General features: G+C 53.5%; 49 protein-coding genes and 1 tRNA gene (1 of these 50 running past the window's edge). 38 read left to right on the plus strand and 12 right to left on the minus strand.

Annotated elements, in window-relative coordinates:
* Positions 1–42: 42 nt before the first annotated feature.
* A tRNA-Arg gene (locus HVE01_RS12625) sits at positions 43–119 on the plus strand.
* 135 nt (positions 120–254) lie between these two features.
* Here HVE01_RS12625 and HVE01_RS12630 read toward each other — a convergent pair.
* Positions 255–1,253, minus strand: coding sequence for a tRNA dihydrouridine synthase (locus tag HVE01_RS12630; RefSeq protein ID WP_244973778.1), 999 nt, complete (start codon positions 1,251–1,253; stop codon positions 255–257).
* Between the two features lie 127 nt (positions 1,254–1,380).
* On the opposite strand from HVE01_RS12630, the gene HVE01_RS12635 reads away from it, so the two are divergent.
* The 3 genes from HVE01_RS12635 to HVE01_RS12645 all read left to right on the plus strand — a co-directional run bounded on the left by HVE01_RS12635 (position 1,381) and on the right by HVE01_RS12645 (position 4,881).
* Positions 1,381–1,638 (plus strand): OadG family protein, encoded by a 258-nt coding sequence (locus tag HVE01_RS12635; RefSeq protein ID WP_125745784.1) that lies wholly within the window; start codon positions 1,381–1,383, stop codon positions 1,636–1,638.
* 93 nt (positions 1,639–1,731) lie between these two features.
* A complete protein-coding gene (oadA, locus tag HVE01_RS12640) occupies positions 1,732–3,546 on the plus strand; it encodes a sodium-extruding oxaloacetate decarboxylase subunit alpha (protein ID WP_146944515.1) in 1,815 nt (604 codons plus the stop codon).
* Between the two features lie 12 nt (positions 3,547–3,558).
* Positions 3,559–4,881 (plus strand): sodium ion-translocating decarboxylase subunit beta, encoded by a 1,323-nt coding sequence (locus HVE01_RS12645; protein ID WP_125745788.1) that lies wholly within the window; start codon positions 3,559–3,561, stop codon positions 4,879–4,881.
* 114 nt (positions 4,882–4,995) lie between these two features.
* Here HVE01_RS12645 and HVE01_RS12650 read toward each other — a convergent pair whose 3' ends face one another.
* Both HVE01_RS12650 and HVE01_RS12655 read right to left on the minus strand, forming a co-directional pair.
* A complete protein-coding gene (locus tag HVE01_RS12650) occupies positions 4,996–5,622 on the minus strand; it encodes an IMPACT family protein (RefSeq protein WP_125745790.1) in 627 nt (208 codons plus the stop codon).
* A gap of 27 nt (positions 5,623–5,649) precedes the next feature.
* Positions 5,650–6,048 (minus strand): LexA family protein, encoded by a 399-nt coding sequence (locus tag HVE01_RS12655; RefSeq protein ID WP_146944517.1) that lies wholly within the window; start codon positions 6,046–6,048, stop codon positions 5,650–5,652.
* A 259-nt stretch (positions 6,049–6,307) separates the two neighbouring features.
* On the opposite strand from HVE01_RS12655, the gene ccmA reads away from it, so the two are divergent.
* The 13 genes from ccmA (at position 6,308) to HVE01_RS12720 (ending at position 22,206) form a co-directional block, all read left to right on the plus strand.
* Complete coding sequence (ccmA, locus tag HVE01_RS12660) at positions 6,308–6,928, plus strand: cytochrome c biogenesis heme-transporting ATPase CcmA (RefSeq protein ID WP_125745794.1); 621 nt, start codon at positions 6,308–6,310, stop codon at positions 6,926–6,928.
* 48 nt (positions 6,929–6,976) lie between these two features.
* Complete coding sequence (gene ccmB, locus HVE01_RS12665; RefSeq protein WP_172422509.1) at positions 6,977–7,675, plus strand: heme exporter protein CcmB; 699 nt, start codon at positions 6,977–6,979, stop codon at positions 7,673–7,675.
* A gap of 14 nt (positions 7,676–7,689) precedes the next feature.
* Positions 7,690–8,430, plus strand: a complete 741-nt coding sequence (locus HVE01_RS12670) for a heme ABC transporter permease (protein WP_146944519.1) — start codon at positions 7,690–7,692, stop codon at positions 8,428–8,430.
* Positions 8,430–8,663 carry a heme exporter protein CcmD gene (ccmD, locus tag HVE01_RS12675; protein WP_146944521.1) on the plus strand — a complete coding sequence of 78 codons (234 nt, stop codon included), beginning with the start codon at positions 8,430–8,432 and terminating at the stop codon, positions 8,661–8,663. The genes HVE01_RS12670 and ccmD overlap by 1 nt, the downstream gene beginning before the upstream one ends.
* Complete coding sequence (gene ccmE / locus HVE01_RS12680; RefSeq protein WP_125745801.1) at positions 8,653–9,162, plus strand: cytochrome c maturation protein CcmE; 510 nt, start codon at positions 8,653–8,655, stop codon at positions 9,160–9,162. The genes ccmD and ccmE overlap by 11 nt, the downstream gene beginning before the upstream one ends.
* Positions 9,163–9,214: 52 nt before the next feature.
* Positions 9,215–11,233, plus strand: coding sequence for a heme lyase CcmF/NrfE family subunit (locus HVE01_RS12685; RefSeq protein ID WP_146944523.1), 2,019 nt, complete (start codon positions 9,215–9,217; stop codon positions 11,231–11,233).
* Positions 11,230–11,757: a DsbE family thiol:disulfide interchange protein gene (locus HVE01_RS12690; RefSeq protein ID WP_146944525.1), complete on the plus strand. Its 528-nt coding sequence runs from the start codon at positions 11,230–11,232 to the stop codon at positions 11,755–11,757. The genes HVE01_RS12685 and HVE01_RS12690 overlap by 4 nt, the downstream gene beginning before the upstream one ends.
* Entirely contained in the window at positions 11,748–12,218 is a 471-nt protein-coding gene (locus tag HVE01_RS12695; protein WP_146944527.1) for a cytochrome c-type biogenesis protein, read from the plus strand. The genes HVE01_RS12690 and HVE01_RS12695 overlap by 10 nt, the downstream gene beginning before the upstream one ends.
* Positions 12,215–13,462, plus strand: a complete 1,248-nt coding sequence (ccmI, locus tag HVE01_RS12700) for a c-type cytochrome biogenesis protein CcmI (protein ID WP_125745809.1) — start codon at positions 12,215–12,217, stop codon at positions 13,460–13,462. Before HVE01_RS12695 ends, ccmI begins: the two co-directional genes overlap by 4 nt.
* 33 nt (positions 13,463–13,495) lie before the next feature.
* On the plus strand, positions 13,496–16,987 hold the full coding sequence (gene smc, locus HVE01_RS12705) for a chromosome segregation protein SMC (RefSeq protein WP_146944529.1): 3,492 nt from the start codon (positions 13,496–13,498) through the stop codon (positions 16,985–16,987).
* Between the two features lie 879 nt (positions 16,988–17,866).
* Entirely contained in the window at positions 17,867–19,786 is a 1,920-nt protein-coding gene (zipA, locus tag HVE01_RS12710) for a cell division protein ZipA (RefSeq protein WP_146944531.1), read from the plus strand.
* A gap of 87 nt (positions 19,787–19,873) precedes the next feature.
* On the plus strand, positions 19,874–21,937 hold the full coding sequence (gene ligA, locus HVE01_RS12715; protein WP_146944533.1) for an NAD-dependent DNA ligase LigA: 2,064 nt from the start codon (positions 19,874–19,876) through the stop codon (positions 21,935–21,937).
* Positions 21,934–22,206, plus strand: coding sequence for a YheU family protein (locus tag HVE01_RS12720; RefSeq protein ID WP_125745817.1), 273 nt, complete (start codon positions 21,934–21,936; stop codon positions 22,204–22,206). Before ligA ends, HVE01_RS12720 begins: the two co-directional genes overlap by 4 nt.
* Here HVE01_RS12720 and mnmC read toward each other — a convergent pair.
* Both mnmC and HVE01_RS12730 read right to left on the minus strand, forming a co-directional pair.
* Positions 22,200–24,218, minus strand: a complete 2,019-nt coding sequence (gene mnmC / locus HVE01_RS12725) for a bifunctional tRNA (5-methylaminomethyl-2-thiouridine)(34)-methyltransferase MnmC2/FAD-dependent 5-carboxymethylaminomethyl-2-thiouridine(34) oxidoreductase MnmC1 (RefSeq protein ID WP_146944535.1) — start codon at positions 24,216–24,218, stop codon at positions 22,200–22,202. The genes HVE01_RS12720 and mnmC overlap by 7 nt on opposite strands.
* 171 nt (positions 24,219–24,389) lie before the next feature.
* Entirely contained in the window at positions 24,390–24,689 is a 300-nt protein-coding gene (locus HVE01_RS12730) for a YciI family protein (protein ID WP_125745821.1), read from the minus strand.
* Between the two features lie 164 nt (positions 24,690–24,853).
* On the opposite strand from HVE01_RS12730, the gene HVE01_RS12735 reads away from it, so the two are divergent.
* The 4 genes from HVE01_RS12735 to HVE01_RS12750 all read left to right on the plus strand — a co-directional run bounded on the left by HVE01_RS12735 (position 24,854) and on the right by HVE01_RS12750 (position 29,328).
* Positions 24,854–25,801, plus strand: coding sequence for a PHP domain-containing protein (locus HVE01_RS12735; RefSeq protein WP_146944537.1), 948 nt, complete (start codon positions 24,854–24,856; stop codon positions 25,799–25,801).
* 63 nt (positions 25,802–25,864) lie between these two features.
* Positions 25,865–26,488 carry an L-threonylcarbamoyladenylate synthase gene (locus tag HVE01_RS12740; RefSeq protein WP_125745825.1) on the plus strand — a complete coding sequence of 208 codons (624 nt, stop codon included), beginning with the start codon at positions 25,865–25,867 and terminating at the stop codon, positions 26,486–26,488.
* A 271-nt stretch (positions 26,489–26,759) separates the two neighbouring features.
* Positions 26,760–27,536, plus strand: a complete 777-nt coding sequence (locus HVE01_RS12745) for a 5'-nucleotidase, lipoprotein e(P4) family (RefSeq protein ID WP_146944539.1) — start codon at positions 26,760–26,762, stop codon at positions 27,534–27,536.
* A gap of 367 nt (positions 27,537–27,903) precedes the next feature.
* On the plus strand, positions 27,904–29,328 hold the full coding sequence (locus HVE01_RS12750) for an esterase-like activity of phytase family protein (protein WP_146944541.1): 1,425 nt from the start codon (positions 27,904–27,906) through the stop codon (positions 29,326–29,328).
* A gap of 73 nt (positions 29,329–29,401) precedes the next feature.
* On the opposite strand, the gene HVE01_RS12755 is transcribed toward HVE01_RS12750, so the two are convergent.
* Together HVE01_RS12755 and HVE01_RS12760 are read right to left on the minus strand one after the other, a co-directional pair.
* Complete coding sequence (locus HVE01_RS12755) at positions 29,402–30,319, minus strand: ion transporter (RefSeq protein ID WP_125745831.1); 918 nt, start codon at positions 30,317–30,319, stop codon at positions 29,402–29,404.
* Between the two features lie 29 nt (positions 30,320–30,348).
* Positions 30,349–31,257, minus strand: a complete 909-nt coding sequence (locus HVE01_RS12760) for a CYTH domain-containing protein (RefSeq protein ID WP_146944542.1) — start codon at positions 31,255–31,257, stop codon at positions 30,349–30,351.
* Between the two features lie 135 nt (positions 31,258–31,392).
* On the opposite strand from HVE01_RS12760, the gene HVE01_RS12765 reads away from it, so the two are divergent.
* The 8 genes from HVE01_RS12765 (at position 31,393) to HVE01_RS12800 (ending at position 39,198) form a co-directional block, all read left to right on the plus strand.
* Positions 31,393–32,073, plus strand: coding sequence for a TIGR00153 family protein (locus HVE01_RS12765; protein ID WP_125745835.1), 681 nt, complete (start codon positions 31,393–31,395; stop codon positions 32,071–32,073).
* Positions 32,074–32,082: 9 nt separating this feature from the next.
* Entirely contained in the window at positions 32,083–33,348 is a 1,266-nt protein-coding gene (locus tag HVE01_RS12770; RefSeq protein WP_125745837.1) for an inorganic phosphate transporter, read from the plus strand.
* A 146-nt stretch (positions 33,349–33,494) separates the two neighbouring features.
* Complete coding sequence (argA, locus tag HVE01_RS12775; protein ID WP_146944544.1) at positions 33,495–34,808, plus strand: amino-acid N-acetyltransferase; 1,314 nt, start codon at positions 33,495–33,497, stop codon at positions 34,806–34,808.
* A 254-nt stretch (positions 34,809–35,062) separates the two neighbouring features.
* A complete protein-coding gene (glnH, locus tag HVE01_RS12780; RefSeq protein ID WP_125745841.1) occupies positions 35,063–35,800 on the plus strand; it encodes a glutamine ABC transporter substrate-binding protein GlnH in 738 nt (245 codons plus the stop codon).
* 67 nt (positions 35,801–35,867) lie between these two features.
* On the plus strand, positions 35,868–36,524 hold the full coding sequence (gene glnP, locus HVE01_RS12785) for a glutamine ABC transporter permease GlnP (protein WP_125745843.1): 657 nt from the start codon (positions 35,868–35,870) through the stop codon (positions 36,522–36,524).
* The gene (gene glnQ, locus HVE01_RS12790) at positions 36,521–37,249 is read left to right on the plus strand and encodes a glutamine ABC transporter ATP-binding protein GlnQ (protein WP_125745845.1); all 729 of its coding nucleotides are present in this window, start codon (positions 36,521–36,523) and stop codon (positions 37,247–37,249) included. Before glnP ends, glnQ begins: the two co-directional genes overlap by 4 nt.
* Entirely contained in the window at positions 37,242–38,273 is a 1,032-nt protein-coding gene (locus HVE01_RS12795) for a C45 family autoproteolytic acyltransferase/hydrolase (protein WP_125745847.1), read from the plus strand. Before glnQ ends, HVE01_RS12795 begins: the two co-directional genes overlap by 8 nt.
* Positions 38,245–39,198: a MurR/RpiR family transcriptional regulator gene (locus HVE01_RS12800; protein WP_125745849.1), complete on the plus strand. Its 954-nt coding sequence runs from the start codon at positions 38,245–38,247 to the stop codon at positions 39,196–39,198. Before HVE01_RS12795 ends, HVE01_RS12800 begins: the two co-directional genes overlap by 29 nt.
* A gap of 3 nt (positions 39,199–39,201) precedes the next feature.
* Here the strand turns inward: HVE01_RS12800 and xseA are convergent, their stop codons facing one another.
* Entirely contained in the window at positions 39,202–40,542 is a 1,341-nt protein-coding gene (gene xseA, locus HVE01_RS12805) for an exodeoxyribonuclease VII large subunit (protein ID WP_146944546.1), read from the minus strand.
* A gap of 175 nt (positions 40,543–40,717) precedes the next feature.
* On the opposite strand from xseA, the gene guaB reads away from it, so the two are divergent.
* From guaB to HVE01_RS12830, 5 genes are all read left to right on the plus strand, one after another.
* The gene (gene guaB / locus HVE01_RS12810) at positions 40,718–42,187 is read left to right on the plus strand and encodes an IMP dehydrogenase (protein WP_146944548.1); all 1,470 of its coding nucleotides are present in this window, start codon (positions 40,718–40,720) and stop codon (positions 42,185–42,187) included.
* Positions 42,188–42,283: 96 nt separating this feature from the next.
* Positions 42,284–43,861 carry a glutamine-hydrolyzing GMP synthase gene (guaA, locus tag HVE01_RS12815; protein WP_038486523.1) on the plus strand — a complete coding sequence of 526 codons (1,578 nt, stop codon included), beginning with the start codon at positions 42,284–42,286 and terminating at the stop codon, positions 43,859–43,861.
* 131 nt (positions 43,862–43,992) lie between these two features.
* Entirely contained in the window at positions 43,993–47,841 is a 3,849-nt protein-coding gene (locus HVE01_RS20045) for a P-loop NTPase family protein (protein WP_244973779.1), read from the plus strand.
* A gap of 214 nt (positions 47,842–48,055) precedes the next feature.
* Positions 48,056–48,766, plus strand: coding sequence for a CPBP family glutamic-type intramembrane protease (locus HVE01_RS12825; RefSeq protein WP_198350404.1), 711 nt, complete (start codon positions 48,056–48,058; stop codon positions 48,764–48,766).
* A gap of 24 nt (positions 48,767–48,790) precedes the next feature.
* The gene (locus HVE01_RS12830; protein WP_146944553.1) at positions 48,791–49,390 is read left to right on the plus strand and encodes a lysozyme inhibitor LprI family protein; all 600 of its coding nucleotides are present in this window, start codon (positions 48,791–48,793) and stop codon (positions 49,388–49,390) included.
* Positions 49,391–49,509: 119 nt separating this feature from the next.
* Here the strand turns inward: HVE01_RS12830 and HVE01_RS12835 are convergent, their stop codons facing one another.
* Positions 49,510–50,430, minus strand: coding sequence for a LysR family transcriptional regulator (locus tag HVE01_RS12835; RefSeq protein ID WP_146944555.1), 921 nt, complete (start codon positions 50,428–50,430; stop codon positions 49,510–49,512).
* Between the two features lie 95 nt (positions 50,431–50,525).
* Here HVE01_RS12835 and HVE01_RS12840 point away from each other — a divergent pair, with 95 nt between their 5' ends.
* Positions 50,526–51,719 (plus strand): MFS transporter, encoded by a 1,194-nt coding sequence (locus tag HVE01_RS12840; protein WP_146944557.1) that lies wholly within the window; start codon positions 50,526–50,528, stop codon positions 51,717–51,719.
* Between the two features lie 99 nt (positions 51,720–51,818).
* The gene (locus tag HVE01_RS12845) at positions 51,819–52,886 is read left to right on the plus strand and encodes a DUF808 domain-containing protein (RefSeq protein ID WP_244973780.1); all 1,068 of its coding nucleotides are present in this window, start codon (positions 51,819–51,821) and stop codon (positions 52,884–52,886) included.
* Between the two features lie 186 nt (positions 52,887–53,072).
* On the opposite strand, the gene cml is transcribed toward HVE01_RS12845, so the two are convergent.
* Complete coding sequence (gene cml, locus HVE01_RS12850) at positions 53,073–54,266, minus strand: CmlA/FloR family chloramphenicol efflux MFS transporter (RefSeq protein ID WP_198350408.1); 1,194 nt, start codon at positions 54,264–54,266, stop codon at positions 53,073–53,075.
* A gap of 254 nt (positions 54,267–54,520) precedes the next feature.
* Complete coding sequence (locus HVE01_RS12855) at positions 54,521–55,312, minus strand: AraC family transcriptional regulator (RefSeq protein WP_146944561.1); 792 nt, start codon at positions 55,310–55,312, stop codon at positions 54,521–54,523.
* 107 nt (positions 55,313–55,419) lie between these two features.
* Between HVE01_RS12855 and HVE01_RS12860 the strand changes: the two genes are divergently transcribed.
* Positions 55,420–56,229, plus strand: coding sequence for a sulfite exporter TauE/SafE family protein (locus tag HVE01_RS12860; protein ID WP_146944563.1), 810 nt, complete (start codon positions 55,420–55,422; stop codon positions 56,227–56,229).
* A gap of 210 nt (positions 56,230–56,439) precedes the next feature.
* Positions 56,440–57,423, plus strand: coding sequence for a virulence RhuM family protein/type II toxin-antitoxin system death-on-curing family toxin (locus HVE01_RS12865; protein ID WP_146944565.1), 984 nt, complete (start codon positions 56,440–56,442; stop codon positions 57,421–57,423).
* 37 nt (positions 57,424–57,460) lie between these two features.
* Here HVE01_RS12865 and HVE01_RS12870 read toward each other — a convergent pair whose 3' ends face one another.
* Positions 57,461–57,671: the 3' portion of a DUF1330 domain-containing protein gene (locus HVE01_RS12870; RefSeq protein ID WP_146944567.1), read on the minus strand. The gene runs 86 nt beyond the window's last position; 211 of the gene's 297 nt are visible here — the last part of the coding sequence; its start codon lies beyond the right edge, outside the window; its stop codon occupies positions 57,461–57,463.

Raw genomic sequence — 57,671 nt, forward strand, 5'->3', positions numbered from 1 at the left:
TACTATGTTTTTGTTCGCGAAAACGATGTTAAAAACTGTTAAGCGCCCGTAGCTCAGCTGGATAGAGTACCTGACTACGAATCAGGGGGTCGGAGGTTCGAATCCTCCCGGGCGCGCCAAATTCGAAAAACCCGCTTTCTATTGAAAGCGGGTTTTTTATTGCTAGTTTGACCATGATTTGGTCCTGCGATCATTTAAAGCGCCCTTATGTGCAAGCAAAGGGCGCTTTTTTTAATCTAATCTCGAAAGCGACTTTATGCGGGCTCGCAGCAAAGTGCTGCGCTAGGAGCCAGGTTGTTGAGCAGAGTGTCGAGGTCCGTAAGGCGCTTCAGGCGATGAAAGTGTTGATTAGCTTCGCTATTGCCTTGGCGCATTTGTGCTAGCCACTGCTTTACGAGTGATACCACTACTCGGTCTGGTAGTTGTCGCCGCTGTAAGTCGGCGTACCGCTTCAGCACATTGGCACGCATTGTCCAGGTGGTGTCAGGGAGGCGCTCTCCGGTGCGCTGCCAGTGACGTATGCGAGCTGCAAGCCATGGGTCTGAAAGGGCGCTACGGCCAAGCATGACATCCTCGCAGCCAGATAGCGTGCGAGCCTTCCAGTAGTCCTCTAATGTCCAAATATCGCCGTTTGCAACGACAGGGATCGATACTTGATGGCGAACTTTGCCAATCCACTCCCAGTGCGCAGGTGGGCGATAGCCTTCATCTCGTGTGCGGCCATGGACAACCAGTTGTGCAGCGCCGCCAGCTTCTGTGGCCTGGGCGCAAGCGACTGCTAGGCGACGATCAGAAAAGCCAAGGCGAATTTTGGCTGTTACTGGGATTTCGCCGTTCAGGGCTTCGGCGACCGCTTTTACGGCACGATAGACGCGCTCAGGCTGGCGAAGCAGCGATGCGCCACCGTCGTGGCGGTTGACTAGTTTTGCCGGACAGCCAAAGTTAAGGTCAACGCTGATAGCGCCCAGAGCGAGTGCCTGTTGCGCATTGCTGGCTAGCGCCACGGGGTCTGATCCCAAAAGCTGCAAATGCACGGGAACGCCGCTAGGAGTGGCGACGCTGCCTGCTGACAGTTCGGGGCAATGTTTATAGAACACGCGAGGGGGGAGTCGTGTGTCGACCACCCTGACAAACTCAGTCACTGCCCAGTCAAAACCTGCCTGCTGAGTCAGTAAATCACGCGTTAAGGCGTCGATGACACCTTCCATAGGCGCTAGGCCTATCCTGCCTTTATGTAGTAAATTAACAACCATGACTTCCACTATGGCGCGATTGCAATCTATCCTGGATGTGGCAGGTTAGTGTATTAGCCTCACTGCGCCAAGCGCCTTTAGAGGCTATTGGTGTGCCGAGAAGCATTTGAAAGAGGGGGAATGCGGTATGCAAGAGTCAGAGTTGCTCCAAGAGGGGCTTGCCCTTATGGGGTTGGGTATGGGTTTTGTTTTTGTTTTTCTTACGGTTTTGGTAATTAGCGTTACGCTAATGTCGAAATTGATTGGCCGTTTCCAGCCTGCCCCTGTAGCAGCACCGAGCGGTCGAAATAATGCAAAACCATCTGCACCGAAAGGCCAGGATGATGAAGTCAAGGCAGTGATTAGTGCTGCAGTGCACCGTTATCGTTCTTCGCGGCGTAAGTAAGGCCCTATTTTTGTAGTTATCCTACCGCTCGATTACTATTTATTTTGTTAAATTTACTACAAATCCATAACGTAAAAATTGTGAGCCACGACCATGAATGAAACAAAACGTCCTCTGGGGATCACTGATGTTGTTCTTCGCGATGCCCATCAATCGCTGTTTGCCACCCGTTTGCGTCTTGATGACATGCTACCGATTGCCGAAAAACTCGACAATGTCGGCTATTGGTCATTAGAGACCTGGGGCGGAGCAACGTTTGATTCATGCATTCGTTATTTGGGTGAAGACCCGTGGGAGCGTATTCGGGCACTGAAAGAAGCGATGCCGAATACACCTCAAGCGATGTTGTTACGTGGCCAAAACTTATTAGGTTATCGCCACTACGCCGATGACGTGGTTGATAAGTTTGTCGAGCGCGCCAAGACCAACGGGGTTGATGTGTTCCGCGTGTTTGACGCGATGAATGACCCGCGCAATCTTGAGCGTGCTATCAAGGCGGTTCGCCAAGTAGGTGGACATGCGCAAGGCACCATCTCTTATACGGTTAGCCCGGTACATACCCTGGATAGCTGGGTAGAGCTCGCTAAAACCATTGCCGCAATGGGCGCTGACTCACTGGCTATCAAGGATATGGCGGGGCTTCTGACGCCTTATATTGCCTATGATCTTGTCACGCGGTTGAAAAAAGAGCTATCTATTCCCGTTCACTTGCATTGTCATGCGACTACCGGGTTGTCGACCTCGACAATTTTGAAAGCCGTCGAAGCCGGCGTCGACAATGTCGATACTGCAATCTCTTCCATGTCCATGACTTATGGTCACAGTCCGACTGAATCCGTCGTGGCCATGCTAAAAGATACCGATCGTGATACCGGTCTTGATCTGGAGTTGTTGGAAGACATTGCCAGCTATTTCCGTGAAGTACGTAAAAAGTATGCGGCGTTTGAAGGCTCGTTGCGCGGTATCGACTCACGCATTTTGATTGCTCAGGTGCCTGGTGGCATGCTCACCAACATGGAAGGCCAGCTTAAAGAGCAGGGCGCTGGCGATAAACTTGACGATGTGCTGAATGAAATTCCCCGGGTACGCGAAGACCTTGGCTTTATCCCTCTGGTGACGCCGACCTCCCAGATTGTGGGTACTCAAGCTGTCATGAACGTGATGATGGGCGAGCGTTACAAGTCCATCTCCAAAGAAGTTCAGGCGCTGCTCAAAGGTGAGTACGGCTCCGCGCCCGCGCCGTTTAATGCAGAGCTACAAAAGCGTGTGCTCGAAGGTGGCGAGCCGATCACCTGTCGTCCGGCAGATAACCTGTCGCCAGAAATGGGCCGACTTACGACTGAGCTTAACGAAAAAGCGAGTGCTGATGGCATCCGTATTGCCAGCGGCGAGCAGGCAATAGACGACGTGCTGACCTATGCACTATTCCCGCAAATTGGTCTGAAATTCCTTAAAAACCGTGACAACCCGGATGCCTTCGAGCCCGCTCCCCAAGCAGCTGAGGCGAAAAGCGCTAACGTGCCGGCAAAAGCCGAAAGCAAAGCGCCAGTGGCTTCTAGTGGCCCGGAAACCTATACCGTTAAGCTCAATGGCAAAGCATTTGTAGTGGAAGTCTCTGAAGGTGGCGAGATAGGGGCGGTGCAAGAGCAGACGGCAGTGAGTGCTAATGCACCTAAAGAGGAAGTGTCTGCGCCTAGTGGAGAAAGCATTGATGCGCCGCTGGCTGGCAATATCTTTAAGGTCAATGTACGCCCGGGTGACCAAGTAGCGGATGGCGATGTAGTGATTATTTTGGAAGCCATGAAAATGGAAACCGAAGTGCGCGCCAGTAGTTCCGGTACCGTTTCGAAAGTTAATGTCAGCGAGGGTGACAGCGTCGCCGTCGGCGATTCGCTGATCGAGCTTTAAGGGCATTTGGCAATGGAAAAACTAATTACCTTATGGGAGGGCTCGGGGCTTTATAACCTTGAGCTTGGTCAGGCGGCCATGATTTTGGTAGGGCTTGGGCTGCTCTATCTTGCCATTCACAAGAAGTTTGAGCCGTTGCTGCTGGTGCCAATTGGGTTTGGCGGTATTCTGGCGAATATCCCGGAAGCAGGCTTGGCAATCTCAGCGCTCGACCAAGCGATCGAGGTAGCAAAACCTGCTGTGCTGCAACAGATCGCTTCCGCACTGGGTGCTACCCTTGATCCATCAAGTGGTGTGGAAGCTTGGCGAGAGTTACTTAAAGCGATTGCCCACGACGCAGCAGCTCCCGATCAATTGCGTGCGGCAAAGGATATTGCGGTTGGCGTGGGCTATAGCGATGGGATGCTCTATAACTTTTATAAAGTAGCGATTGCCTCTGGTATTGCGCCACTGATTATCTTTATGGGCGTAGGAGCCATGACCGACTTTGGCCCGTTACTGGCTAACCCACGGACGCTCTTTTTAGGCGCGGCTGCTCAGTTTGGCATTTTTGCTACGCTGTTTGGTGCGGTAGTGCTTACCTCGCTGGGGGTGATGGACTTTTCGCTAAATCAAGCAGCCGCCATTGGTATTATTGGCGGTGCTGATGGCCCAACGTCTATTTATGTATCAAGCGTATTGGCTCCTGAGCTGTTGGGCGCTATCGCGGTGGCTGCGTATGCCTACATGGCGCTGGTGCCGCTGATTCAGCCGCCGATTATGCGCTTGCTGACCACTCAGAAAGAGCGTCAAATTAAGATGACGCAGCTGCGTCCGGTATCCAAGCTGGAAAAGATCGTTTTCCCGCTGATGTTGTTGATTGCAGTTGCGCTTTTCCTACCTGATGCAGCGCCGCTGTTAGGAATGTTCTGCTTTGGTAATTTGATGCGTGAGTGTGGTGTCGTTGAGCGCTTATCGGATACTGCGCAAAATGCTCTGATCAATATCGTGACGATTATCTTAGGGCTATCGGTAGGTTCCAAGCTGATGGCAGACAGCTTTCTGGCATTCGAAACGCTGGGTATCCTGGGCTTGGGTATTGTGGCGTTTGGTATTGGCACGGCCGCAGGCGTGTTGATGGCGAAGTTGATGAACTTGGTCAGCAAAATGCCCATTAATCCGCTGATTGGTGCCGCAGGTGTTTCGGCAGTGCCGATGGCTGCACGAGTGGCTAATAAGGTTGGCTTGGAATCAAATCCGCATAACTTCCTGCTGATGCACGCCATGGGCCCTAATGTGGCCGGTGTTATCGGTTCTGCTGTTGCGGCGGGTGTGATGATTAAATATTTAGGCTAAACCCACTAGCAGTGCCATTGCATAGTAAGTCTAGGTAATGGCGGGTATCTTAAACGCGGCTTACCGAGCAATTGCTCGCGTAAGTCGCGTTTTTTGTTAGAGATAGTAATGATCTTATTGTGGCGGCACTTTTTGCATATCGAGTGCTGTCTTGAGACGATTTTCAAGCGTAGTAAAATTTAGTGGCTCATCTTTTGGCCAGCCAATCGTGAGGCATACGCCGCTGCCATCGTACTCTGCCTGTTGGATGGGAATTTTCTGCTCATCACACCAGGCGCGCGCGACTGCTTCATGGGCAAAGTTGACACGTAGCAGGTAGCTCTCTCGTTCGACGACTTCGCGTGTAGGTAATCTTTCAATCCCGGCATTAACCGCCTGTGCGTAAGCCCGGGCAAGCCCACCAGTGCCCAACTTGGTGCCGCCAAAGTAACGAATCACCACGCAACCTATTTCGCCCATCTGGCTACCGAGCAAAGCTTGATACATGGGCCTACCTGCTGTGCCGCCAGGTTCGCCATCATCAGAGAACCCTATGTGCGTTTGCTCTCCTGGTGGACCAGCAATAAAGGCGGTGCAGTGATGGCTTGCATTGGGATGAGCGGCTTTTGCCGCCTGCAACATCGTATGATAGTCGCCAGTGTTGGGGGCATGGCATATCCAAGTGAGGAAGCGACTTTTTTCAACCTCAATTTCAGCGGTATGCCATGTGGCGGGTGCTAGGTCTGGAACTCGGTAACGCAATCGATGCTCCCTAAAGCGGGTGGCCAATTAGTGGTGCTGAGTGTTGCTAGCGCCATGCCCGACGCCCATCACCATTCCCAGCACTTGAATATCACAATTATGCAGGAAGACGGCAGGCATAGCTGCATCTTCGGGCCATAAGTGAACACCAAGCCGACTAATTGAAAGTTGTTTTAGGGCAACTTCTCGCTGGTTGATCGTCGCAATAGCGGTTTCTTGATGGCTGCCTTGCTGATAGCGGCGAATAATAATGACATCACCATCGAATAGGTTGCATTCACGCATTCTGTTGCCGCGCACGCGTAGCGCATATGTATTGCGTCGTGTGACACGGGGGGCCGAATAAGCAGGGCGTGCTGTGTTCGGCGCTGTTTGAGGTAGCGTATGTTGAGTGATGTTCAGGGGTGTTGGCATTGTCATCGTCATGAGTTTTCTCCAATGCAGCGCCCGCTCCCTAGGCGTGTAATTGAGCAGATTGCTGTGTTTATAATCGGTAGTGTTTTTTCATACAGTATTTGTAGTATAGACCTGTTTTTGCATACAGTGCTAGTGCTCTGCAGAGTCTATTGTTCTTAAGCGAAGATTGGTTGAAATGTGATGCGACCCCAGACCGCATAGAGCGACTGGCGAGAAAGGGGCTTTCCGTGTAGAGTTCGACGCAAAATCTACGTGCCTGGAGATATTCTTGAGCCTCTGCCTACAAGCCCGACAGCTAGCCTGTGAACGCGATGACCGTTGGCTGTTTGAGGGGTTAGATCTTGATATTCAACGTGGCGAAATAGTGCGCATTGAAGGCCCTAACGGGAGCGGAAAAACGACACTGTTGAAAATTCTCTCAGGCCAATTGAGCGACTACCATGGCGACATTTATTGGAATGGCGACTCGATGCGCGAGGTGCGTGAACATTTTCTCGCCAATCTACTCTATTTAGGGCATGCCCCTGGTATAAAAGCGGGTCTTTCTCCGTTGGAAAACTTGGCGTGGTACCAAGCGCTAAGCGGCGAGAAAGGCGACGATTATCAGCGTGAAGAAGCGCTGGCACAGGTTGGGCTTTGTGGCTTTGAGGATGTGCCAGCAGGCCAGCTTTCCGCAGGGCAGCAGCGGCGAATTGCTCTTGCAAGGCTGACGCTTACTAAACGGGCATTGTGGGTCCTGGATGAACCTTTTACAGCCATTGATCGCCACGGAGTGGCAGCATTAGAAGCGCAGCTTGTTGCACATGCCAACGCGGGCGGCTGTGTATTAGTGACAACACATCATGAATTAACCGCATCATCCGTGCTTAGGCGCGTTCAACTGGGGTAGAAGGAGACAGCGTTGCCAAGCTCACACGCCACGACAGGCATCCCAGAAATGTCGATGCATGCGCCTTCCGGTGGGCTCATGGTTGCCATTAGTGCCACCTTTAAGCGAGATCTAACGCTTTTGCTACGTCGTCGTGGTGAAGTGCTTAATCCATTGGTGTTCTTTGCCTTGGTGATAACGCTCTTTCCGATTGGCATTTCACCTGATCCCCAGTTACTAGCAGAAATAGCGCCAGGGTTGCTGTGGGTGGCGGCATTACTAGCGGCGCTGCTTTCCCTGGATAGCCTGTTCCGGAGTGACTACGACGACGGCAGTTTGGAGCAGCTGCTGTTAGCCCCTCAGCCGTTGGCGGCGCTCAGCCTTGCAAAAGTTGCCGTTCACTGGCTGCTGACAGGTCTGCCTTTAGCACTCATGGCACCAATTTTAGGTATCATGTTGGCTCTTCCTGCCGGTAGCTACATGGTTTTGGCGCTGTCGCTGGCATTGGGAACCGCAAGCCTCAGCCTGATTGGTGCCATTGGCGCCGCGCTGACCGTTGGGTTGGCGCGAGGCGGTGTATTGCTGTCACTGCTGGTGCTGCCGCTCTATATCCCGGTGCTTATTTTTGGTGCCGGCGCTGTGCAGGCTGCTATTTTAGGCGATGGTATCGCGGCGCATCTGGCTATTTTGGGCGCACTTTTAGCGATTTCGTTAATGCTAGCACCTTGGGCTATTGCCGCCTCGCTACGCATCAGCATCAACGGTTAAAGGACAAAAACACCATGTGGGCCTTTATAAATAAACTGAGATCACCCAAGTGGTTCTATGCGATTAGCGCCAAGCTTCAGCCCTGGTTCTGGACAGCGGCGGTGCTACTGTTGCTGCTGGGCAGCGTTTGGGGACTAGCCTTTGCTCCGGCGGATTACCAGCAGGGCAATAGCTTTCGGATTATCTATGTCCACGTTCCTGCCGCTTTCTTGGCGCAATCCATTTTTGTCTCGATGGCTGTTTCAGGCTTGGTATATATGGTCTGGAAAATTAAAGTAGCCGATATGGCAGCCGCCGTGATGGCACCATTAGGTGCTGCGATGACCTTTGTAGCGCTTTTTTCAGGCGCAGTATGGGGGGTGCCCACCTGGGGAACCTGGTGGATGTGGGACGCGCGCTTAACGTCCATGCTGATTTTGCTGTTTTTGTATTTAGGGGTCATTGCACTGCGCGGTGCTTTCAGTAGTCGCGATAGTGGATCACGTGCAGCCTCAGTGCTAGCAATGGTGGGCGTGATTAATATTCCGATCATCAAATATTCGGTGGAGTGGTGGTACACCCTGCACCAGCCTGCCTCGTTTACGATTACCGGACGTTCGGCAATGCCTATGGAAATGTGGGCACCGCTGCTCATTATGGTGCTCGGCTTCTACTGCTTTTTTATAGCGTTAACCCTGATGCGCACGCGCAGTGAAATACTGCGCCGTGAAACCAATAAGCGCTGGGTGCAAGAGCTAGTAGAGGAGGTGAGATAATGGCTTTTTCCTCACTTAATGAATTTTTTGCCATGGGTGGCCACGGGCTTTATGTATGGGCTGCTTGGGGCATTACTGCGTTGTTGATGCTGGTGATCGTTTGGCATGCGCGCCTCGAGCGCAGTCAGCTGCTGAAAGGTGTAAAGCGCCGTGTGCGCCGCCAAAACGCCCAACCCCAGGCTGCGCAAACACCAGTTAACTCTGCTCAAAGGGACGTTCGTAATGACGCCTAAACGTAAACAGAAGCTGTTCGTCATTTTAGGGTTGGTTTCATTAACCGCGATAGCGGTGGGGCTGACACTGTATGCGCTGCGCTCCAATATCAATTTATTTTTTAGCCCGGTACAAATTGCTCAGGGCGATGCACCCATGGAGCGCCAGATTCGCGCGGGCGGAATGGTTAAAGAGGGATCGGTATCACGTGATCCTGCCAGTCTTGATGTTGAGTTTACCGTGACGGATTACGTCGAGGACTTGGAAGTCTACTACAGCGGAATTTTGCCGGATCTGTTCCGTGAGGGGCAGGGGGTGGTCGTGGTAGGAGAGCTTCAGGCAGATGGGCGCTTATATGCTGATAAAGTCTTAGCTCGCCACGATGAAAACTATATGCCGCCTGAAGTGGCGCAAGCATTAGAAGATGCAGGCTACTCCCCGGCAGATTATCAGGCAAAAGCGGCAGAGGTGGGTAAACGTTTGGAACAGGAAGGCACCCCCCAAGCAAGCGATTACTAATGTCTTATCGTGTCAAGCAGACGGTGATACCCACTGCTAATTCGGAGCGCGCATGTTCATCAAGATGATTCCTGAAATCGGCCACTTTGCTCTGGTCATTGCCCTGTTGATGGCTGTGATACAAGCTGTGATGCCGCTGGCAGGCGCGGCCACTCGTCGTCCGTTGTGGATGGCCTATGGTCGACCTATGGCCACGGGGCAGTTCCTGTTTATTGCCATTGCCTATTTGTGCCTAACCGCCAGTTATATGCTGGATGACTTCAGCGTGGCGAACGTTGCTAATAATTCCAACTCGCTGCTGCCTTGGTACTACAAGTTTAGTGCCGTGTGGGGAAACCATGAAGGCTCGGTCTTATTGTGGAGTTTAATGCTGGCTGGCTGGGGGTATGCCGCTTCGGTATTCTCCGGCGACCTACCTCGCGATATGGTAGCGCGGGTGCAAGGCGTGATGGGAATGGTCTGCGTTGGCTTCCTGTTATTTATCTTGATGACCTCCAATCCATTTGAGCGACTGCTGCCGAATATGCCCCAAGACGGGGCTGATCTTAACCCGCTGCTGCAAGATTTTGGGCTAGTTGTGCATCCCCCTATGCTCTACATGGGGTATGTAGGTTTCTCAGTGGTATTTGCATTTGCCATTGCCGCGCTGCTAGGCGGGCGCTTAGACGCTGCTTGGACCCGCTGGGCGCGCCCTTGGACTAATGTGGCCTGGGCATTTCTAACCGTAGGCATCGCGCTGGGTAGTTGGTGGGCTTATTACGAGCTAGGCTGGGGCGGCTGGTGGTTCTGGGATCCGGTTGAAAACGCCTCACTGCTGCCCTGGCTAACCGGAACGGCGCTAGTGCACTCGTTGGCGGTCACGGAAAAACGTGGCTCGTTTAAAAGCTGGACAGTGTTGCTGGCTATTTCAACCTTCTCGCTGTCACTAATGGGCACGTTTTTGGTCCGCTCTGGTGTGCTGACCTCTGTGCATGCGTTTGCTAACGATCCCTCTCGCGGCTTCTTCATTCTAATGCTGTTGGCAATAACCGTGACGCTATCGTTGCTGGTATTCGCTGTACGCGCACCACGAGTGAGCCATAAGGTCGGCTTTAATTGGCTATCCCGAGACTCGTTGTTGTTGGTCAATAATATTCTACTGGTCATTATGACGGTCACCGTACTGTTAGGGACGGTTTATCCGCTGATTTTGGACTCCCTTGGGTTAGGTAAAATTAGCGTGGGGCCTCCGTACTTTAATGCACTTTTTGTACCGCTAACGGTGGTGATGTGCATGTTTATGGGGCTGGGGCCGATCGCCCGTTGGAAAAGTATGAGTGCCAGTGAGCTGTGGCGTAAGCTTTGGCTGTCCGGCGCTGCTGCGCTGATCTTGGGCGGTGCTATGCCATTGCTATATGGCGGCGAGTGGAATCTTTGGGTCTCCTTGGGCATTGTTTCGGCGCTCTGGATCGTACTGCCTATCGTGCGTGACTTGTTCGATAAAGTTCGCCATGCCAACTCCTTTTTGGCGGGGCTGCGTAAGCTGTCGTTAGCGTATTGGGGCATGGTGCTTGGTCATGTGGGCATCGCAGTCACCATTGTTGGCGTGGCAGTTGTTTCCAATTACAACATCGAACGCAACGTGCGGATGTCGCCGGGCACGACTGTCGAAGTGGCAGGCTATCAGTTTACGATGACGGAGCTGACCAATCGTCGGGGCCCGAACTTCCTAGCAGATACCTCTATCATTCAAGTGCAGCGCGGCGACTCCGGAAGCAGTTTTGTGATGCGCCCGGAGAAGCGCCTCTATCTCGCTACCCGAATGCCAATGACCCAAGTGGCGCTTCGTCCCGGGCTTTTCCGTGACCTCTATGTCGCTATGGGCGAAGACCTTGGCGATGGTAGTTACGCGATGCGCGTCCAATACAAACCGTTTGTGCGCTGGTTATGGCTCGGTGGGTTGTTGATGGCTTTCGGTGGCATTCTGGCGATAGTTGATAAGCGGTACCGTCGTGTCATATCGCGCAAAGCGTCTGCTAGCACGGCTCCTGCAACGTCTGAGTCTGCAACCTCGAAGGAAGCTATGGTATGACACGCCGCCTATTGCTTTTACTCCTGCCGATTGGCTTTCTGGGGATCGCCTTGTTTCTCTATCAAGGGCTAGGGCGCGATCCTTCGCACCGCGACTCGGCACTAATGACTAGGCAGTTTCCTGCGTTTGAAGCCACAACACTACGTGATGAAAATCGCCAAGTTGATCAAACCCTGTTAACTGGTAGCGTCACCTTGGTGAATGTATGGGGTGAATGGTGCCCCGCTTGTAAGCAGGAAATGCCGCAACTGCTGGAGCTGGCTGATCACGGAATTCGCATGGTCGGTATTAACTATCGTGATACTCGCGAAAAAGGGCTGGAGTTCTTGAGCGAGTTTGGGGATCCCTTCGAAGTTAATGTATTTGATCCTGACGGTAACTTGGGCTTTGACCTAGGGGTCTACGGTGCGCCGGAAACCTTCTTGGTTGATGCTGACGGTGTCATTCGCTACCACCACAAAGGTTACGTGTCGCCGGAAGACGTTCGTGAACGCATTCTGCCGGAGGTGGAAAAATGGCGCTAATACGCTTAATGCTTACCGTCGCGCTGCTGACGCTGGCTAGCGGCGCGTTGGCCGGCGGTATTGAGATACGTGAGTTCGATGACCCTGTGATGGAGCAGCGCTACCATGATCTCACCGCTTCGATGCGTTGCCCTTTATGTGAGAACCAGGCTATCAATGATTCTGACGCGCCAATTTCCGCGGATATGCGTGAGCGTGTCTATCAATTGCTACAGGATGGTCAATCGGATATCGAAATTGTTAACCACATGGTGCAGCGGTTTGGAGAGTACATTCTCTATAACCCGCGTTTAGAAAATCGCACTTACCTGCTGTGGGGGCTACCGCTAGGTTTGGTCATGCTCGGTGTCGTGGTCGTCGTGATGATGGTTCGCGCTCGCCGTAATGCCTCAGCGAAAGCGCTTAGCGCCGAAGAACGTGCCCGCCTGGATGCCCTGATTAACCGCGAGAGGTCTTCATGACACCGCTGTGGATTGCAATTGCTTTACTATTACTCCCTGCGCTTTGGTTATTAATAGCGCCGATGCGCGGTGCCCATGGGCTACGTGACAAGCTAGATCACTTCGAAGCTAACGATACCGCTAATGAGCAAAATGTGGCGATTTTTAAGCGCCGTTTGGCCTCGTTGGAAGCTGCTCACGAACGTGGTGATATGGATGAGAAACAGTTTAAAGAAGACCGTCTGGAGTTAGAGCGCAGCTTATTGGAAGACACCGCTAGCCGAACTAAACGCCCGTTGAAGGCGGCAACGGCGGGTAGGTTTGCTGTTCCCTTGGTTATGGTTGCTGTAGTGGGGGCGAGTACGTTTTGGTATCAGCAAAACGGCGCGGAAGGCGATTTAACGCTTTATGCTATTCAGCAAGAAGTGCAAAACGACCCCGATGGTTCACTGGCTATGTATCTAGAACGCATGGAAGCAGAGGCCGAGCGTCAGCCGAATAATCCCAATGTATGGAGTTCACTGTTTCCGCTTTACCGTGAAACCGGTCAGTCCGACAAGGCTGCTGATGCGTTAGAGCGGTTGATTGCTATTGAAGGGCGGATTCCTCCCCTGTTGGCACAGCTTGCTCAACTGCGCTTTTTTATGGCGGAACGCGAACTGACTCCCGAAGTGCAGTCGCTAGTGGATGAGACGCTAGCGCAAGATCCACGCCAGCCCACAGTGCTCGGCGTGCTTGGTATTCATGCGTTTGATAATGGCGACTATGAAACAGCGATTGACCGCTGGCGTCGTGCTGTCGCAAACATAGAAGACCCCGAAACGGCATCCTCTTTGCGCGAAGGTATTCGCGTTGCTCAAGAGCGTTTAGGAGTCGAGCCAGAAGCAGAGGCGGTTGGGGCTGGCCAAAGCCAAGGCGTGCGTGTGACGGTCTCATTAGACGAAGCGCTGATGGATAACGTCAGTGACGATACTAGCGTGTTTATTACTGCCCGGGATATGAAAGGCGAACTGCCGCCGCTGGCTGTTATTCGTACTCAGGTGTCAGAGCTTCCCATGACGGTCGTGTTGGATGACAACGCGGCCATGTCACCCCAAGCGCAAATCTCTCAGGTGCGTGAAGCACGCTTAGTCGTTCGCGTTTCGCAATCTGGCCAGGCAACCCCTCAGCCTGGTGATCTGTTTGGCGATCTGGAAAGCGTCAGCGTTGGACCTATTAGTGAGGATGATGCGGCAAATGTTGTTATTGACCGCGTTTTTGAATAACGTCCACGCAAACAACCGCAGCTAAGGGTCGCAATGCGCTTAACCTCTATCCGTCTTGTTGGGTTCAAGTCTTTTGTTGATCCAGTAACGGTGCCCTTCGATGGCAATATGACGGCCATCGTTGGGCCAAACGGTTGTGGCAAATCTAATATCATTGATGCGGTGCGTTGGGTCATGGGGGAGTCCTCAGCTAAAACCCTGCGCGGTGAGTCGATGGCCGATGTTATCTTCAATGGCTCCACCGGTCGTAAGCCGATCGGCCAAGCCTCTATCGAGCTCAAATTCGATAATCGCGATGGTGGCATGGGGGGCGCTTACGCGCAGTACTCAGAAATTGCGGTAAAGCGCTTAGTCACCCGCGACGGTCAATCCAGTTACTTCTTTAATGGTCAAAAGTGCCGTCGGCGAGATATTGCTGATCTGTTTATGGGTACTGGTTTAGGCCCGCGCTCTTACGCCATTATCGGCCAGGGGATGATTTCACGGCTAATCGAAGCTCGCCCCGATGACCTGCGTGCCACGCTGGAAGAGGCGGCGGGTATTTCAAAATATAAAGAGCGCCGTCGTGAAACTGAAAACCGTATGCGCCGCACCCAGGAGAACCTGGAACGCCTGGATGATATCCGTGAAGAATTGGACAAACAGCTCGAACGTCTTAAACGTCAGGCCGAAGCTGCTAAGCGCTACCAAGAGTTAAAACAGCAGGAGTACCGGCTAAAAGGTGAGCTGGCATTAGTGCGTGGACGCGCATTGCGGGCTGAGCAATCTCACCAAGAAAGCCGAGTGCGCGAGCTGGAGATTGCGGTTGAGAAAGACGTATTTGGCGTACGTCAGTGTGAAACGCGACTGGAACAAGCGCGTGAGCAGCATGATGAACTTGCTGATGTATTAGAACGCCATCAGCAACAGTTCTTTGAAACCACCACCCGAATTGCCCGCCTGGAACAGGATCAAGCGCACCGCCGCAGTCGTGAGGCTCAATTGGCAAGCGATATAGCAACGGCGCGCCGTGACCTTGATGAACAGCGGCGAGTCAGCGAAAGCGATCAAGAGCGACTTGGCGCGATAGAGGCTCGTTTAGAGGACTTGCTTCCAGAGCACGAAGCCCTTGAAGAGCAGCTAGAAACACTTGAGCAAACCTTAGCGGATGCAACCCCAGCTCTTGAAGCTGCCGAACAGCAGTGGGCCGATGCAGAGAATCACTGGCGCGATGCCAGTCGGGAAGCGGATCGTAGCCAAGACCAATTACGCGATTTAGAGCAACGTATTGCACGCATGCAGGCGGAAAACCAGCGCCGCCGACAGCAGCGCGGCGAACTTGCCGATGTTACTGAACTGCGCAATGAGCACGCTGAATGCCAGGCCCTACGGGAAGAGGCTGAACAGCGTGCTGAAGACTTCCAAGCCGAACGTGACCACTGGCAACAGCGCTATAGCGATGCCAAGGCCGCTTATCAGCAGGCCACTCAAGCGCGTGATCAGCAGCGTGCTGAACTAAGTCAACATCAAGGCGAACTCGCCTCATTGAAGGCGTTAATTGATGCCGCCCTAGCTGATCACGACCCGGATTTGAGCGACGCATTAGCGGCCTACGGCTTAGCTGATGCGCCACGCCTTGGTGAAGCGATTCGTGTTGCACCTGGCTGGGAGCGAGTGATTTCCTGGCTGCTTGCGCCGTGGTTAAACGCCCGTTTAGTGACTGCAAACCAGTTAAAAGCACTACCTAATGCTCTCGCCACTGATTGGTGCTTAATCGACCAAGCTGAGCAGCCAGCCTCATCTAGGCAGCGCTTAGATTCGTTGGTGTCTGGGGCAGGTGCGTTAGGCGAATGGTTGGCAAGTATTCACTTCGCAGAAAACAACGAAGATGCCGAGAAGCTGCTAGGTAATTTGGCGCCTGGAGAAAGTGTTGTCAGCAGAGAAGGGGTGTGGCGTGGGCGCGGCTGGCTGCACCAACAAGCTAACGGTGAAGGTGTTGATGCGCTATTGGTGACGCGTCGTCGATTTGATGAATTAGACGCCCGTCTTGCCCAGGATGAAGAGGCGTTAGCGCTGCTGGATGAGCAGTGCGAAGCCGCTAGCGAAGCCATCGAAGCGCTAGAGCAAACCCGTGAGCAGCAGGCCGAGCAAGAGCGTGCCCACGCCGCTTCGCTTCAACAGCTTGCGGTGAAAGAACAACGCCTAGCTCAACGCCTAGAGCATTTAGAGAGTCGTGCCACTGAATTGGATGATGAGCTCGCCCAACTACAACAGGATGAGGCGGAGTTAACGCTCACTTTAGAAGAGCAGCGCGCTCGCTGGCATGCGGCCATGGAACAACTTGAAGCCGCTGCCGAAGCCCGCGAAACAAGTGCTGAACAGCGTAGTCGCCAACGTGAGCAGCGTGACCAGTTAAATCAGCAACATGCTCCCATGAAAGCGCGTCAGCAGGCATTGGCGCTAGAGCGAGAGCGGTTAAATGCTGAGCGCGATAGCCTGCGAGCCCAACAAAGTCGTAGTAGCGATAGTGAAGAGCGCCTTGCGCTGCGTATTGCTGAGCTAGAAGAGTCACGGGAAATGCTGGTAGAGCCAGATGAATTGGCTGCCGAAGAGTTAGAGGAGTTGCTACACCAGCGTGAGCAGCAGGAGCGGCGTCTTAATGATACCCGCCAGCAGGCCCAAACATTGGCAGAGCAACTGCGCAACGACGAGCTGGCTCGCCAGCAGCATGAACGCAACTTGGAACAAAGCCGTGAGCAGCTGCAGCAGCGCCGTATGGATGTTCAAGCGCTGGCGCTTAAAGCGGCCACTCAAGATGAGCAATTGGCAGAATTAGGCCATGACCCCGATGCTTTAGCAGAGCACTTGCCTAGCGACGCCAGTGAAACTGCTTGGCAGGAGCGGTTGGAAAACACCACAGATAAGATTCGCCGTTTAGGTGCCATCAACCTTGCGGCGATTGAAGAGTACGATCAGCAAGCCGAGCGGCGTAACTATTTGGAAGCTCAGCATGCAGAGCTAACGGAAGCATTAGAAACGTTAGAGCGGGCGATTAAACGTATCGACCAGGAAACGCGCGTTCGCTTTCGAGAAACATTCGACCAAGTTAATACGGGTCTACAAACGCTATTTCCACGGGTTTTCGGTGGGGGAGCTGCTTGGCTAACCCTTACCGGAGATGATTTGCTGGAAACCGGTGTGGCAATTATGGCGCGGCCGCCAGGTAAGAAAAACAGCACTATTCACCTACTCTCAGGGGGAGAAAAGGCGCTAACAGCACTGTCGCTGGTTTTCGCAATTTTCCAATTGAACCCTGCACCTTTCTGTATGTTGGACGAAGTCGATGCCCCGCTGGATGATGCCAACGTAGGGCGCTATGCCAAACTTGTTAAAGAAATGTCGGAAAGTGTTCAGTTCATCTATATCACCCATAACAAAATAGCGATGGAAGCTGCCGAACGCTTGATGGGGGTCACCATGCAGGAACCTGGTGTGTCTAGGCTTGTGTCAGTTGGGATTGATGAAGCTGCCGCGCTGGTTGATTAAGTGCTTTCTCGGCAAATTTGACGCCCCCAATAGTTAATAGTGCTGAATTAAACGAATTTTCACCTCTTAAATGCCTCGGGAAATATGCAAAAACTGTGCTGGAGCAAGCCTGTGACGGCGTGTGCGGACATGAGGGTGAGTCGTGCTGCTTTAGTTTAGCTATCCCATATTAGATTCATTAGTGGCTATTGATAGCGTTTCTTTCTTTATTCTTTTTGATCGTAAAACTTATTTATTATCAGTTATTTATATTTATTCATCGCTTCTGGTTAACCACCTTCATCAAAGCGTTGGGGGCTGCTCCTGCTAAAGCGCGGCGTGCCGCTAAGCGTGTTCCTCTAGCGAAAATCGATAAATCTGAAATGTGAACTTTCATTACTCTTGTATAGCGTTAGTTAAGGGTTTAAAACATTTATGCTATGATTTCGTTAGCTATTCAATACTGTTTGTTACCACAGATTTCTTGGTGAGACAGATTTGTAACAGGACAGTGTTGATCGGACAGCAGTTGGTAGGGCAGTTTTGGCAGAGCAGTGGCGTTTCGTTACGTAGGTTTTAGTGTGGGCTTGGGCTTGTCATATTACGGCGTGAAAAGGCGAGCAAGGGAGCAACAATTCTCCCTATAGAAAGCAGACGATGATGTGACGATGTGTCCTGTCGGGATAAGTTAGCGCTAAAATGGCACTTTTCTTAGTTGATATAGTCAGAGATTTGGCCTAAAACCACCTATAGCGGTGTTAAAGCGTGAAAATCTGCAAAAAGTGGCCCTTTTCGTAGCAACCGCGCTATGCTTGATGATATTTAGCTAATTTCGAATATGTTTACGTCATCAGGCATCGCGCCTTTGCAATCGGTATATTGACCCATGGAATGCTCGACATGGAATTAAGAGAGTGGTTAATCATTCTAGGACTGGCACTGGTTTCGCTCATCGTAGTTGACGGTGTGCGAAGGCTTCAGCGCCAACGCCGTGTGCCCCGTCTGGATCAAGCGGGTAAAGACTTGCCAGCCGCTAAATCCGAAGAATTTAATGATGAAGTTAAAGAGGCGGAAATAAACTGGGAACTGCCAAACGGTGGTGCCAGGGTAGTCAAGCCTGCCGACTACAGCAACCTTGGCCAAAAACCAAAGTTGGAACGCCAAGAGCATCCAGGGCCTTCCAAAGTGCTGTCTGATTTTCGTCGTTCTTTTTCCAGCTCTGCCAGTTCGGCCAAGTCAAAAGCCAATGCGCATTTTTCGTGGTCCCGTAAAAATGAGCCTCGAAAACATGAGCAGCCTTCTGCTGTCGGACACCCCACCTCAACGAGTCATGCATCCGTTCTGCCAGATACTGCTTCAGCCGAGCACACGTTAAGCAGGTCTGCAACTCCTGAGCCCGAGCGTCGGGAGCCCAGCATATTTATGGCTGAAGAGAGTCTCGGCAATAATACTGTTAGCAGTGAAGCTCAGCACGCAAACGCTACTCGCCAAGCGACAAGTAGCGCGTCTGCTTCTTCTTCCGCTGAAGCCCATCATTCTGATAGCCACGATTCACAGTCAGTGCCTGAACTAGTCGAGCATTCCGAGCCAGACGTTAGCGGTCAGAAAGTTGGTGCTAAGGATACTGAGAGCGAACAGGCCGCGGTTCAGCACGAAGAAGCGGTATCAACTGGCGTTGATGAGCAAGTTGAATCTGTAGAGGCTTCAAGCGAGAAAGCATCAGAAGAACCTAGTGCTGCGGCTGAGCCGACTGTAACTGAAGAAGCAGAGGCAGAGCCGACACTAAGAGTTGAACCTGAAGATGCAGCGCAACATGCTGCTGAAACACCCAAGCGTCGTCAACTGCGTGCAGATACTGCTGGCGAAGATAGAGAACTATATGACGATGAGGTTGATGAATACCGCCTGGTCGACTTCGAAGGCATTGGCCGTTCCTTTAAACGTCGTGTGATTGAGCGCCGTAAAGAGAAAGAGCGTAAGAAAGTAGAGAAGGCGAAACGTGCAGAAGCACTAGCCAAGCAAAAAGCTGAACGTAAGGCACTTGAAGCCGAGCGCAAAGCGCTTGAAGCGCAGCAGCGCCGTGAAGCAAAAGAGGCAGCCGACGCGGAAAAAGCGCGTATTGCCCAAGAGCAAGCCGAAGCGCGAGAGGCCGCTGCAATGGCCGCAGCCGCGGAGCGCGAGGCTGCGCAATATAATGAGCATAATGAGCCGACGATTTCTGCGCACGATGAGAGTTATCACGATGTTGATGACTACGACGATTATGCGCCTGAAACGAGTCATCGTGATAACGTGGTACGTACGCACCCGACGTTAGAAAAAGCGCTACGTCACGACGTTAATAGTGAGCGTGCCAGAGATGCGCTCACCGACGCTTCTGAAATGGTCGTGATCAGTGTGCTTTCGCGGGAACCTGAAGGTTTTGATGGCGGTAAATTGCTTGAGCTAATCATGGCCTGCGGTCTTCGCTATAGCCGTGAAATGGGCGTCTTTCACCGTTTTGAAACAGAAAGCTTCGATAGCGAACTGCAATTTTCAATGGTGAATGTACTCAAGCCTGGTACGTTCCCCATTGAAGAAATGGATGAGTTTGTGACCCCTGGTATTACGTTCTTGATGCCGCTGCCGGGCGCTGAAGATAGCTCAGCAGCGTTTGAGGCGATGGTCGAAACGGCGATGGTTGTCGTACGCCATATGGGCGGTGAGCTTAAAGATGAAAACCGTAGCGTAATGACGGCGCAAACCATTGAGTTTGCAAGGCAGCGCGTTCATGAGTTTGAACGTCGCCATCGCTTGCAGCGCCAACTGCAAGCGCGTTAAGCGTCGCGTTTCGTTAACACCCGCCTTCCCAAAGAAGGCGGGTGTTTTTGTTACTAAACACCTGTTTTTGTATGCCGGAACATCTGAATGAGTCAGCCTGAGAAACAACTTCTGGAAGAAATTAGCCAACTGCGTGCCGATTTGGATGACGCTAATTACCGCTATTACATCTTAGATGAACCTAAGCTGACCGACGCAGATTACGACCGCAAGCTGCAGCGGTTGAAGCAATTGGAGTCCGAGTACCCCGATTTGGTCTCACCGGATTCGCCTACTCAGCGCGTGGGTGCCGCGCCCGCGGATGGGTTTCCTGAAGTCGCTCATGCGATTCCCATGCTTTCTTTAGATAACGCATTTAGCCGTGATGACATTACCGCCTTTGCTGAGCGTGTCGCTGAACGTTTGGAGTGTCAGGCGAATAGCGTTGAGTTTAGCTGTGAGCCAAAGCTCGACGGTGCCGCGGTATCGTTGGTGTACGAGCAGGGCGTACTGGTCAGTGGCGCAACCCGTGGCGATGGCCGTACCGGAGAAGGCATTACATCGAATTTGCGCACCTTGCGGTCTGTTCCGTTAAAGCTAATGGGCGACAACATTCCAGCGTTATTAGAAGTACGCGGCGAAGTTATTATGCGCCATGCGGGCTTTGAAGCGCTTAATGATCGAGCGAGGGAAGAAGGCAGCAAGGTCTTTGCTAACCCGCGTAATGCGGCGGCTGGCAGTCTGCGTCAGCTTGACCCGCGAGTTACCGCAACGCGCCCACTTGAGTTTCATGCTTATCAAGTTGCCCGGCTCGATATGGCAAACCTTGGCGACGGCGCGCTTAGCAGTAGCCCAATGACCACTCATAGCCAGCAAATGGAAAGGCTTAAGGCATGGGGCTTTCGTTCCAGCACGGAGCTTCGCACTGTCAATGGCCCTGAGCAGGTGGCTGATTACTGCGATCAATTGGGCGAAAAGCGAGACCAATTGGGTTACGACATCGATGGCGTCGTGATTAAAGTAAACGATCTGCGCCATCAGCGAGAGCTTGGCTTTGTAGCACGGGCGCCACGCTGGGCGGTAGCATTTAAATTTCCTGCCCAAGAAGAAGTCACGACCCTTAACGATGTGGAGTTCCAGGTAGGCCGTACCGGTGCGATCACCCCGGTTGCTAGGTTAGAACCGGTCACCGTTGCTGGTGTGACGGTATCGAATGCGACGCTGCATAACGCCGATGAGATCACCCGCTTAGGTGTGATGATTGGTGATACGGTAGCCATCCGTCGGGCAGGTGACGTGATTCCCCAAGTGGTACGCGTCGATATCGACAAGCGTCCTGCCCAGGCGCGTGCGATTACCTTTCCCAATCACTGCCCGGTGTGTGGTTCGGATATTGAACGGTTGGAAGGCGAGGCGGTTGCGCGTTGCTCAGGCGGGCTTTATTGTGCCGCGCAGCGTAAAGAAGCGCTGAAGCATTTCGCCAGCCGTAAAGCGCTAGATGTCGATGGGTTGGGTGAGAAGCTGATTGAACAGTTGGTGGACCTGGACTGGGTGAAAACGCCAGCAGACTTATTTCATCTCACCGCTGAGCAGCTTCAGACGCTACCACGCATGGGTGAAAAATCCTCGACCAACTTGGTAAATGCTCTGGATAAGGCTAAGCACACCACGCTGGCACGTTTTATTTACGCCTTGGGTATTCGTGAAGTAGGCGAAGCCACAGCGGCAAATTTAGCCAGCTATTTCGGGACACTTCAGACCTTGCAAGAAGCTGATCAAGCGGCGCTGGAAGCGGTGAATGATGTTGGTCCGATTGTCGCTGCCCATGTTCATACTTTTTTCCGTCAACCCCATAACCTAACAACGCTGAAAGCACTGCTTGATGCGGGCATCACTTGGCAAGAGAGTGAAGTGACGCAAGGCCCGACACCCTTAGAGGGACAGACCTGGGTGCTCACCGGCACGATGGATACCATGACCCGGGACGAAGGGAAGGCGCGGCTGCAAGCGTTAGGCGCTAAGGTGGCCGGCAGTGTTTCCAAGAAGACTGCCTGCTTGGTAGCGGGCGAGGCCGCAGGCAGTAAATTAACCAAAGCAGAGCAACTGGGCGTTGAAGTGATTGATGAAGCCACCTTTATTGAGCGTCTAGCTGTCTGGGAGCAGAGTGAATGAGCCGTTTTATTGAAGTGCCAGCACGCATGCTGCCGCCGGAAACGCTGGATGCTTTGCTTGAAGCATTTGTGACACGCCAAGGATACGATACCACCGATACCGGCGCAGGTATGAGCGGCTGGGTAGCCGAGCTTAAACAGCAGCTTGAGCGTCACGAACTGATTATTGCTCACGATCTTGAGTTAGAAATGACCGAGGTGATGACGCTCGCCCAATGGCGCTCCTTTGGGCGAGATCTTGCCGATGATGAGGAAGAGGGCGATTACTGAGCGCGTACTAGCGCACTAATAATCCGTCGCCCAGGATGTAAATGATCCACTAACGATAGCTCTAGCGGCATCGGCTCATCACACATTCGCGAGGCAATGATTTCGGCGCAGAGCGGAGCGCTGGAAAGGCCCCGAGAGCCATGAGCGCTAGATATCCACAGCCCTGAATGGTGCTCTCCTAAGGTATCTGGCACGTTAGAAGCATCTTTTTGCAGCATCGCGTAATCTTGCTGCCATGCGTCAGCATTGGGCACTGGCCCCGCGTAGGGGCTTTTGTCAGGGCTGGCTGCCCTTACCGCCGCACGACCTGCTAGCGTGTCGGGGCTTAGCGTTACGCCTGCGGCCTCAAGGGTGGCGACCCATTCAGGCAGTGTTTGGCGTAGTTCATCAATATTGCGCTGATGGTCTGCTGCCGTAACGTCGCTGGTGGCGTTATTAGGCACAAAGCTGGCCCCGAACGTCAGCACGCCTTCCACTGGCGGCGATACATAGCCCCCCGCGCATACCACACGTTGCGGGCCTTGAACGCCTTCGGGCAGTTTCACTTCGCTCACCTGGCCGCGAACCTGCTGTAGCGGTAGCGCTGCGGTTTGTTCAAAGCGGTTAGCCAGAGACGCATTGGCTACCACAACATGATCAGCGGTCAGCGTCTCGCCGCTGGCCAACACGACCTGCCAAGCTTTGCTATCGGGCTGAAGGGTTGTCACTTCTCCCTGGTGCATGGTGATATTCGCGTGCTGTAGTAGCTGTTTGCAGAGCAGTTTGGGGCGCACCCAGCCTGCCTGGGGATAAAACAGTCCGTGAGCCGCTGTGATGGGAACACCCGCCAGCTCGCCAAGCGCCTCGATTTGAGCGGATACCACCGATTCTGGTAGCGGATGGCGTGCCATAAAGCGCTGCTGGCGCACAGCCTCCTTGTCGCTTAACGCCAGTTGTACCACGCCACATGGTTGCCACAGCGGCGCTTCCTGTGGTGTTGCTGAAGCCCACTGGCTAAGCCAGCGCTGGCTGTAGAGAAGGCCTGATAAATAAAACCGGCTCTGGTTATTCGTTTCCGCGGCTAGCTTTACATACAGCGCTCCCTGGCGATTACCGGAGCCACCGGCACCCGGGGTGTCGCGTTCAATGACCGTTACCTGAACCCCACGCTTGGCCAACGCCGCTGCTACGCTACAACCGGCCATGCCTGCCCCAATGACCGCCACATGGTTAGCTGGCCTTGCCGCAGGCGGCGTGAACCATGGCGTTGACTGGCGGCGAGTGTCTTTGGGCGGTGTGTCGATATAGCCTGCTAACATTTCCCGCTTGCGCCCAAACCCAGGCACCTTTTGCCAGTTAAACCCCGCTGCTTTTAACCCTCGTTTAACGACACCGGCACAGGTAAACGTGGCAAATGTTGCTCCAGGGCGAGAGCGTGCTGCCATGGCCTCAAACAGCTCAGGCTGCCACATTTCTGGGTTTTTAGCAGGAGCAAAGCCATCTAGGAACCAGGCGTCGACTTGACCGTCGAGTAGGTTCAGTCGTTCGGTGGTGTCGCCAAAGTGCAGATCGAGAGTCACTCGCTCGTTAAGATGAAGGCGGTGAATACCGCTGACGGCTTCAGGCCACTGGGCGCATAGCACTTGTGCATAATTTGCTAACGAAGGCCAGGCACTTAGTGCGCGCTCAAGAGACACTCGGTCAAGCGGAAACTTCTCAGTGGATAACAGATGAAGGCGTGCGCTGCTTGGTGCGTGCTGCTCAAAACAGTCCCATGCGCACAGCATATTAAGCCCGGTGCCAAAGCCTGTTTCGCCAATCACAAACGCGCGGCTGTGTTGCCAGTCCGCAAAGCGCTTGGGAAGGTGATTTGCCCCCAGGAAAACGTGCTCGGTTTCAGCCCGGCCATCTTCCCTAGAGAAATACACATCGTCGAAGGCCTGCGAATGAGGAGACGCCTCGTTCCAAGTGAGTAAGGGTGCTGTTAACGCCGCGAGCGGGGGCAGGGCAGTATAGCTAGAGCGTTGAGTCACGCGGGTATCCCCGTACTGATGAAGTTTGTGTTAAAGATAGGTTAAAAAATGATCAACTTGTTGATAAGGGCATCAGCTCTAGCTTTGGGGAAAGCGTCCGCCGAGTTTTCACAGAGTTTTCCACAGGCTCTGTGAAAAAGAAGACGGACTCTTCACACTCGCCTCTATCGGTCAAGGCATTACTTTTTTAAATGGCTTAACAATTACCTTGGCATAGACCCCAGCAATGATGTATGGATCGGCGTCAGCCCAGGCTTGAGCGTCCTCAAGGCTGTCAAATTCGGCAACAACTAAGCTGCCGCTGAAGCCTGCATCGCCTGGGTTATCGGTATCAACAGCGGGGTGGGGGCCAGCCAGAACCAAACGGCCTTCATCACGCAGCTTTTCTAGGCGACCAAGGTGATCCGGGCGTGCCGCTAAACGGCGCTCCAAGCTGTTGGATACATCTTCACTGATAATAGCGTAAAGCATGGGGATAACTCCTTGAATGCTAGGGCGGTTGTTCCGTACTGAATTGACCGCGCCCCTGTAAGCGCGCACCATGGTGAGCGACGGTATACCGTTAAGGGAAAACAGGGTGCCTGTTTTACTCACACCACCCTATTCTGACAAACTCGCCACACGGCGTCATGCTTATGCCCCTACTTCCTGCGAACTATCTTCCTCTAAACCATCTGCCCCGCGTGTTTGATGCCGACCAGCGTTATACGGTGGATTTACACATGCACTCTACCGCGTCAGATGGCTCGCTTACTCCTACCGAGCTGGTAAAGCTGTGCGCTGCACGTGGTCTTACCCACATGTCGCTGACAGACCACGACACCATGGAAGGTATTCAAGAAGCTGGCATCGCGGCGCAGCAAGCTGGACTTTGCTTGGTGCCCGGCTGTGAGTTATCCACGCGCTGGCAGGGAATTAATATCCACGTAGTGGCGCTTATGCCTGGCGGCTTGCAGGGGCCTCTCGTAGAAGGGCTTGCACTGCAGCGCGAAGCGCGGATCAAGCGTGCTGAAGTGATTGCTGAGCGGCTGGAAAAAATGGGCTTACCTGACGCGCTCGAAAAGGCACGCGCCCAGGCAGGCAGCGATCGCCCTTTAGGCAGGCCCGACTTTGCCCGCGCACTGGTTGCCGAAGGCGTGGTAGATGACTGGGCTGGCGCGTTTAAGCGCTATTTAGGCAGTGGTAAAAAAGGCGATGTAAAAGCTCATTGGCCGGAAATCAGTGATGCAGTCGCCTGGGTGGTGGCCTCAGGTGGCGTGGCGGTGCTGGCGCACCCGCTGCGCTATGGGCTTACCCGGCGCAAGCGAGGTTTGCTGATGGATACGTTTCAAGCCGCAGGTGGGCAGAGCGTTGAGTTGGTGAGTGGTCAGCAGAACCCAGACAGCACCCGTGATCTTGCTCGGCAATTAGTGGAGCGCGATTTATACGCCTCCATGGGCAGCGATTTTCATTTTCCTGGCGGCCACGCCGCCCCCGGTAGTATGAGCTTAATACCGCGCACTGCTGCACCGCCGATTTGGCAGCATCCGCGCTTAGTTCATTTGCGCGATGCGCCCAGTGGCATGTTAGGTCCTGGGTCTTAAACCGCATATCGGCTAATCTAGAAACGAAATCGATAACGATATGCCCAAGGGCAGGAGCAAGCGATGAGTCAATATTTTCAGATTCACCCCGAAAATCCGCAGAAACGCTTGATTGATCAAGCAATAGATATTATCCGCAAAGGTGGTGTGGTCGCATATCCGACGGATTCGGGCTATGCACTGGGTTGCCACTTGGGTGAAAAAAAAGCCATTGAGAAGATCAAATGGCTGCGTTCGTTAGACGATAAGCACAATTTCACCCTGATGTGTTCGGATCTTTCCGAGATTGGCACTTACGCTAAAGTGGATAATGCTGTGTTCCGGCTGTTGAAAGCCCACACTCCAGGCCCATACACCTTTATTTTGGATGCCACCACAGAGGTTCCGCGCCTGTTGTTGCATCCGAAGCGCCGCTCTATTGGCGTACGTGTGCCTGATCACCACATTACCCACGCGCTGCTTGAAGCATTGGGTGAGCCGTTGATGAGCGTCACCTTGATTCCGGTAGGAGAGACCCTGCCAATGAGCGATCCTGAAGAGATCCGCGACCGCTTCGGGGCCCACCTTGATGCCATTATCGATGGAGGCGCCTGCCACCTTGACCCCACCAGTGTGATTGACCTGCGCGAGCTGCCGCCCAAAATTGTACGGGAAGGGCGCGGCGATATTACGCCGTTTACAAGTTAACACCGCTCTCTAGCCTGTATTGGTAGCCCCCTGGTGACAAGTATCGAGGGGGTTGCTGTCTTCCCGCCTGTCTCTTCATCACCCAAAATCCACAAAAATTTTTAAACATGATATGCGTATCAACTTATTCATCTAGCGCGCTATCTTTGTTGTTTGAATGATCAATAAAAATAAATTATGATGATTATGCTTATTATTGATAATTAATAATGATGGATGGTGTGGGGTTCCCCTCTCAGCCTGATAACCATCACTGACAGGAGATTGCTTAATGACGATATCTCGATACCGCAACGCTGCCACTGCCACAGCATTTGCAAGCTTGGCGCTACTTCCTTTATCAGGGGGCGCAGTAGCCGACGACGCTAGCGCTTGTGATCAGGTTGAGTACGCCATGGGGCTTCGTTACCAACAGCAATCCGCAGAAATAACTGCTTTACAGCGCCAAGGCTTTGAACTGGCGACCTATCGCTTGGAAAAACAAATTGAAGCGCATGGTGAAGGGGCCGATTTGGCCATCATTACCGATGTGGATGAGACGCTCATCGATAATAGCGCTTTGCTAGTGCGCGACATGCAGGCCTGCCACGACTTCACTGCTTGGGATACTTGGTTGCATTGGGAGCGCGAGGGCGAGCCACGTTTGATCCCGGGCGCGAAAGACTTTCTCGAATTTGCTGATGAGCAAGGTGTGTCGATCTACTATGTGTCGGATCGCTACCAAGAAAACAAAGCAGATACGCTGGCCACTATGGAAGCATTAGAGCTTCCTCAGGTATCTGACGAGCGCGTCATGCTCCTTGGCCCACCCAAGACCGAGCGTCGCGCTATCGTCGAAGACAATCATACGTTGGTGATGCAGTTGGGCGATACGCTTCATGACTTCTCGGGTGACTTTGTCGACGCAAGTCTTGAAGAGCAACGCGACCTGGTTAACGACCACGCTGAGCGTTTTGGTCAAGACTGGATTGTTTTCCCCAATGCCAGTTACGGAAGCTGGAGTGACGCGGAACTTAACGCGTGGGAAGCTCCGTTTGAAAACGAATAAAATGTAACCACTTCCATCGTGCCGTTACTATAGATAAGACGCCCTGGTTAATAGCCGGGGCGTTTTTCTTATTAGCCCCGCAAGTTGTCCCTGTGCCGCTAGTCACTAACATGTCATTCACCTGTCATTGGTTGCCACTAAGTTATCTTGGTGGCTGTGAACATAGCGATATGCCATAACAAATCGAACCTTCCCGGTGTGAGCGCGTTTCAGTAAGACGACTGTTACGGCGCCACCCCCCATTCGATATTCCTGCCACTAGACTTTTCATAACTTGCCTTGCCCCGGGGCACGCTGGAAATTGTGCCTGTGGAGGCGGCTGAGGCGCCAACGGGCGTCAACCTGTATTCGATAAGGAAACCAACCAATGAACCGTCATAAGCTCTTTATGGCATCCTTACTGACGTCCTCCCTGCTGGTGGGCGGCACTGATAACGCTAACGCTGATGATACCAACGCCACCGTGTTCGATAGCTTCCCCGCCGCTGGTGTGTTTCTTCCTCATAGCGTATTACGGGATGATCTAACAGATGGCAAATCTCAGCAGGCTTTTGAGATCCGTAATGGCGGCTTTGGGTCGGCAATGACCGCTCATCCCACGGATTCAACGCGTTTCTATGCATTGACTGATCGTGGCCCCAATGCCAATTTTGTTGGCGACTATGGCAAGGGGAAAGTCTTTCCGACACCGGACTATACGCCCCGTATCGGTCTGTTTGAGCTTCAAGCGAACGGTGTGATCGAACAGGTTGCCACCCTTCTGCTTAAGCGCCCTGATGGTAGCGAGATCAGTGGTCTGCCTAACAGCTTGGCACTCGGTGGAACGGGGGAAACCCCTTACCATGCCAATGGCCAGCCGATCTTAGTAGACGATAGCCAGCCCTATAATGAAGCCACTAATCCGATCCGCTTGGATGATTATGGTCTGGATGGCGAAGGGCTGGTGGCGCTATCGGACGGCACCTTCTGGGTTAGCGATGAGTACGGTCCGCACATGGTTCACTTCGATGCCGAGGGTCGTGAAATCGGTCGAATCAACCCCTTTGCTGACGACGACAGGGTCGAGATGAACCTGCCAGCAGAGTTTGCCAACCGACGTGCCAACCGAGGTATGGAAGGGCTGGCTATCACGCCGGATGAGCAAACGCTGGTAGGTATTATGCAGTCCACGCTGTACAACCCTGGCAGTACAGTGAAGGACCTGGATATCACCCGCATCGTTACAGTGGATCTGGACTCGGGTGAGATTGGCCAGTACCTCTACCGCCAAGAGCAAAACCAGAACTCTAACTCGGAGCTTGTTGCGCTGAGCGCCACTGAGTTTTTGGTGCTTGAACGAGATGGCCGTTTCCTGAACGGTGGTCCCGACGGTGCTGAGGCTGCGACACCTGATGCTCAGAAGCAGGTTTATCGCATTGACCTTGCCTCGGGCACCAATCTTGAGGCGGTTTCAGCTAACGGCGATCTGGAACAGGATGCCGAGCTGGGGCTAACCTTGGCAGGTAAAACCCTGGAAGAAGTGGTTCTAGAGCAGGGATGGAGTGCTCTGGCCAGCGCCGGAATCGAGCCAGTGAGCAAGTCTCTAGTGGTAGATATGGTGGCAGAAGTCGGTTATCCCCACGATAAAATGGAAGGTCTGTGGGTGATTGATGACCAACGCTTGGGGGTGCTGAACGACGATGACTTCGCCACTTGGTCCACCGATGGCCAGCTTGAGCAGAAGATGTTGGACGCCAACACTGTGGATGGCGGCCGCTTGTTTATTATCGAGGCCGACCTGAGCGCCGATTGATCAACGTAACGGCCTAGCAATCACATAACCTCCCTAAATGAATTACTGCGCGCCCTGGGCTTGGCTATGTTGGTTAGCTGCCCTGGGGCGTGTTTGTGTCTTCGTCTCCCTCGTGGCTATCTTTTGGGTCTGCTGCTTTCTTGCGCGGGTCTTCGCTCTCTTCATCCAGCCAGGTGCCACAGCGCAGACAGTAACGAGCGCGCTTTTCATGGCGGTCATGGCCACAGCCGGGGCAGGCTTCTTCTGAATAGCGGTCTTCGCGAATGGAGCGGATAACCTGGGCGGAAAACACCCCGGTAGGCACGGCAATAATCGAATAGCCCAACAGCATCAGAATCATCGTGATCGCTTTGCCTATCGACGTGGCGGGGACAATATCGCCGTAGCCCACCGTAGTCATACTCACGATTGCCCAGTACATCGACATCGGAATGCTGGTAAAGCCGGCTTCTGGAGACTCGATGGTGTACATCAATGCAGCAAACAGTATGACGACCATCATGATGCTGCTAAAAAACAGCAGGATTTGACGAAGACTGCGTCTAAGCGCATCGAGTAGTAAACGCCCCTCGCCGATAAACTCCATCAATCTCAAAATCCGGAAAATGCGTAGTACCCGCAGTACTCGTACGATGACCAGCCCGTGAGCACCAGGCACCAGCAGTACTAACCAGGCTGGCAAAATCGCGATCACATCGACAATGCCGTAGAAGCTTTTTAGGTAAACCGTTGGGCGCTCTAAGCAGTAAATCCGCACCGCCAGTTCAATGCTGAAAAGTAGCGTAAATAGCCACTCAGCATAGTAAAAAATGTGCCCGTAGCGTTCGGAGTAACTCGCTACGCTGTCCAGCAAGATAACCGTCACGCTGATTAAAATGGCGATAATCAGCGCAATATCAAACCCTTTGGCTCCCGGCGTATCAGACTCGAAGATAATATGGAAAAGCCGTGTGCGCAGTCCTTCTGCACCGGGAGTTAATTGAAAACTCATCGCGACATCCTGAAGTGGGCTGAATGTTTCTAGCGTAGCGTGGTTTGATAGGCGAAGCGATGCGCCAGGGTTAGCGCAGCAGTGCCATAAGCGGGCGTTGGATAGCCATTGTCCGTTAGTGACTTGGTCAGCACCTGAGCGTGGCGGTGAGAGCTTTCATCCAACTGCGGATGAGTCGCCAGTGTGGCTAACGCCTGCTGTGCAATGGTTAAGTGTTCTGCAAGGCCACTGTCGTGGTAAGCGTCCAGCGCCACTGTGGCTCTGTGTAGCCACTCAGCCGGTGCGTCAGCTTCAGGTAGCGCCCACTGCTGCACGCCCAACGCATTGCCGCGAGCAGCTTTGCTGGTATCCGAAGGGCGCAGCGGTACGCTTTCCGCGAGCGTTAATGCTAGCGCCCAAAGCGTTTCTGGCTCACCCGCTTTTAGTTCTAGTTCGACCTCGCAAATAGCCGCTTGAGCACCACCGCTGACAATCTCTCCTTCGTCCAGCACTAGCTCGATATGGCTGCCCTGCCAGTCGATTTGCCAGCTGCGCCGGGTAAAGTCGGTGCGCAGCGCAGGTCGTAGCGCGGAAATAGCGGTGCCTAGTGAGCCTTTGAAGGGCGGAAGGGCAGCTAAGCCATGCTGGTCAAGCTGTGGGTTAGGAACTTGCCACTCCCACTCTTGCCGGGTAGAAAGGCCGCCACCACCATGACCGGCGGTTTTCACCGTTTGTAGCACCCGATCATCAACTTGGCGTAAGCGCACGGCAATCCGTGCATTGGCCATATCGCCCGCAGGGGTATCGAAATAGGTGTTCGACAGATGTTGCCGTTGGGGTGTTTCGGCTAGTGCTGTGTGGCTCAGCAGCGTGTTTAGTTGAGCTGGCGCAAGGGCAAGCTTAAGCTCTATTTCGGTGGGCGCTGAAATAGAGTTAGAAGTAGATGTTGAATTTTCCATGACATTAGCCACCTTTGTATTGTGACATTTCAATTAATTTTTCATGACATTGTGAACTTTTCATGACGGCGGCGAGCGCACTCTTTATACTGGCGCCGCCATTTCCAGGCTCCCCGAAAACAGGCTAAAGGCTATATGGTTACCTCCAACCCTTTTTCCGCGATGTTTGGCCGCTCGCCATTCCAGCCGCTGCTGGCCCACATCGTCAAGGCCAATGAATGTGCCGACCAACTGTTGCCGTTCTTCGAAGCATCGCTTGCCGGTGATTGGGATACCGCAGCTGTACTGCGTGAAAACGTTACTCGCTTAGAGCATGACGCCGACACGTTGAAAACAGAGCTACGGCTTAACCTGCCCAACACGATGTTTCTTCCCGTCTCGCGGTCCGATTTGCTCGACCTTATCAGCGTGCAAGATAAGATCGCCAACAAGGTGCGCGACATTACCGGCATTATGCTGGGACGTAAAATGCGTGTACCCAATGAGCTGGCCGATCCCATGCGCGATTATATGCGTACCAGCGTGGCGTGTGTGGCCCAGGCTCGCCAAGCGCTTGAAGAGCTGAAAGAGCTGCTTGAGTCCGGTTTTGGACGCAATGTTTCCGATGTTATGCAGAATATGATCCGTGAGCTGCACACCCTTGAGCACCAAGCCGACAGCCAGCAGATCGCGATACGTCGCCAGCTGTTTGAGCTTGAAAGCCAGCTTCCTCCTGTTGATGTGATTTTCCTTTACAAAATCATTGAGTGGGTCGGTGAAGTTTCTGATCGCGCTGAACGCGTGGGCAGCCGCCTACAGATTTTGACCGCACGCTAAGGGATTCCTATGCAGATTATTGCCCAGCACGGTGAAATTTTTATCATTCTGGCCTGTTTGTTTGGCTTTTTTATGGCTTGGGGCGTTGGTGCGAACGATGTTGCCAATGCGATGGGAACCTCGGTGGGGTCAAAAGCGATCACCATCAAGCAAGCCATTATTATTGCGGTTATCTTTGAATTTTTAGGTGCTTGGCTGGCGGGTGGTGAAGTGACTAACACCATTCGTAAAGGCATTATCGACCCAGAATTGCTCCAGGAAGATCCACAGTTACTAGTGTACGGTATGTTATCAGCGTTGCTAGCAGCGGGTACTTGGTTACTGGCAGCATCGATGAAAGGCTGGCCGGTTTCCACAACGCATTCAATTGTAGGTGCCATTGTGGGCTTTGCCGTAGCGGGATTGGGTGCCTCTACGGTTGATTGGGGCGCTGTTGGCACCATTGCAGCAAGCTGGGTCGTTTCTCCTCTTTTAGCGGGCACTATCGGCTTTGTGCTGTTCAAATCAGTGCACCACCTGATTTTTGAAAATGATAATCCCTTCACAGCTGCCAAACGCTATGTACCGGGCTACGTATTTTTGGTTGGTTTTATTGTGGCGATGGTCACGCTAACCAAAGGACTGTCTCACGTTGGGCTGGACCTGACCTTTAGTCAAAGCCTGCTGCTGTCTATCTTGTTAGGACTTGTGATCATGGCTGTAGGCCTAGTGATGCAGCGTCGTATCAAGTTTGAGAAAAATGCCAACGATCACTTTGGATACGCCAACGTTGAGCGGGTCTTCGGCGTATTAATGATCTTTACTGCGTGTGCCATGGCGTTTGCTCACGGCTCTAACGACGTTGCGAACGCGGTTGGCCCGCTAGCGGCGGTCATTAGCGTGGTGCAAACTGGCGGCCAAATTGAAGGCTCTGCGCTAGTGCCCTGGTGGGTATTGGTACTGGGCGGTGGTGGTATCGTGGTGGGCCTAGTCACTTACGGCCACAAAGTCATTGCCACCGTGGGAACCGGTATTACTGAACTCACTCCCAGCCGTGGCTTTGCCGCCACGCTGGCAGCCGCGACCACAGTGGTATTAGCTTCAGGCACGGGTTTGCCGATTTCAACCACCCACACATTGGTGGGGGCGATATTAGGCGTAGGCCTTGCCCGGGGTATGGCGGCGCTTAACCTGCGTGTCATTGGTACCATTGCCATGTCCTGGCTGATTACGCTACCTGCCGGGGCTGGTTTGGCTATTCTGTTCTTCTTTATGTTCAAAGGCATGTTTGGTTAACAGGTAGGGATAACCCCGCCCAATACGTGGCTGGTTGGCCAAACGCACAGCGGCATCTTCTTTTACACAAGAAGGTGCCGCTGTTTTTTATGCTCTGTTAAAGTAAACGCTGATACTTTCATTCACCTGCTGCCGGAGAGCGGCCCTTGGACACACGCTTCCCTTTTGTTGATTGGTTTCGTAATGCTTCGCCCTACATTAATGCGCACCGGGGACGAACCTTTGTCATCTTAATTGAGGGCGAAGCCATGGCGTCTGGCCGAGGAGAGCAGCTGATTCAAGATTTAGCGCTGCTACACACCCTGGGGGTGCGGCTAGTTGTGGTGTTTGGTATTCGCCCACAAGTGCATGACGCATTGACGGCTGCCGGTGTCGAGCCAACACGGGTGGATGGCCGATGGGTAGCTGACCGAGCGGTGATGGCTCACGTGGAACAGGTAGCCGCACGCCAGCGCTTATGGCTAGAAGCTCGTCTTTCCCTGGGGCTGCCTAGCACGCCACTACACGGTGTAGAGCTTAGCGTGATTTCCGGCAACTTAGTGACCGCTAAGCCATTAGGGGTGCGTGAAGGCATTGATTTTGATCACAGTGGTGAAGTACGCCGAGTGCGCTCGAGCGCTATTGAAGGGCTTTTGGAAAAAGGCTCGCTAGTGCTGCTGCCGCCGCTGGGTTTCTCCAGCACAGGCGAAGTGTTTGATTTAGATGCCTCGGAAGTGGCGCAACAGGCTGCCGTCGCGCTGAAAGCGGATAAGCTGATTCTATTAGGCGAGTCGGAAGGGCTTGAAGACGAGCATGGTGCGCTATTGCGCCAGCTTTCTCCGGCAGAGGCCGAACCGCGCCTGCAGCAAGCGTTGCCGGGCAGTGAGTTGGCACGCCACTTGAACGCCGCTTGCATCGCCGCTAGAGAAGGAGTGGCGCGCACTCACCTGCTGTCCTGGCGTAACCACGATGCACTGCTAGGTGAACTGTTTACCCGTGACGGCGTTGGCACGATGATCACCCAGCACCGCTATGAGCAACTGCGCCCAGCCACGTTGAACGACGTTGCTGGCTTGCTAGAGCTGTTGGAGCCGCTGGAGCGACGTGGCATGTTGGTGGCTCGTTCGCGAGAACGACTAGAGCACGAAATCGACGACTACATGGTGATAGAACGTGACGGCATGGTGATTGGCTGTGCCGCGTTGCATGTTTTTCCCGGCACCACGGTGGGGGAGATGGCCTGTGTCGCGGTGCATGGCAACTATCGCGGCGGTGAGCGTGGTGAGCGCCTAGTGGAAGCGTTAGAGCGTCGCGCCCGACAGCGTGGGCTTTGCGAAATATTTGTGTTAACTACCCACACGGCCCATTGGTTTGTCGAACACGGCTTCCGTGCTGCCAGCCTAGATGACCTACCGCCGCTAAAACGCGAAGCTTACAACCCCGCCCGAAAATCCAAGGTGTTGGTGAAAAATCTAGCCTAAAAACGCTTACTTAAAGAGAAAGTTCTAGACGAGCCGGGTGTCTTTGCGACACCCGGTTTCGCATGCGTGTAAAAAATAAATGCAAATATTTGGTCATTTTAAGTATATGTGCAATTATATTTGCAGATGGGCTTGTGGTTAAAACCAGCAAAGCCAATTCAAGCCCATCTAAGCCAAATCAATAACAACACCGTTATCTACACGCTACGTCACTCACGCATAACCAATAACATCGACGTCACGAGGATTTCTCCATGAAAACACTAACCACGTTAATGGCTGCTACTGCGTTTTCTCTCACGGCAGCGACTGCCGCCGCGGACAAGCTAGTGGTTGCCACCGATACTGCCTTTGTGCCCTTTGAGTTTGCTCAAGACGGTGAATATGTCGGTTTTGATATCGATATGTGGACAATGATTGCCGAAGAGCTTGAGCTGGAGTTCGAACTAAGGCCAATGGATTTCAATGGCATTATTCCTGGCCTGCAGACTGGCCAGTTAGATGTTGCCCTAGCGGGGATTACTATCCGTGAAGACCGTGCTGAGGTGATTGATTTTTCAGATGGCTACTACGAAAGCGGCTTCCGCATTATGGTGCCAATTGATAGTGATATCGAAAGTGCTGAAGACTTAGCAGGCAAAATGCTGGCCGTTCGCACCGGCACCTCTGCTGCTGACTATGCACGGGAAAACTTCACCGACACCGAGCTACGCCAGTTCCCCAATATCGACAATGCTTACCTGGAATTACGCACCGGCCGCGTTGATGCCGCAATGCATGATACGCCCAATGTTCTCTACTACATTGCCACCGCTGGTGACGGCCAGGTAAAAGCTGTCGGTGAGCAGATGATGGCGCACGAGTATGGCATTGCGTTTCCCAAGGGGAGCGAGCTGGTCGAGCCAGTTAACCAAGCATTAGCGGCGATGCGGGAAGATGGCCGCTACGACGAAATTTACGCGAAGTGGTTCGGCGAAGCGCCCAGCAAATAATCTCCTGAAGTTTTATTTACTAGCGGAGGGCTTCCTCCGCTGACGTTGCATTGTCAGGAGAGTCTAGATGAATATCGATTGGTCGATTGTTATAGGATTTTTGCCTGCGTTGCTTAATGGCGCAAAAATCACGCTGTATATCACCGTAACGGGGTTGATCGGTGGTATTACGCTGGGGGCTGTTATTGGCCTGATGCGCGCCTACGGCGGCTATATCCTCAATACACTGGCGTTTATCTACGTCGAAATTATTCGAGGCACGCCGATTGTTGTACAGGTGATGTTTCTGTATTTCGCCTTGCCGGTGCTGGTGGATATCCGTATTGACCCGATGACGACAGCAATCCTTGCGATTGTCATTAATGCTGGGGCGTACGTTGCTGAGATTGTGCGTGGCGCAGTGCTATCAATTTCAAAAGGATTAACCGAGGCAGGACGCGCCATTGGTTTGCCGCGCTGGAAAGTGGTGGTCTATATCGTTGGACCGCTCGCCTTTCGCCGCTTGATTCCACCGCTGGGTAACCAGTGCATTGTCAGCCTGAAAGATACCTCCTTGTTTATTGTGATTGGTGTCGGCGAACTGACGCGCACCGGCCAAGAAATCATGGCGGCTAACTTCCGCGCAGTCGAGATATGGACGGCGGTCGCCGTGTTATACCTGATTATGACCGGCACGTTGTCGCTACTGCTGCGTATCATTGAGAAGCGGATGAGGATCTTATGAGCGCCATCATAGAGTTCAAGAATGTGTCCAAGCACTTTGGCCCGCTTAAGGTACTTGATAAGGTGGATTTGGATATCAATCGTGGCGAAGTGGTCGTGCTAATAGGACCATCCGGTTCTGGAAAATCCACCTTGCTGCGCTGTATTAACGGGTTGGAAATGATCACCTCGGGGGATCTTCTCGTTGACGACATGAGCGTTAAGGGAGGCAACAAAACGCTGCGCGAAATTCGCCAGGAAGCGGGCATGGTCTTCCAGCAGTTCAACCTATTTCCACAAATGACAGCGCTGGAAAACGTGGCCTTTGGCCAACGCCATGTGCGCAAAATGGGACGTAAGGCGGCTGATAATAGTGCCCAGGAACTATTGGAAAAAGTCGGCCTGGGGGATAAATCGAAACACTATCCTCATGAGCTTTCTGGTGGGCAGCAGCAGCGGGTCGCTATTGCTCGAGCGTTGGCGATCAAGCCCAAAGTAATGCTGTTTGATGAACCTACCTCCGCGCTTGACCCTGAACTCAAGCAGGAAGTACTGAATGTTATGCAAAAACTGGCAGAAGAACAGATGACCATGGTGGTGGTGACCCATGAGATGTCCTTCGCCAAACAGGTTGGCACGCGCTTGATTTTTATGGAGCACGGTAAAATTGCGGTTGATGCCAACCCTGTCGATGTCATTGATAACCCGCCTAATGACCGGATGAAGGATTTTCTGCGCCATGTCTAAACAAATGAGCTCTATTGGCTGGCAGATTATCAATGGACAGCCACGTGACATTGGCGTTGCTCTTGGGCGCGCAGGGCGTGATGCGGTGCATCGCTTTTTGCTGCCAAGCGCTATCTGGGCTGAAATTAACGACCCGATTTACCGGAACGCTGTTGCTATCATGGCAGCCAATACGCAGCGTGATTTTCCTCAAGTGTGGGAAGAGCTAGAGGGACTTGCGGAAGGTCTTAACCTGCCCATTGAAGCGGTATTCGCCTGGAACTGCCGGGGTGACCTGTTGGCCCATGCACCGGACGGCTGCACGACCTTGGCGATCCCCGGAGAAACGCCGCTGGTGGCGCATAATGAGGATGGTCTGCCATTCTTCCGTGGCCACTGTTTTATGGCTGAAGTGACATCAGCGATGGGCGAGGGGTTTACCGCTTTCTGCTATCCCGGTTCGATACCGGGCCACACGCTGGCGTTTACCCGCCAGGGCTGGGTGCAGGCGGTCAATAATTTGCGCTTGCTCAATGTGACGCCTAAGGTGCCAAGAATGGTGTTAGGACGGGCGGCTTTAAGCCAGCCCAATGTGGCCGGCGTCGTTGCACTACTGCAGCATTATAATGAGTGCGGCGGCTTTCATTTTTCGCTTGCCGAATGTGGGCAGCGAGAGGTGATGAGTATCGAGTTTGGTGGTGGGGAGGCTGCCCAGCTAGCACTCAATGCCCCCAGCGTGCATGCTAATCATGCGCTGTATCACCCCAGTGGTGTGGCATCTCAATGGATTACTGACTCCTCACGAGACCGACAGCAGCGTGGAGATCAGCTGCTAGCGGAAGGAGAGACTGCGCCGTTGGCCATTTTGCATGATCAACAAACCAGTGGCCTGCCCATTCTGCGACTCAGTGCTGACGACCCTGATCACGAGAATACTCTGGTCACGGCGGTCATGCGTCTTGAAGTGGATGGTGTAGCATGGCAACTTTATGATCGCCCTGGAGCGCCACCCGCTTATGACGGAAAACTCTTCTTCGCAAGTTGACTCTTCGCTCTCTAAACACTTGATAGCTGAGCGCCAGCCCCCGGAAACCGTTGATGGTCTGCGTGAACTGGCGCTTAGCATTGCTCGGGGCGAGAGCGAGCTACGTCTTGGCCCCAAGTCGCGGGAAGTGCTGGCACGCCTGCTCGATCTTCAGGGGGATCAGGTGCTGCTGTCTATTTCTTCGGCAGCTCGTCGGTTAGAGGTCAACCCATCGAGTATCTCTCGCTTGGCACGCTCTCTCGGCTATGCCCGTTTCAGCGATCTACAAAGAGTTCTGTTGAGCGCGAACTTTACCTCTTCTGCCTCTTTTTACCGCGACCATGCTGCCAGCGCGTTGGCAGCAGACAAGCGCAGTTTGCATGTCCAGGCGGAGCAGTTATGCGCTGAAAATAAGCACAATATCGACCGCTTTCTGCAAGGGGTGAAGCATGATGATATTGAAACGTTCGCCCAAACGGTGATCAACGCGCCCAGGGTTCGGTTGTACGGAGTACGTCAGTTTCATGCGCTATGCAGTTTCTCTGCTTACGGGCTAGGCATGCTGCGCCCTGATGTAGCGTTGCTTAGCGACGCCACTAACGGGGTCGCGGAAGGGCTGGCGTCGTTATCCGAAGGTGACGTGCTGATTGCCGCCAGTTGCCAGCCCTATACGCGCCAAGTGGTGGATGTGTGCCGGATGGCGCAGGCTCATGGCATTCAAACCTTGGCCGTAACCGACTACGCCAGCTCCGCATTGGTCGAGTATGCCCAGGTATCTATTCTGGTGCCCCATGAAAGCAGCTTTATTTCCAACAGCATGGTGGCCTATTTTGCCGCCATGGAGTGCCTAATTAATGCTTGTGCCACCCTGGCAGGAGATGACGCAGGTAAGGCAATTTCGCGGCGAGATCGCTTTATCACTGAGCTGGATATTGAGATGCGCTAAGCGCTACTGCTTGTAGCGCCGTTTTACCTCTACGTTTAGCCGACCTTCACCCAGCCGTAGCGAGAGCTTCTGGCCTGGCGCGGTGTCCTCTGCCCGGCGGATAACCTGACCTTTTTCATCCTGGGCAATGGCATAGCCACGGCCCAACACCGCAAGCGGGCTGATGGCATTTAGTTCACGGGCGGCGCTACTCAAGCGTGCCTGACGCACTTCCAGCGCCCGCTGCATAGCGCTGGCTAAACGGCGCTGCAGCTGACTAACACGCTCTTGCTCTGCGCGGTGCAGCCGCGCCATGTCCTGGCTGGCTAAGCGTTTGCTTAATTGGGTGACCCGCGCTTGCTGTTGCTGAACTGTTTGCTGCATGGCGCGCTGTAGCCGTTGGCAAAGGGCGGTAACGTGCTGGCGTTGACGCTCAAGCTGCTCGCCTGGGTGGCGAAGGCGGGCGCGCAGGGTATCCAGCCGCTGGCTATCGCGCTCTAAGCGTGCCTGCATGGCACGCTGTAAGCGGTTTTCTGCCTGAATTAATTGCTGCTTAAGCGCATGTTGGTCCGGCACTAAACGCTCGGCCGCTGCTGACGGGGTAGGGGCACGCATATCGGCGGCGAAATCCGCCAGGGTGACATCCACTTCGTGACCCACCGCCGACATCACCGGTAAGCGGGAGTGAAAAATCGCCCGTGCCAGATGCTCATTATTAAACGCCCACAGGTCTTCTAAGCTACCGCCGCCGCGGGTGATCAGCACCACATCCTGGTCAGGGTCTAAGCGCGCCTGTCGGTTCAGTAACCCCAGCGCCGAAATCATCGCAGGGGCGGCCTCGGCGCCTTGTACAGGCACTGGAATCAGCGTGACATCTGCCAGTGGCCAGCGCGCCGCCAGTACCGCTAGCACATCACGAATCGCTGCGCCGCTGGCGGAACTCAATATCAAAATTTTGCGGGGAGGAAAGGGCAGGGGGCGCGTATTGGCAAACACGCCTTCGCCTTCCAACTGCGCTTTTAAGCGCTCAAACGCCGCCAGCAACTCCCCTAAGCCCGCCGCCTGTACGGCGTCAGCAATCAACTGATAGTCGCCGCGCGGTTCGAACAGCGAGACCCGGCCGCGCAGCTTAACCTGATCGCCATCGCGCATCGGTGCTGCCACAAAACGCGCCCGCTGGCGAAACAGCGCACAGCGAATTTGCGCACGCTCATCCTTCAAGGTGAAGTAAATATGCCCAGACGCCGGGCGGGAAACATTGGAAAGCTCGCCCTCTACCCACACTTCACCCACATCGCGCTCAAGGGTCTGTTTGGCGCGCTGATTCAACTGACTAACAGAAAGCGCTTGTGGTGTATCGGGCATAGAGCAACCTTAAAAAGAGAATGAGCGAGCGGGCGACTTACGTAAGAATCCTAACTTATTAGCCATTGGTCTGGATTGAAAACCTTCTTCACATTGCTGGAAAGGCCCTCAAAACGCTATAATAGGGGATTAACTTTCCACGCCCCACTTCCTCTTCTATCAGGGTGTTGCCGCTATGCTACGTATGGCCCAAGAAGCACTTACGTTCGATGACGTACTCCTCGTTCCCGGCTTCTCCGATATTCTGCCCAAGGATGTCAGCCTCAAAACCCGCCTGACCCGCAATATTTCACTCAATATCCCGCTGCTTTCCGCTGCAATGGATACCGTTACCGAAGCGCGTCTAGCAATTGCGATGGCTCAGGAAGGCGGCATTGGCATTATCCATAAGAGCATGACCATGAGTCAGCAAGCCGCTGAAGTGCGTAAGGTTAAAAAGCACGAAAGCGTGATTGTCAAAGATCCAGTCACCGTTAGCCCTAAGGCGAAACTGGATGACCTGCTGGCGATGGCACGTGAGAACGGCTTTTCTGGCTTCCCCGTCGTAGAAGGCGAAACCCTGGTAGGTATTGTGACCGAGCGTGATATGCGCTTCCAGCCCAACCACGGCGACAGCGTAGCGGACATCATGACCCCCCGCGAGCGGTTGGTTACCGTCAAGGAAGGCACCGACCTTGAAACCAGCAAAGCCAAAATGCGCGAACACCGCATTGAGAAAATGCTGATTGTGGATGACGAATTTCATCTGCGCGGTTTGGTAACTTTCCAAGATATCGAAAAAGCCCGCACTTACCCGATGGCTGCCAAAGATAGCGACGGCCGCTTGTTGGTAGGTGCCGCCGTAGGTACTGGCCCGGAAACGCCGGATCGCGTTGCTGTCCTGGCCGAAGCCGGTGTCGATGTGATCATTGTTGATACTGCCCACGGTCACTCTAAAGGCGTTATCGACCGCGTGCGCTGGATCAAAGAGAACTTCCCCAACATTCAAGTGATTGGCGGCAATATTGCCACCGGCGCTGCCGCTAAAGCGCTGGCGGAAGCGGGCGCAGACGCCGTTAAAGTGGGTATTGGCCCTGGCTCTATCTGCACCACACGTATTGTGGCAGGCGTGGGCGTTCCGCAAATCACCGCGGTGTCTAACGTGGCGGAAGCGCTGAAAGAGTTTGATATTCCGCTGATCGCCGACGGCGGCATTCGTTTCTCGGGTGACTTAGCCAAAGCGATCGCCGCTGGCGCCAGCGCCGTGATGGTCGGTGGCCTGCTGGCCGGTACCGAAGAAGCCCCGGGTGAAGTTGAGCTTTACCAAGGCCGTACCTACAAAGCCTACCGCGGCATGGGCTCCATGGGTGCCATGTCTCAGAGCCAGGGCAGCGCCGACCGCTACTTCCAAGACAAGAGCGAAGGTGCCGAGAAGCTGGTGCCGGAAGGCATTGAAGGCCGCGTACCCTATAAAGGCATGATGGGCGCTATCGTTCACCAGCTGATGGGTGGCCTGCGCGCCTCCATGGGTTACACCGGTTGCCGTAGTATTGAAGAAATGCGCACCAAGCCGGAATTTGTACAAATTACCAGCGCTGGCTTTAACGAATCCCACGTTCACAACGTGCAGATCACCAAAGAAGCTCCCAACTACCGGGTGAGCTAACCAGCACGTTTAGTTAAATGGCGCGGCGGGCATTGCCCCGCCGCTTGCTTTTTGGCCTTAACAGCGGCACCCACACCGCTTAACCGAGACCCCGCCATGAGTGACATTCACGCCCATAAGATCCTGATTCTCGACTTCGGCTCCCAGTACACCCAACTGATCGCCCGCCGTGTGCGTGAGATCGGTGTGTTCTCCGAAATCCGCGCCTTCGACATCACCGAAGAAGAAATTCGCGAATACAACCCGAACGGCATCATCCTGGCTGGTGGCCCGGAATCGGTGACCGAGTTGGATTCCCCGCGAGCACCGGCGTGCGTGTTCGAAATGGGCCTGCCGGTGTTTGGTATCTGCTACGGCATGCAGACCATGGCCGAGCAGCTTGGCGGCAAAGTGGAAGGCTCTAACCAGCGCGAATTTGGCTACGCCCAGATTCAAATCGACGGCGACACCCCGCTGTTCAAAGACATCAAAGACCACATCGATACCGACAGCGGCAAAGGCCTGCTAGACGTATGGATGAGCCACGGCGACAAAGTCTCCCAGGTGCCTGACACCTTCACTGTGACCGCTTCCACGCCGAGCTGCCCGATTGCCGCCATGGCCTGGGAAGAGAAGCAGTTCTACGGTGTACAGTTTCACCCGGAAGTGACCCACACCCTGCAAGGCCAGCGCATTCTTGAGCACTTCGTGCTGGATATTTGCGGCGCTGAAAAACTCTGGACGCCCGCGCAAATTATCGAAGACCAAGTACAGCGCGTCCGCGAGCAAGTGGGCGACCGCCATGTACTGCTTGGTCTTTCCGGTGGTGTCGACTCCTCGGTTGTAGCAGCGCTGCTGCACAAAGCCATTGGCGACCAGCTGACCTGCGTATTCGTCGATAACGGCCTGCTGCGCAAAAACGAAGGCGACCAAGTGATGGAAACCTTCGCCAAGCACATGGGCGTGAAGGTGATCCGTGTCGACGCCGAAGAGCTATTCCTGGGCAAGCTGAAGGGCGAGAAAGATCCGGAAGCCAAGCGCAAGATTATCGGCAACACCTTTATCGACGTATTCGATGAAGAAGCCAGCAAAATTGAAGGCGTCGACTTCCTGGCCCAGGGCACCATCTACCCGGACGTGATCGAATCTGCCGCCTCTAAAACCGGCAAAGCGCACGTGATCAAATCCCACCACAACGTTGGTGGCCTGCCGGAAACCATGAAGCTCAAGCTGGTCGAGCCGCTGCGCGAACTGTTTAAAGACGAAGTGCGCAAACTCGGCCTCGAACTCGGCCTGCCTTACGATATGGTCTACCGCCACCCGTTCCCTGGCCCCGGCCTGGGCGTGCGCATTCTGGGTGAAGTAAAGAAAGAGTACGCCGACATCCTACGCGATGCCGACGCTATCTACATCGAAGAACTGCGCGCCGCCGGTTGGTACGAAAAAACCAGCCAAGCCTTCGCCGTGTTCCTGCCGGTGAAATCGGTAGGCGTCGTCGGCGACGGCCGCCGCTACGAATGGGTCATCGCGCTACGCGCGGTCGAAACCATCGACTTCATGACCGCCCGCTGGGCGCACCTGCCCTACGAGCTGCTGGAGAAGGTTTCCAACCGGATTATCAATGAGTTGGAAGGTGTTTCTCGGGTTACCTACGATGTGAGCAGCAAGCCGCCTGCTACTATTGAGTGGGAGTGAGTGGTTACTCGCGTACCGTTATAAAAGAACCCGCCGATAGGCGGGTTTTTATTGATTGAATGCTTCCCAGCAGATGTCCTGTGGCTTGTTCAAGGCACGTTGATCAAAAGATTTTATCCTGAGGTATAGTCGTGGCGATCTTTGATATCGAAAAAGATGAGTTACTCCGGTTATCCGATATTCAACTCGAAGAACTAATTGCCCGTCTCGCCGAGGCAGAAGTTGCAGCGAATGGCCATAGCCCCGCGTGGGTAAGCTGGTCAGGTTCAATTAATGCTGCTGACGAAGGAATTGATATCCACGTTAAGGTTCCTGCAAATGCTCTGAAAACAGGTTTTCTTGAAAAGCCTAATACAATTCTTCAGGCCAAGAAACACAGAATGCCGAGGGGCTCAATCACTAAGGAAATGGTCAACAGAGGCCAGCTTTCACCGACGATTTCCAAACAGGCTTCGAAGGGTGGCGGCTATATCATCGTTAGCCTGAAGGATGATTGTTCCCCTCCTAGGAAGGCCGAGCGTATCAGCGCAATGATGGATGCTGTTAAAGATGATCCCAATAGTAGAAATATTCACCTGGATTTCTACGACCGCTCTAAGCTGGTTCAGTGGGTGCGTCAGCATCCTTCAGTTATGCTGTGGGTCAAAGGCAAGCTTGGGCAAGGGTACTCCGGTTGGCAGCCATACGGGGCTTGGAGCAACCCACCGAAAGACGAGGACGATACGTTAATTTCGGCCCCAGGCGTTACTGTCACACTACCATCAGGTCAAGGCCAAAAGCTGGCAATAGAGTATGCCATTGAACCAATACGCGACCTTATAAGGTCTACTAAGAAGGCAGTTCGCATTACAGGGTTATCCGGGGTTGGAAAGACCAGGATCGTGCAGGCTCTCTTTGAGGAAACAGTTGGCACAAATGCTCTCGATCGAACCGTAGCAGTGTATGTAGATACAGGGGCTGACCCTGATCCTTCGGCAGCAGCAATGCTAGATAGGCTTATCGCTGAAGGCCGACGTGCCATCATTATTCTAGATAACTGCCCTTCAGAGCTTCACTCTGCGTTAGCCAGCAAAGTATCAGCGGCGGGCAATAAGGTAAGCCTTATCACCGTTGAGTACGACATCAAAGAGAGTAAGCCCCAGACAACTGAGGTAATCCACATTGAAGCAGTTGGGCCAGAAGTGGCTGAGCAGCTTCTGATCCGTCGTTTCCCCCGTATCGGTCAAAATAACGCCCGTCGGATCGCAGAGTTTGCCGATGGTAATGCAAGGGTGTCTTTGGTAATTGCCGAGAGAGTCGAGGAAGGTGAGAGCTTGGCACTGCTTTCTGATGACGATTTGTTTAATCGCTTGTTTGAACAGCGAAAACGTCCGGACGACGATTTGCGGCAACAGGCTGAAGCCTTGTCTCTTGTATATTCCTTTTCGGTCTCAAACATGGAGAGTGGTAATAGCGAACTGGAAGTACTGGGCTCGATATTCGGATATTCCCATACCCAGCTGTTTCGATCCGTCAAGAAGCTGATGGACCGCCATATTATGCAGAAGAGGGCCCATTGGCGAGCCATCTTGCCCCATGCCATTGCGAACAAATTGGCTGCGTCAGCGCTCGATAGTATTCCGGTTGACCAACTCAAGGCGACCTTTGAAAGCACTGGGAATCCACGCTTGTTAATGTCGTTTGCACACAGGCTGGGGCTTCTGCATGATCATCCCGTCGCGAAAGAGATAGTTGAAGCTTGGCTCCAGCCTGATGGGCTGCTAGGTCGCATATCAACTTTGGAAGATACGGCAGCACGAATGCTGAACTATGTTGCCCCGGTAGCGCCTGAAGCCTTACTCGATAGAATCGAAACAGAGCTTACCTTGTCTGATTTTGAGGGCATGGGATCGCCTTACAATACACGCCGAAGGACAATTCTTAATCTTTTACAGTCGTTGGCATACGAAAAAAGCGCCTTTGAACGTTGTGCCAGACTCTTAATTCGTGTAGCGGATCTTGAAGACGAGAGCAATAACTATGATGCGGTTCGAAATAAGATCACAAGTTTTTTCCAGGCATATCTATCTGGCACGCATGCTTCTCTAGATCAGCGCATAGCTATCATGGATGAATGCCTTTCATCAGGCGTGGCTGAGCGCAGGTCGCTAGGCTTCAGAATGCTTTCGACTGCTTTGAATGGGCCACCATGGACAGGGGTCGGGGCGACTGAGTTTGGTGCTCGCCCAAGAGATTTTGGATTTCAACCTAACCACGATGAACTTGTTGAGTGGCGTAGTGCCTTTGTCGATGTTGCAGTGCGATTGGGAACCTCCGGCAATTCTGTTCTTGAAGATCCCGCACGTCCGATCCTAGCGAACGCGTTTCGAGGGATATGGCGCCAAAAAGCCATGAGGGAAAAACTCATTGATGCAGCTCGCAGGCTACATGCTCACCAAGCTTGGAGCGAAGGTTGGAAAGCCGTACGTTCAACGATCTATTTCGATTACATCAGACGCAAAGATGAAGATGGCTCCAAGCCGCTACCGGTCAACCTGGCCGCGCTGGATAAGGAGTTGGAACCCCATGACTTGATCCCGAAAATCATGGCCAATGTGCTGAGCGCGGGGCACGATTGTTGGGCGCTAGACGATTTTAATCATGACGACACCAACAAGTATCGTCACGCTGAAGAACGATTGGCAGCCAAGGCTCTTCGATTGGGTGAGGACTTTGCAGCATCAAACCATGAGCTCAACGAGTTGGGTTCTAACCTGTTCTCCAACAATAGGATGTCTTACCGAGCCGCATTCGGAAGAGGGTTAGCAAAGGGGGCACATAATCTGCGAGTTGGTTGGAGGCAACTAGTCGCTCAACTGGAGCAGCAGCCCGAAGCCAGCAGGGATTTTGCGGTTTTTGGCGGTTTCATCGAAGAAGCTGACTCTGTCGAGCCAGAACTGGCACAGGAGCTACTCGATCAATGCGCACAGCATCCTGAACTTCGAAACGTATTGGTTGGATTACATCCCCGGCGTGAGTTCACAAAAGCCGACTTAGATCGCTGCATGGCGCTTCTGGATGATCCTGACACTTGCCTGGGGATGTATGGGCAGATCCTGTGGCGGGACGATTATGCGAGCTTGCCTAGAAATCGTATTATCGATCTTGCCTGGAAGCTCTTGAGTAAACCGAACGGTGATGACGTGGTTTTGGATGCTCTAAGTGTGCGGCTGCATGGCAAAAATTGCGCAGTGGATACGCTTGGTTCCGATCTTCGACTGGTCGGCCTAAAAGCAGCGATCCAGAGGCTACAAAGAGGCCGCAGTGATCCTGGAGAGATAGGGGCACATCACATGGAGTGCGTTATTGGTGCCACGCTCAGTTTTGAAGGTAACGAGGCCGAAAAGATAGAGTGGCTAGACACGATCTTTGCTGTTGTAGATGAGCACTATGGACATATTTATGCATTTGAAAATGCCATCGAAACGACTGCTGAATTGATGCCTTGTGCGTTTCTCAACCGCGTTTTTGAGGGTACTGAAGAAGAGCAAGATCGACGGTTGTTCTTTATTCGTCATGGGGGCCTGTTGAGTTCTCCCCTCGCCAAAGTTGATGTGGGAATTTTGATTGAGTGGTGTCGTTCCAGAAATGATAACGGCGTATGGGAGGCTGTCGCAGCGGGTATCAATCTCTGGTCAGGGAACGAAGATCAGAGGGTGGTTGCGATGTCAGCGTCAGCAATCAAGCTGTTGGAAGCCTCTCCTGAGCCAGAAGAAGTTTTGGAGGTGTTCGCCGAGCGCATTATACTTTCATCTTGGTCTGGGAGCAGAGCGAACATGGTGCAATCTAGAGCGGATGCCATTGCCGAATTAGCTGAACACAAGAACGTACCGATCGCTAAGGCTTCTAAATCGGTGTCTGCAAAACTGGTTGAGTGGGTCGAGCGCGAGAAAGTGCGTGAACAGCAGGAAGATGAGAAGCGCGAGCAGCGGTTTGAATGAATCCAGCTCTGCCCGGGCTTCTGCAGATTCAATTTCAAAAATGCTGCAGCTTGGATGTATTTCAGCAGCGGAAGATTTCGTTGCAGCATCGGCTGGCTCCTAAGTCGTCGACAAGTGCTGAGCGTATAGTTTACTCCTCTGACTAAGTTAGGGCACTGCAGCGCTCACCTACTACCTTGCGGCCAACACTATGTTGTTCTTCGAGAGGCAAGACTTGGATTTGCCTTACTACCGGAGGTTTCCCAACGGCTTCAGCCTGATAGGCTGGGGCATCGTGCTTGCAGCCGTCGTGGCCTCTTTCGTCGTGCTCATCGTCGCCCAGCCATTGTTCCACAGCGGCTTCGGCGGTTTCATCCCTCCGTTGTTGTTCGTCCTCATTCCTTTGGTTGCGGTCGCCGCAGTCGGCGGCGCCAAGGCGCCGTTTGCCCTGTTCCGGCCGCTTGGTCTTAGAGATATCGGGCTCATCGTACTGTTCTTCTTGCTGAACGTGATCGTGACGATCGTCGTCGGCACCCTGATCAACAGCGTGTTCCACACCGCGGCGAATCCGGCGGGGGACATGTTGACGACGGCATCTGGGCTAGACAAGGTCCTGTTCTTTGGCTGGAGTGCTGTTCAGCTGTTGGGCGAAGAAATCTTTACCGTCCTGATTTTTCTCGGTAGCCTCGCGCTGCTGCATCGAGCCATGCCGCGTAAATCCGCTTTATGTCTCGCTGTGCTGGTTGCGTCGATCATCTTCGGGCTGGTTCACTTGCCGACGTATCAGGGGAACATGGCGCAGGCTGTTGCGCTCATTCCGATCCGAATCGTCCTGCTGTTGCCTTACCTTATCACCCGTAATATCTGGGCCTCGACCGGCACCCATATTCTAAACGACTGGACGACGTTTGGTATGGTTGTCTACGCCGGGATGCAGGCGGACTGAACCCCATCAAGAAAAGGAAAACCGATGAATATGCGATCCCTCTCGATCCTCACCTGTCTGGCGCTGGTGCCCGCTATAGGACTGGCGCAAGAGGGGCCCTCCTTCGATTGCGCGCAGGCCGAAAGTTCTGCGGAAAAACTGATCTGCGAAGATACCGAGCTGGCCGCGCTGGATCGGCGTCTGGCCGACCGGTTCGCCGCCGCTGTCACTGCGGCGCAGAGCTTGGACGTGGGAGCCGATGAAACCACCGATACCCTGCGTGCCATGCAGCGCGGTTGGATCTCGGGCCGGGACGAGTGCTGGAAGGAGCCTGACCTCAGGGCTTGCGTCAAGAGCGAGTATTTACAGCGCGAGGCCGAGCTGGTGGCTGAACTGATGCTTGAGCCGCCGTCACAAACTCTCGAACTGGTCTGCGGCCAGCGGGCCCTAACTGTGGATACCTTCGCAACCGAGTTTTCCGGTATCCGAGTCGAAGAAGGCGACAGCGTTTACATCGGGGCACAATTCGCTGCTGATACCCCCGGTACTTACTATCTGCGTAGCGCCGGAGGGCTGGTAATGGGCGATGGGGCACCGCGCGTCAGCGATGTCTACGGCAAGGAAACGACCTGCGAGATTCGCTGATCGGCCTCGCGTCAAACACTTGAGGGTTTCAAGAGGCCGTCTGATGACGGCCGATTTGGTTTGGTCTAAGGAGAACGCTCAGTTCATGCCTTAGAACACGGCAGATTTGAACATTGGTATTAAACCTGTTGGGGGTTAAGCGGTTTTCGCCCCCAGTGCAGGTCCAGGGCATCGCGTAACACTGTGAGCTTCGCCGAGCGCTGGCGTGATGGCGGATACAGCAAATGAAACGGATACGCTTGCGGGCGGAAGTCTGCTAAGACTTCTTTGAGTTCACCCCGTGCCAATTGAGTGCTCACCACGCAGCGCAGTACTTGTACTATGCCTAAGCCTTGAAGGGCGGCGTCAACCAATGGATCGCCATGGTCAAAGCACACGTTGCCAGTTAAATGTTGATACTCAGTACTTTTTCCGTCAATGCGAAAGCGCCATGGAAAGGCGTTCGTCTGACCACGAGGTTTTACATGCAAGCAGTTAAACTGACAAAGTTCATCCGGATGCGAGGGGACACCTTGTTTGGCGAAGTATGTGGGTGAGGCAATGGTCACCCAATCGGCATCTTGTAACGCAAAAGCGACTAAACGATCATCGTCGATGGCGCCAAATCGTAGCGTGGCATCGTATCCTTCATCAAAAAGCTGCACTTTCTGATCGGTAAGCGACAGTTCAATATCTAGCGCGGGGTATTGTTCCGTGAGGCTTCTTATTATGGGCAGCATCAGCGACTGTCCCAATGCCGAAGGCGCGCTCACTTTTAAGCAACCAGCAGGGATTGCTTGATTGTGCTTGAGCTCGCTATGCGCTTCTTCAAATCCATAAACAAGTGGCTGAATTCGCGTCATAAACAGCTGCCCATCCTCCGTTACCCGGATTTTCCGAGTGCTGCGATGAATGAGCTTAGCGCCTACCTGAGACTCCAATCGAGTGATCGCTTTAGAAATGCCCGGCTGAGTCAAACCCAAAATATGTGCAGCTTGAGTAAAACTACCCAGCTCGACCACTTTGACAAAACAACGTGCGGCGTTTAAATCCAGATTCATAACTTGAGTTATTAATTTTCTAATTTTCGTTTATTTATCTCACCTTAGTTCATAAGTGATACTGGGACAATCGTTTTATTCCATGAGTGATAACTATGAAAGCTCGACTTCCCAGCAGCATTTATTTACTGAGCGTTGGTATCTTTTTAATGGTCTGTTGTGAGCTGCAAGTTCTTGGCATGACCCAACAATTAACCCGTGACTTGGGTATTTCCGTGGCAAAAGTGGGCTACTTGGTCTCTGGCTTTGCGGCGGCCATGGCGATTGGCGGCCCCGTGCTTACTTTAATCTTCAATAGGTTGCCGCCCAAAACGTTTGTGATTCGCCTGTACTGCGTGTTTGTACTAGGTGAAATCTTAGGAGCGCTCACGCACCAATATTGGCTGTTGATGTTATCGCGCTTGATCACCGGCGCTGTTGCCGGTGCGTTCTTTGGTGTTGCGATCAGCATGTGCCAGCAGTTGGTCGACAAATCTCGTCAACTAGATGCTGTCGCTTTGGTTTTGTCCGGCATTATGTTGGGAACCATCATTGGCTTGCCAGTGGCAAAAGTAATGTCAGAAGCGTTTACCTGGTCGGTGAGCTTCTACCTGTTGGCATTGCTCGCATTGTTTTGTGCTCTGTTAACCGCGCTAAGGTTGCCCAACATTCAACCCGAGGCATCGCTGGCGGTTAGGAGTGAAATTCTCGCACTGAAAAATGCCAAATTAGTTTGGCTGTACGCGACCAGCTTTTTTGTAATCAGTGCCGCATATGCGCCTTTTAGCTACATAGTGCCCATGTTGTCTGAGAATGCTTCATTGTCACAGCATGCGATCACATTACTGCTGCTGGCATATGGTGTTGCTATGCTGGTCGGGAATCAAATCGTCGCCAAGCTTGCCGTTCACCACGCAAAAACGGTGCTCATTTCTGGCCTGTTTTTGGTTGGAGGTGCTCTTACAGTGTTTTATCTGTTTGGCCACAATTCTTATATTGCGGGTGCGGCGACTTTAGTCATTGGTCTGTGTGGTGTCAGTTTAAATCCAGCGCTGGTCGCTCGTATTATGCAGCTTCCTCAAGGCCAGAGGACGTTTACCCATACCGTCCACTCTTCTGTGATTACCCTGGGGATTATGTTTGGTAGCTTTATCGCTGCATTAGGGTTGGACTTTGGGTTTTCTCTGATCTCGCCATTGCTCGTAGGCCTAGGCTTTGCGTTGATCGCGATGCTGATCGTGCTGCTTACCCCGCCGTTATTGGCGACGAGCATGGCAGGCCACAATCCATCGGCAATCGAGTGGAAGTGATCGCGCCCGCTTAGGGGACACTTGGCGAGCCTCTTTCAGGCCGCTCGGAATACCGAGTGGCCTTTTGTGTGTTGTGGGTATGAGAATTGGGAGCAGCATGTGTCGGGTAAGGAGTTTGGGACACGGGGAGTTGCCTTCACCAGCATCAACGAGGGCTTACCCAGCCGCTATGTGCTTTACTATCTGCACCTGTTATTCACGGAGGAAGCATCCATGGCTATAGGCGGCTTGATAGGGTTGCTGGATGACATTGCTGCATTGGCGAAGTTGACCGCAGCATCACTGGACGATGTGAGTGCCGCCGCTGGGCGTGCGACGGCGAAGGCGGCCGGGGTGGTGGTCGATGACACGGCGGTGACGCCGCAATATTTGCAGGGGGTAACCGCGGAGCGGGAACTGGCGATTGTGAAGCAGATCGCGCTGGGGTCGATCCGCAATAAGCTGATTTTTATCCTGCCGGTGGCGTTGTTGCTGAATTACTTTTTGCCCGCGCTCTTGCCGATCATCCTGATGGTGGGGGGTACCTATCTGGCCTTTGAGGGCGCGGAAAAGGTCTGGCATAAGCTATCCGGTCAGCATGACGACGACAAACCAGCGGTAGAGAAGGGGCCGGAAGCCGAGAAAAAGATCGTCAGTGGTGCCGTTCGCACCGACCTGATTCTGTCTGCTGAAATCATGGTAATCGCGCTTGCTACTGTCTCCCATCAGGGGTTCTGGTCACAGATGGCGAGCCTGGTGGTGGTGGCGTTTGTTATCACGCTGCTGGTATACGGCGTGGTGGCGCTGTTGGTCAAGATGGATGATATCGGCCTGAAACTTGCTCAGCGGAGTAATTCGGCAATTCAGGCCCTGGGCCGCAGTTTGGTGACTGCGATGCCTAAGGTGCTAGCGACCATCTCGGTGGTGGGTACCGTCGCCATGCTTTGGGTAGGTGGGCATATTCTGATGGCCAATTTGGGGGTCGATGGCACGGGTTGGTTCAACGCACCCTATGCGTGGGTACATCATGTCGAGCATGGTATTGCCGAGGCAACCGGTGCCTTGGGTGGCTTGCTGGGCTGGAGTTTCAATACGCTGTGTTCTGCGGTGATTGGCTTGTTGGTGGGCTCGCTGGTGGTGGGTGTGCTGCACCTTATGCCGACTAAGAAAGCACACGCCGCGAAGTAAGTATCAGGTATCTAAATGCCCGCCATCATGATCGGCACGCTCGAAGTGAGGAAGCTAGTGACAGTGATGCTGGGCGAGCTAACGACTCAGGCCATTCATTTTGGAACGAATGGCCTGAAAAGATAAGCAGTGCTTCAGCGAGAATTACCGCAAACCTGCATTGGCGTTAGGGCTGATTGAGTCAACCTACCTCTGCTGTTTATATCGCGCTAGTCCTATAAGCATAGCGAGTGTCATCGCTGCCATGCCGCCGGTATAGGCGATAAGTGGCCAAGCGCTGCTTCCATCAAGTGCTATCACTGCCCCTGTGCCTATCACACCGACGATAAGGCTCTGCATGCAGAAGTGCAGGGCAACGGCAGTGCCTGCCATCTCGCTGAATTCATGAAGCGCACCGTTGGCTGTCACCGATGTTGTGAACACGATACCGACCGCAACCAGCCACATGGGTAACACGAAAGACCCGATGCTGGGTGTCAGGAAGATCTCGCCCACCCCAAGCAAGCCTGCACTAAAAAGCAGCATTAGCATGCCACGAGTCACACAGCCGGAAATTCCCCAGTGTGCCACGAAGCGCTTGGCGAATCGCGTTGTGGCAATCATCACGACAGCTACCGTGGCAAAGGCAACGCTAAAACCCATTTCGGATAAGCCAGCTCCTTCGATGAGTACCCGAGGCGCAGTAGAGAAAAACACAAAAAACGAGCCCATCGCCGTGCCAAAAGCTAGCGTATAAACCCAGAAGTAAGGGCTTCTAAGCACTACGCTAAAATCGGCTCTGCTGGAGTGTTCTCTGCTTTGTCGTGTCTCATGCCATTTTGGTAATACGAAGGGGAGCGCTATGAGTGCAGAGAAACAAAGGGCAAGAAATATGCCTTCCCAGCCGAAATAACGCGCAATTAAGGCTCCTGCAATCGGCCCAAACGCGGGAACGAACGCCAACATCGCGTTCATTAAGCTGTAGATGACCGCACTCTCGGGGGTATCCGCATAAACGTCGCGCACCGTTGCGAAAACGGCCACCAGCATCGCGGCTGCCCCAGCAGCCTGTACTAATCGTAGTAACACGAAAAGCCAAGCTGACGTAGTCATCGCGAGTGCCAATGAAGTTACCGCGAATACGAAGACCCCGCTAATCAGAATCGGGCGCCGACCCAAGCGGTCTGAAAGCGGCCCGAAAATAATCTGACCGACACCAAGCATAATCATGTACAGAGTAAGCGTTAGCTGAACTATCTCGGGTGTTGTGCCGAGAATCGCTGGCATAGCGGGCACAATCGGTAGGTAAATATCCATGCCGAGCGACGCTAAAATATTAAAAGGAGCCAGTAAAACCAGCGCTACCGGAAGGCTGTAAGTCCACAGCCGGGGATGTTTAATAGGCACGATAAAGTCTCCGCGCAAATAAGATGATTTGGCGGCGGCCTACATGCAAGGAAGTGGTTTAAGCAGGCGGCCGCAACAACGAAAAAAAGTTGTTGCGGCTTAGCGATCTGTCTTTTTTGAATCCATATATCGGTGCTTCATGATTGGCTTAACGACATTAACAGCTTAACAGGAATAAGCAGCGCAGGGCTATTTCATCCTTGAGCCGAATAAAAAGCCTATTCGGCTCAATTTGTGATTCGAGTATATCACTTTAAGGTGCCGTCCTCTTTTAACGCCGCCCGGGCGAAAGCGCTGGGAGATTGACCAAGCACCTTGCGAAACATGCTGGAGAAAGCGGCTGGGCTGTCGTAGCCAAGCTCCAGCGCGGTTTGGGTAACGGAACTGCCGGACAGCAACCTGGGAATAGCCGCCATTAGGCAGGCCTGTTGGCGCCATATGCCAAAGGAGAGCCCGGTCTGCTGACGGAATAGGCGATTGAAAGTGCGCTGACTGCAGTGCAACTGCTGAGCCCATTCATCAGGCAGCGTGTGAATGTTTGGCTGGCCGAGAAACGCTCTGCACAGGTTGGCGAGTGGAATATCGCGGGGCAGTGGCGCAAATAGCGGCAAGGCCTGAGCTTGTTCCAGTTCGTATAGGAGTAGTTGAGCAAGGGCACCGTCGCGGCCGTTTTCGTCATAGCGCGCGGGAATGTGGGCAGACGCCAGCAGTAAGTGGTGTAGGAGAGGCGTCACGACCAGCACTTCGCAGTTGGGCGAAGCGCGTGGCGCGACGTGGGGCTCGATATACAGGCTTCGGGTGCTCACTCCGTTCATGCGCACCTGATGGCGCTTGCCCGCAGGCAGCCAGACGCCGCTATAGGGTGGCACCATCCAGGTACCGTCGTCCGTGTTGACCTCCATCACACCGCTCATGCCATAGAGAAACTGGGCACGCCGATGGGTATGAAAATCGAGGAGGGTGCCGGGGCGGTAATCAGTACCGATGGCCACAATGGGCCGTGCCACATGATCTACATCTGCAAGAGGTGTATTGAGCATTAGCGTTAACCTGGCTGAAACGCATTGATGGTTGTCCGAATCACGAATGTCGGCCAATCCTCGCCAGCATATAGTGCCTGCTGTTTCGTTTCATCAGGAGAGTGCCGGTGTATAGCGTATTGCTTGTTTGTGGTGGGGTGGCGGGAGTGACCACGGTGTTGTTTGGTTTCGGCGGCGGGTTTGTGGTGGTGCCTTTGCTGTATACCCTGCTGATTGCCGTCCATGGGCCGAATAGTGGCATCGGTCAGGCGGCTATGCATATCGCGGTGGCTACCTCGACGGCGTTGATGGTCTTTGCTGCTTCGCTGTCCACATGGCGTCACCATCAACGGCAGACCGTGCAGTGGCATCTGGTGCGTCCGCTAGTGGGCTATATCGCCATTGGGGCTGTGCTGGGCGCGGCGGCGGCCGTGTCGTTAAGTGGCGAGTGGGTGCGCTGGGCATTTATCGGCTATTTGGGGCTTACGATTATGGATGCCGTTCTGCGGCCCGGTTTTTTGCACCAGGCGGAGAGCGAGGTGCGCCCTATGGGGCGTGGGCTAACGGCGATGATGGGGATATTGATTGGTTCGGTGGCCGCCTTGCTGGGCGTGGGTGGCAGTGTGATGAGCGTTCCGCTTATGCGCCGTAGAGGCGCAAGTATGACGGCCGCTACCGCCATGGCCAATCCGCTATCGCTGCCCATGGCGGTGAGTGGCACCGCGACGTATGTGTTGCTGTCGTCAAATCACCCAGCGCTGGGGGACTGGTATGCCGGTTATGTGGATCTGCGCGCCTTGCTGGCACTCGCCGTGGGCTCATGGCTCGGTATTCGACTGGCGTCGACCTGGATCGGGCGCATTCCTGACCGTATTCATGCCAGGGTATACCTGCTACTGCTGACCATGGTGCTGGTGGTGATGGTTTTTGTGCGTTGAAGCGTCTAATTGCTTGGCAGAATTATAGCGATATTTTACTGTATAAATGAACAGCTTTTGTGATAGGGTTTACTTAATCTCTGATTGCGGGCGCTTGAATCTCTCTTTTAGTATGGAAAGGTGACTACTGCCGTATTGAGTGCTGCTTGCTTGGGAGGGGCTTGTTTTAAAGACATAAAGCGTTTGATGTAAACCTGGGAGGCAGCACTCATGAATGATCAGCAAATACAGATATTCACCGGTGAAGATGGGCAATCACACCTTGAGGTAACGCTGGAGCAAGAGACCGTTTGGCTAAGTCAGGCGCAGATGGCTGAACTGTTTAACACCAAGCGCCCTGCAATCACCAAACATTTAAGTAATATTTATAAGAGTGGAGAGCTGAGTGAAGACAGCACATGTTCCATTTTGGAACATGTGGCTGAGCATGGGCAGCGATACCGGACTAAACACTACAACCTTGATGCCATTATTTCTGTTGGTTATCGGGTTAGTTCGAAGCGTGCCACTCATTTCCGAAAGTGGGCAACTCAAGTATTAAAAGAACATTTGGTACAAGGCTATACCTTAAACCAACGCCGCCTAACCGAGCGTGGCATTGAGTTTGAGCAGGCGGTGAGTTTGCTAAGCCGAACCCTGACCAATCAAGGTTTGGTATCAACCGAAGGTGAAGCGGTTGCCCGTGTGATTAGCGATTACGCCCGCTCCTGGAGTTTGCTACAGGGCTACGATGAGCAGCAGTTGGCGGAAGTGGGCATCAAACAGCCGGGTATGCAGCCTTTAGGATTGGAAGAGGCACTTCAGGCTATCGGTGAGTTGAAGCAGACCCTGATTGGCAAGGGGGAGGCCACCGAGCTATTCGGTCAGTTACGGGGTGACGGTCTGACGTCCGCCCTGGCCACCATTGAGCAAGGCTTTGGGAATGAGCTTTTTTACCCTAACGTCGCCACCCGCGCCGCGCACCTGCTTTACTTTGTGATCAAGAATCACCCTCTAGCCGATGGCAACAAACGCTGCGGCTCGTTTCTATTCTTGTGGTATCTGCGCCGCAACGCCGCGTTGCTGGCAAAGCCAGTAGAGCAACTGATTAATGACAATACCCTAGTGGCCCTGGCCCTATTGGTGGCAGAAAGCCTACCGGATCAGAAAACGCTGATGATCCGGTTGATCGAACATTTCATCTTGTTGCGATAGCTGTCCCCCTCGCCGACGACCGCAGGGGCTTTGCCCATTAAGCCTCTTCTATTCCATCCACCAGAAAAACGCGATAGTCGGCACCTTGGAAACGGTGTTTGCGGGCGTCCTGATAGGCGGGGCTTTCGTACCAGGCGCGGGCGGCGGCCATATCGGGGAAGCGTAGAATCACCGCACCTTCCATGGCGCTTCCTTCTAACACCTCAAAGTCACCGTAAAAGGCGAGCGGTTGTGGGTCGTGGCCTTCG

Source organism: Vreelandella venusta (genome assembly GCF_007989605.1).
GTDB lineage: Bacteria > Pseudomonadota > Gammaproteobacteria > Pseudomonadales > Halomonadaceae > Vreelandella > Vreelandella venusta.

Coding starts and splice junctions, on each gene's coding strand:
- HVE01_RS12840 (WP_146944557.1), top strand. CDS start 50,526: ATGAAAGCTCGACTTCCCAGCAGCATTTATTTACTGAGCGTTGGTATC.
- HVE01_RS12835 (WP_146944555.1), bottom strand. CDS start 50,430: ATGAATCTGGATTTAAACGCCGCACGTTGTTTTGTCAAAGTGGTCGAG.
- HVE01_RS12730 (WP_125745821.1), bottom strand. CDS start 24,689: ATGCTTTACGCTATTATCAGTGAAGATGTATCCAACAGCTTGGAGCGC.
- smc (WP_146944529.1), top strand. CDS start 13,496: ATGCGCTTAACCTCTATCCGTCTTGTTGGGTTCAAGTCTTTTGTTGAT.
- HVE01_RS12795 (WP_125745847.1), top strand. CDS start 37,242: ATGTCTAAACAAATGAGCTCTATTGGCTGGCAGATTATCAATGGACAG.
- HVE01_RS12720 (WP_125745817.1), top strand. CDS start 21,934: ATGAGCCGTTTTATTGAAGTGCCAGCACGCATGCTGCCGCCGGAAACG.
- HVE01_RS12740 (WP_125745825.1), top strand. CDS start 25,865: ATGAGTCAATATTTTCAGATTCACCCCGAAAATCCGCAGAAACGCTTG.
- HVE01_RS12735 (WP_146944537.1), top strand. CDS start 24,854: ATGCCCCTACTTCCTGCGAACTATCTTCCTCTAAACCATCTGCCCCGC.
- ccmI (WP_125745809.1), top strand. CDS start 12,215: ATGACACCGCTGTGGATTGCAATTGCTTTACTATTACTCCCTGCGCTT.
- HVE01_RS12800 (WP_125745849.1), top strand. CDS start 38,245: ATGACGGAAAACTCTTCTTCGCAAGTTGACTCTTCGCTCTCTAAACAC.
- HVE01_RS12765 (WP_125745835.1), top strand. CDS start 31,393: ATGGTTACCTCCAACCCTTTTTCCGCGATGTTTGGCCGCTCGCCATTC.
- ccmD (WP_146944521.1), top strand. CDS start 8,430: ATGGCTTTTTCCTCACTTAATGAATTTTTTGCCATGGGTGGCCACGGG.
- guaA (WP_038486523.1), top strand. CDS start 42,284: ATGAGTGACATTCACGCCCATAAGATCCTGATTCTCGACTTCGGCTCC.
- HVE01_RS12670 (WP_146944519.1), top strand. CDS start 7,690: ATGTGGGCCTTTATAAATAAACTGAGATCACCCAAGTGGTTCTATGCG.
- HVE01_RS12865 (WP_146944565.1), top strand. CDS start 56,440: ATGAATGATCAGCAAATACAGATATTCACCGGTGAAGATGGGCAATCA.
- ligA (WP_146944533.1), top strand. CDS start 19,874: ATGAGTCAGCCTGAGAAACAACTTCTGGAAGAAATTAGCCAACTGCGT.
- HVE01_RS12830 (WP_146944553.1), top strand. CDS start 48,791: ATGAATATGCGATCCCTCTCGATCCTCACCTGTCTGGCGCTGGTGCCC.
- ccmE (WP_125745801.1), top strand. CDS start 8,653: ATGACGCCTAAACGTAAACAGAAGCTGTTCGTCATTTTAGGGTTGGTT.
- HVE01_RS12760 (WP_146944542.1), bottom strand. CDS start 31,257: ATGGAAAATTCAACATCTACTTCTAACTCTATTTCAGCGCCCACCGAA.
- HVE01_RS12770 (WP_125745837.1), top strand. CDS start 32,083: ATGCAGATTATTGCCCAGCACGGTGAAATTTTTATCATTCTGGCCTGT.
- HVE01_RS12690 (WP_146944525.1), top strand. CDS start 11,230: ATGACACGCCGCCTATTGCTTTTACTCCTGCCGATTGGCTTTCTGGGG.
- HVE01_RS12635 (WP_125745784.1), top strand. CDS start 1,381: ATGCAAGAGTCAGAGTTGCTCCAAGAGGGGCTTGCCCTTATGGGGTTG.
- oadA (WP_146944515.1), top strand. CDS start 1,732: ATGAATGAAACAAAACGTCCTCTGGGGATCACTGATGTTGTTCTTCGC.
- HVE01_RS12755 (WP_125745831.1), bottom strand. CDS start 30,319: ATGAGTTTTCAATTAACTCCCGGTGCAGAAGGACTGCGCACACGGCTT.
- glnQ (WP_125745845.1), top strand. CDS start 36,521: ATGAGCGCCATCATAGAGTTCAAGAATGTGTCCAAGCACTTTGGCCCG.
- glnP (WP_125745843.1), top strand. CDS start 35,868: ATGAATATCGATTGGTCGATTGTTATAGGATTTTTGCCTGCGTTGCTT.
- HVE01_RS12855 (WP_146944561.1), bottom strand. CDS start 55,312: ATGCTCAATACACCTCTTGCAGATGTAGATCATGTGGCACGGCCCATT.
- HVE01_RS12645 (WP_125745788.1), top strand. CDS start 3,559: ATGGAAAAACTAATTACCTTATGGGAGGGCTCGGGGCTTTATAACCTT.
- zipA (WP_146944531.1), top strand. CDS start 17,867: ATGGAATTAAGAGAGTGGTTAATCATTCTAGGACTGGCACTGGTTTCG.
- HVE01_RS12655 (WP_146944517.1), bottom strand. CDS start 6,048: ATGACGATGACAATGCCAACACCCCTGAACATCACTCAACATACGCTA.
- HVE01_RS12745 (WP_146944539.1), top strand. CDS start 26,760: ATGACGATATCTCGATACCGCAACGCTGCCACTGCCACAGCATTTGCA.
- HVE01_RS12630 (WP_244973778.1), bottom strand. CDS start 1,253: ATGGTTGTTAATTTACTACATAAAGGCAGGATAGGCCTAGCGCCTATG.
- HVE01_RS12685 (WP_146944523.1), top strand. CDS start 9,215: ATGTTCATCAAGATGATTCCTGAAATCGGCCACTTTGCTCTGGTCATT.
- HVE01_RS12750 (WP_146944541.1), top strand. CDS start 27,904: ATGAACCGTCATAAGCTCTTTATGGCATCCTTACTGACGTCCTCCCTG.
- guaB (WP_146944548.1), top strand. CDS start 40,718: ATGCTACGTATGGCCCAAGAAGCACTTACGTTCGATGACGTACTCCTC.
- ccmB (WP_172422509.1), top strand. CDS start 6,977: ATGTCGATGCATGCGCCTTCCGGTGGGCTCATGGTTGCCATTAGTGCC.
- xseA (WP_146944546.1), bottom strand. CDS start 40,542: ATGCCCGATACACCACAAGCGCTTTCTGTTAGTCAGTTGAATCAGCGC.
- HVE01_RS12695 (WP_146944527.1), top strand. CDS start 11,748: ATGGCGCTAATACGCTTAATGCTTACCGTCGCGCTGCTGACGCTGGCT.
- glnH (WP_125745841.1), top strand. CDS start 35,063: ATGAAAACACTAACCACGTTAATGGCTGCTACTGCGTTTTCTCTCACG.